This window comes from Thalassobacillus sp. C254 (assembly GCF_001310615.1).
On record NZ_BAXQ01000026.1, the window covers coordinates 1 to 54,581 of the forward strand.

The window sequence follows — 54,581 nt, forward strand, 5'->3', positions numbered from 1 at the left end:
GGATCTGGAGGGGTATGCTCTGGCAACGGATGATCAACAGGCAAAAGCAATGTATAACAAGTCGGCAAAAGACCTTGAAAAAGTATTGAACACTCTTCGTCCCATATTGTCACAAACGTAAAAACACCTGGTGAGTTCCACCAGGTGTTTTTTAGTGGCGGGGAGAAGTTTCAGGCTCTTTTTCCTTCTGTCTCGTAACGTAAAGCTTTTTTTGCTGATCGACAGCTGCAAAGAAGACATCTTCTGTTCGGTAGATTCCTTTTTTACGAAGAACAGTGGCAAGCCAGTCAGTAGTAATGCCGCATTCTTTCAGGGTTTTTTGATCTATCACTCCGTCTAGAATAAGAGGAAAAGACAGCTCCTCACCTTTATCTTTATCCTCTCCCGCACTATTTGCAGAAAGTACACTTAATTGGCCGTTGCTTTCAATGATGGCTTGCTTAACTTGTCCTATATGGAAATTTCCTTTCTCTCTTAACATCCCCAGGACATTATCAATAGAATAACGGATCTTCTTCATGTTTTCCGGAAGGAATTTCCCATTGGCGATGACCATCGTAGGCTCGAAGGTGATCTTTTGTCCCAATGCTCTCCAGCGTATGGACAATCGTGAGACGAACCTTTGAAACAGCCCGATAATCACGATAGCCCATGCTGTATGAGCATGGGAAACAGAAGGATCAGCAATGTCAGCTCCGGTTACAGAAGCGAGGGTAATAATTATAAGAAAATCAAATACAGGCATTTCGCCTATGGAACGTTTGCCCATGTACAAGGTAATAACAAGTAAAAGAGGAAAAATAGTTATGATCCGCAAGAGAACAGTAAGCATTTCTGAAAGAAACGTCTCAGTTATTTCCTGCACCCCCTTTTCTTTGTATTGTGGTCCTTCCCCTCTTTTTTTATGAGGCATTCATAAACAACGGCTTAATACATAGAATGTACAAACAAGCTGAGCTTGTATCATTGTTCTCCTCAAGGAGAAATAGAAACAGGAAGGAAGCTGGGGTGGAGATGAAACGAAAATTATATGGATCACTGCTTGTTTTTTTCATTCTTTTTCAATTATTTCCTTCTGCTGCTGAGGCTGCCCATTTGAAGTGTCGGGAAAGGGAGCTGTTTTGATGGAAGCTGAATCAGGACGGGTGTTGTATGAAAAAAATAAAGATCAACAGATGCGTATTGCGAGCATTACAAAAATTATGACGGCAATTATAGCGATTGAATCAGGGAAGTTGGATGAAACAGTGAAGGTAAGCGGAAATGCAGCTTATACGGAAGGATCGTCCCTGTACTTAAAGCCAGGAGAGAACATTAAACTAGAAGATCTGGTATTTGGACTGATGCTTCGTTCTGGAAATGATTCAGCGGTAGCCATAGCCGAGCATGTAGGCGGGAGCCTTGATGGCTTTGTTTTTTAATGAATGAGAAAGCACAGGAAATAGGAATGACAAATACCCGCTTTGCTAATCCCCATGGGCTGGATGATCATGAAGAGCATTATTCAACGGCTTATGATATGGCTCTGCTTACAAAGTACGCCATGAAGAATGAAAAGTACCAGGAAGTGGCAGGAACCAAAACGTACCGTGCTTCCCAGGAAGGGGAAGATTGGGACAGGGTATGGAGCAATAAAAATCGCCTTCTAACACAGCTGTATGAGTATTGTACCGGAGGGAAAACAGGTTATACAAAACGAGCGGGAAGAACACTTGTCACCACAGCTGAAAAAGACGACATGTCTCTCATCGCAGTAACAATTAATGCTCCTTCTGATTGGAATGACCATATAAAGATGTATGAATGGACTTTTGAAAATTACGATATGGAAGTTCTTGCGAAAGAAGGGCTGCTAAAGGAAACAGATGATCCTTTTTACGAAAAAAAAGTGCTCATCCCTTATACGTATCGCTACCCCCTGACAGAGGAGGAGAAAAGGAACGTAAAACAACAAATTGTATTGTATGAACCCCATCAGAAGAGAGAGCAGATTCATACATTCCTCCCCAGCCAGTGGGAAAGCTTGAGTACTCCTTGAATGGAGAGCCTTTTCATGCGATTGCCTTATACTTTAAAAGAGATACATCATCTGATAAAGAGGAAGGATTCTGGGCGAAATTGAGGGGTCTGTACAGGGCCTTATCGGAGTGAGTCATAATGATAAACATCATCTGGGCTTCCATGCTGATCATTGGTTTCATTGTTGCGGCTGCTACCGGGAAAATGGAAGAGGTCAATCAAGCTGTATTTAAGGGTGCTGAAGAAGCAGTGGTGCTATGTATCGGTTTAATCAGTATTCTGGCTTTCTGGCTTGGGCTGATGAAAATAGCCCAGAAAAGCGGCCTGCTTAATTTACTTGGCAGGATGCTTTCCCCTGTTGTCAGCAGGCTTTTTCCAGAGGTACCCAAGAATGATCCGGCCATGGGTTATATTATTTCAAACATGACTGCTAATTTATTTGGGCTTGGTAATGCGGCGACTCCTATGGGGATTAAAGCAATGGAAGAGCTAAAGCGCCTCAATAACGGGAGGGATGAAGCGAGCCGTTCGATGATTACACTTATGGCCCTAAATACTGCGAGCCTTACCCTTATTCCCACCACTGTCATTTCCATTCGAATGAATTACGAGTCAGCCAACCCCACAGAAATCGTAGGGACCACTATTATTGCTACGGCGTGTTCCACGGCCGCCGCTTTATTAATTGACCGTTACTTTTACCACCGCCGGCTAGTGAAAAGGAGAAGGTAATATGGAATGGGTCACCTTAATTTCCACATGGATTATCCCGATTATCATAGGAGGTATTCTTTTTTTAGGTACGATGAAAAGAGTGCCTACTTATGAAACGTTTGTGGAAGGGGCTAAGGAAGGATTTGGACTGGCGGTCTCCATTATTCCCTATCTTGTTGGCATGCTGGTTGCCATTTCAGTATTCAGGCTTCAGGTGCAATGGATTTGCTTATTTCCTGGATACAGCCTATTCTTGGCGTTTTCGGTGTTCCTGCAGAAATTGTCCCCCTTGCCTGATCAGGCCTATTTCAGGCACAGGAGCGTTAGGAATGACCAGTGATTTGATTGCCACCTACGGGCCAGATTCATTGATCGGACGTCTTGCTTCAACCATGCAGGGGAGCACAGATACCACCCTGTACGTTCTGACTGTATATTTCGGAGCAGTGGGAATTAAGAAAATGGGCGATGCCTTAAAAGTTGGCCTGCTTGCAGATCTGGCGGGAATCATTGCTGCCATTGTCATTGTCCTCCTCGTTTTTTCCTGATTTTTCTCTTTACTAAAAACAATAAATAGAGAATTACTCTGACTTGGCGTCTGCCAAGCTTTTTTTATGTTTGGCCGGGAAAAACATGGTATGCTGTGATAGGCAGTTTGCTCTAATCGTTGAGAACTTGAGAATTGATTAGGATGTAGGTATGATGATGAATGAGGTGAAAGCCATGGAACGTTTACAAAAAGTAATCGCGAATGCTGGGGTCACATCGAGAAGAAAAGCAGAGGACCTCATTAAAGAAGGAAGAGTTGAAGTAAATGGAAAGAAGGTTACAGAACTTGGAACAAAAGTTACGCCAAATAAAGATGAAGTAAGGGTTGACGGTATACCTATCGATAAAGAAGAACCTGTCTATTACGTTCTCTATAAACCCAAGCAAGTGATATCAGCGGTAAATGACGACAAAGGCCGCAAAGTCGTTACTGATTTCTTGCCTGAGGTAGAACAAAGAATATTCCCGGTCGGCCGTCTCGACTATGATACTTCTGGTCTGCTCCTTCTTACGAACGATGGAGAGTTTGCAAATTTATTAACTCATCCAAAGAACAAGGTCAATAAAACTTATATTGTAAAAGTGGAAGGAAAACCAAGTAAAGATGCTTTGACACAATTAGCCAGAGGCATTCAGTTGGAAGACGGGAAAACGGCACCTGCTAAGGTCAAATTTCAATCAGGGAATAAAAAGAGAAACACTTCTATTATTGAAATAACAATACATGAGGGTAAAACAGGCAAGTGAGAAGGATGTTTGAAGCGATAGGTCACCCTGTTTTGAAGCTGAAAAGGGAGAAATACGGCTTCCTGACTTTGGAAGGTATGGAACCCGGGGAAGCAAGGGCACTTAAGCCAATAGAAGTTAAAAAGCTTAGGGAGCTTGCTGTCACATAAGTTTCAAAAGGCAGTCACCCATAAACAGACAAGTAACGTTATAATAATATTGGCGTGAGAAAAGATGTCGATTGATCACTTATTTTCTTTATTTTTTGAGGTGGCAGGAGGAAGGAAAAATGAATAAAAAACGCAGGCTTATCGTTAGAAGTACTGTGTTATCAGCCATAGCGGCAGCTCTGTTGTATACGTTTTACATGAACTTTTTCTCTGAGCAGGAGGTAGTAGCTGAAGGGGATCAAGCCATTAATTTCGTCCTTCAAAACCTGGAAGGAGAGAGGGTAGAGCTTGCAGATTATGAAGGCCAGGGGGTTTTTCTTAACTTTTGGGGAACCTTTTGTCCTCCATGTGAACGAGAAATGCCCTATATGGAAAACCAGTATCAAGTCTTTAAGGATCAAGGTGTAGAAATACTTGCTGTTAACGTAAATGAATCTGAGCTGGTGGTTCAGCGTTTTGTATCCCGCCATAACCTTACCTTTCCAATCTTACTTGATAAAGGAAATAATATTGTAGATGCCTATGGAATCGGCCTTTGCCTTCAACGCTGCTCATAGATGAAAATGGAACAGTGGTGGGCAAGCATGTGGGACAGATGACAGAAGATATGGTAGCAGAATTTATGGAAAAGATTAAGCCTGAACAGTAGTTACGAGGTGTTCAAATGAGCAACAAGGTGAAATGCGATAACTGTGGTCATGTGAACCCATATGGCACTCAGCTGTGCGAATCCTGCGGAAAGCCTTTGGAGGAAGCAGCTGAAAACAAAGAAGTTATTAATATGCGTTATGAAGGAGTAGCACGAAGGTCACAAACCTATAACAAAACGATAGTCGATAAAGTATGGAATTTCTTTTCGTCGGTAAAGGTAGGTATTTGGCTGATTGTTTTAACTCTGCTCGCTTCAATTCTGGGAACCATTTTCCCTCAGGAAATGTACATTCCTCCTGGAGAGGATCCATCTATTTATTACAGGGATGAGTACGGAATAGCCGGCCAGGTTTATTATGAACTGGGGCTCCATAACATGTACGGTTCGTGGTGGTACATGGCGTTAGTTGCGGGTCTTGGAATCTCGCTTCTTATTGCAAGTATTGATAGAGTAGTACCCTTGCACAGAGCTTTAAAAACCCAAAGAGTCACTCGTCACGAAGGTTTTCTAAAAAGACAAAGAGTATATGGGAAAAACAAGGTATCTGATAAGGAAGAAGCTTTTGCTAAGGCTAAAGACATTCTCGAGAAGAAGAAGTACAAAATCAGTGAAGAAAATGGAAACTTGTTAGCGGAAAAAGGTAGATTTTCAAGGTGGGGACCATATGTGAACCATCTCGGACTTATCATTTTTCTTATCGGTGCCATGCTCCGCTTCTTCCCCGGCATGTATGTGGACGAACATGTGTGGGTGCGTGAAGGGGAAACACAGGTTATTCCAGGCACAGGCGGTCAGTATTACCTTGAAAATGAAGAGTTTTTTGTTGAGCTGTATGATGAGGATGATGAAACGTTTGGAGCTGCTATTGAAAGAGCCGGAGGCCCAGTCGTTGAAACATTTCAGACCAATGCTGTTCTCTATGAAAGGGAAGCAGGGGGAACCGTTGGTGCGGAAAGTGATTTAACGGAAATCGCACGCCAGGAGATCCGTGTAAATGAACCGATGAATGTAGATAACTTTTCCTTATACCAGACCGATTATAAGCTCAATGAATTCAGCATGATGAGCTTTACGATGGAGAACCGGGAAACAGGAGAGGCCCTCGGCAGATTGACATCGACCTTTATAACCCTGAAGATTCATATGATCTCGGTGACGGTTACAGTGTTGTCATTTCTGATTATTTTCCAAACTTTTTCTTTGATGATGACGGTATTCCTTCTACTGAATCCAGGATTCCTGATAACCCGGCATTCATTTTCCAAATGCATGGTCCTGACGTAGATGACGAAGGAGAATACGCCTTTGTCGCGATACAGCAGAATATGGATGTGTTCGGAGAAAATCAGTATGAAATGAGCTTTGCAGGAGTCGAAACCAACAATGTGACGGCCTTGACTGTTCGCAAAGACTTGACCCTTCCTTATATCATTGTCGGAGGCATCATCTTTATGATCGGTCTCGTTCAAGGCTCCTACTGGTCTCACCGGAGAATCTGGCTTCAATACAACGGAAGCGAAGTAATGGTAGCCGGCCACACGAATAAAAACTATCAGACTCTAAAGCGAGATATACAGTCTGTAACTGATGAGACAGACATAGAAATGCCTGCCGATCAAACGGCTGAAAAAGAAGAAAAAGAGCTGGATGAGAAAATTGAAAGTACGAAGGAGTGAGGGCAATGGCCGCACTTAGTGGAAATTTATTATTAGTCGCCTTTTTTTGCTACCTTGCTGCTACAATATTTTTTGCTGTCTCTGTGACAGGTAAAAAATGGCGTAACAAGGAAGGGGAAATGTCTGGAAACCGCTGGGGGCGATTAGGTTTTATTGCTTCTATTATTGGTTTGATTTTTGCCTTAGGCTATTTCTTTACCCGCTGGGCAGTAGCCGGGCATCCTCCTGTAAGTAACATGTTTGAATATACAACCTTTTTAGGGATCTGCATGGGGCTTGCTTTTATCATTCTCTATGCTATTTATAAGTACGATGTCCTCGGCTTGTTTACGATGCCGATTGTGATGCTGATTATTGCATATGCTTCCATTTTCCCAAGAGAAGTGGATCCATTAATACCAGCATTGCAGTCCTACTGGCTTCATATTCACGTCATTACGACTGCCATTGGCAGGGGATCCTTGCGATAGGTTTTGCAGCAGGCCTTGTATACCTTGTTCGTACGCTTGACTTTACCCAGCGTAACAAGAAGACTTTTTCTCTTGAACTGATTATGTATTCATTAATCAGTGTGCTCGGTTTTGTCATCATTACCAATGTCTTTAACCTTATGGACTATGAGGCGACATTTCAGTACGTAAATGAGCAGGGAGCAGAGGCCGAAATTACGTATGAGCTTCCTGCATTGATCGGACCCAATGAAGGCGAGCTGATCAGCGAAGACCGAATGAATCCCTTAGTTTTTATGCCGGAATGGCTTCGGAGTGACGACTTAAATACTGTTGTTTGGGCTCTAGCTTCGGGTCTTATCCTTTACGGGGGATTACGGTTAGGGTTTAGAAAACGGATTGGTGGAGCTATACAGCCCATTTTAAAAGGAGTTAATCCCCAGATGGTCGATGAAGTCAGCTACCGGGCCATTGCCATCGGCTTTCCTGTCTTTACACTCGGCGGATTGATCTTTGCCATGATATGGCTCAGATTGCCTGGACGAGATTTTGGGGCTGGGATCCAAAAGAGGTATGGGCGCTCATTACGTTCCTGTTTTATGCAGCCTATCTCCACCTGCGTCTTTCAAGGGGATGGCACGGTGAACGGTCTGCCTGGCTATGTGTGATTGGGTTTGCTATTATTATGTTTAACTTAATCTTTGTAAATCTTGTCATAGCAGGGCTGCACTCGTACGCTTAATAATATTTTCCTCCCGTTTTACGAGGATTTTTTAAAAGAGGGCAAGAAATGCTGTGTACGTAACGTATAGAAAGCGGAAGGTGCGAAGAGTGCATTTAATTTATGCTCTTTTCCTTATCATGTTAGAATGATCATGGAAGATATAAAATGACTCCAGTCATTTTATACGGTGCGAATGGTATGGATTCATATGTTCATTAGGTGACGAGTCATGAAGACTAACAGCTTAGGAAGAGGATTAGGAGGCAAGCGATATGAGTAAGGAAGCAAGAATATTGGTAGTCGACGATGAGGATCGTATCCGCCGTCTGCTGAAAATGTATTTAGAAAGAGAAAATTATGAAGTTGAGGAAGCCGATCATGGGGAACAGGCGTTAGAGTTAGCATTAAACGAAGAATACGATCTTATCTTACTGGATATTATGATGCCTGGCATGGATGGAGTAGAAGTGTGCCAGGAGCTTCGAAAAACAAAAGCGACACCAGTGATCATGCTCACAGCTAAAGGAGAGGAAGCAAACAGGGTGCAAGGGTTTGAAGTCGGAACGGATGATTATATTGTGAAGCCATTTAGCCCCCGTGAAGTCGTGTTAAGGGTAAAAGCTCTGCTTAGACGCTCTTCCACAACAAAGTTCCTGCAAACAGAAACGCAAACAAAGGATGTATTGGTCTTTCCTTATTTAACCATTGATAATGATGCCCATAGAGTATCGGTTGAAGGTGAAGTGATAAACCTGACTCCAAAAGAGTATGAACTTCTTTACTACCTTGCTCAGTCGCCAGATAAAGTCTTTTCACGAGAGCAGCTGTTAAAAGATGTATGGAACTATGACTTTTTCGGCGACTTGAGAACAGTAGATACTCATATAAAAAGGCTCCGTGAAAAACTAAGCCGCGTGTCAGAAAATGCTGCAAATATGATTTCTACCGTATGGGGAGTAGGTTACAAATTTGAGGCTGTGAACGAATAATGCTGTGGAGAAGCGTTGTTGGTAAGCTTTGGCTTACCATTCTTTTACTTGTATCAGTCGTCCTGCTTCTCCTGACAGTTCTTCTCCTGCAGTTTTTTGAAGGGTTCCATATAAATGAGGCGGAAGAGCAGCTGACAAATCATGCGAATGTAATCGCTTCTTTAATGGAGGAGTATGATGACGACATAGAAGCACTTGAAACAATCGAAGGGATCGCCGCCTCATACGAAACGAGGCTGACAATCTTTGAAGGCACGGAACACATCTGGTCCTCAACCGCTGAGGACCCTTATAATGTCTACCTGCCTCAGACATTTTCTTAGAAAATGAGATCCTCTCAAGGGTCATTACTGAAAATGAAAGTGTCGTCACCCACGGGGATTTTCCGGTATATGAAAATGGTGAGGAAATCCATAATGAGATCTTTGTGGTCGGTATCCTCTGGAAATGGGAGAGGACGATGGCGCATTATTTCTTTATCAGTCTCTTGCTGTAATAGAGGATACGACAGGAGTGACAAGGCAGATTATCCTTCTTTCTGCGGGAATTGCTATTATTTTAACGACTATTTTTGCATTTTTTCTCTCAAGCCGGATTACTGCCCCCCTCCGAAAAATGAGGCAGGTCACACTTGAAGTAGCAGAAGGGAAGTTTGACACAAAGGTTCCAACACTCACTAACGATGAAATCGGGCAGCTTGCTAATGCCTTTAACCGAATGCGCCGGGAACTAAACAGAAGCGTAACCCAGGTTAATCAAGAAAAAGAGCAGCTTTCCCGAGTCCTAAGCAGTATGGCCGACGGGTAGTAACGATTGACCGCAAAGGAAGCATTTTGATTACTAACCCTCCTGCAGATCGTTTTCTTCAGGCCTATTATTATGAAATGGGTGGAGAATTAACATTGGAAAAGCTGCCAAAGGATATGAAAAAGCTCTTTCAGCAGGTAGTGGCGATCGAGCGGGAACAAGTAACGGAAATTGATTTGCAAGGACGGCACTATGCGATTATTATGACACCTCTATATGATGGCACCTTTGTGAGAGGGGTCGTTGTGCTGATAAGAGACATGACAGAGGAGAAGCAGCACGATAAGCTGAGAAAAGACTTTATTGCCAATGTCTCCCATGAGCTAAGAACCCCGATATCGATGCTTCAAGGGTATAGTGAGGCAATTATTGATGATATTGCAGCTACGGATGAGGAGAAAAAGGAGCTTGGCCAGATTATATATGAAGAGTCTCTCCGAATGGGTAGACTGGTCAATGAGCTTCTTGATATTGCCCGTATGGAGGCCGGCCATATTCAATTAAATAAAGAACCGATTCAGATCCATGAAATGAGCGCAAAAATAACCAGAAAGTTTCACGGCCTGGCTAAAGAAGCGGGAGTCAATCTTCAAACCGAAGTTACCGGCGAAGAGCTGTAATGGATGTTGACCCAGACAGATATGAGCAGGTGTTGACGAACTTAATTCATAACGCCATTCGTCATACGGAGGCTGGCGGAACCGTGACACTTCGTGTGGAAACAGACGGATCCGGAGTTACTGTGGATGTGGAGGACACTGGATCAGGTATACCAGAAGAAGACCTGCCCTTTGTGTTCGAACGTTTTTATAAGGCGGATAAAGCCAGAACCCGGGGCCGCTCAGGAACGGGCCTTGGCCTTGCTATCGCAAAGAATATTGTGGAGGGACACAACGGCCAGATTTCTGCTCACAGTAAAGTGGAGGAGGGCACGACTTTTACCTTTCATATACCAAGAGAAGACATTTAAAAACCCCGGAGTTATTTGTCTTCGTAGTGCTGTTGAAAAGAGAATTAGTTTGACACGCAAATAAAGAAGGGAGAGGGCAGCACAGCCTGAAAGCCCTCTCAGTCTTTGTCCTATGAACACTTACAAGCTCTACACAAAAGTTCAGAGAAAGGAGTGGGCACTTTGACAGAATGGTACGAAGAAAGTTTTCAGGAAGACTACCTGAGAATTTATGATCACAGGGATGAACAAAAAGCAGCTCGGGAGCTTGAAGCATTAATGTCCTATATTCCTCTTCAAAAAAAGATGACAGTGCTGGATCTGTGCTGTGGTCATGGACGGCACTGCCGCTGGCTTGCCCGTAGGGATTTTGACGTCACCGGGGTTGATCTCTCAGCTGTATTATTGAAAAAAGCAATTGACTTGACCAGTGACCTTCCTATTAAATACATGCGCGCGGATGTAAGAAATATTCAATTTAGCAATGAATATGATGCTGTATTTAATTTATTTACAAGTTTTGGTTATTTTCCGGATGATGAAGAAAATGAGCTTGTTTTTAAAAATGCCTATCAAGCATTAAAGCCTGGGGGCTGGTTTTTATTTGACTATTTAAATCCACAGTATGTTACGAAAAACCTTGTAGCAGAGGATGAATCAAATAAGGACGGTCTGCACATCAGGCAGCAGCGGAAAATTGACAAGGGGTTTGTTACGAAAACGATTACAATTCACGATAATGAGTCAAAAAGAGAATACCTTGAACGAGTGAAGCTTTATTCTTCAGATGAGCTTAAACGTATGCTTGAAAGCAGCGGCTTCACTATTCAATCTCACTTTGGGGATTATGATGCTTCACCTTACCAAACCGCCACATCTCCTCGACAAATTTTTATTTGCCATAAGGAGAAATAAAGGGAAAATGAAAAATTTGCTGAAAAAGCATCTTTTCAAACAAAAAATATCCTGTATACTTTGAATATGGAGAAAACAAAATACCGTTCACATCTATGGTCAATTTCCTATCAAGGGAAATGTTAAAAGGGAAGCCCGGTGAAAATCCGGCACGGTCCCGCCACTGTATACGCGTGGAACGCCTATCAAGCCACTGTCTGCTAGAAGCAGGTTGGGAAGGCAGGCTGATCCAGAACGCGGAAGTCAGGAGACCTGCCTTAGATGAATATATGCCAGGCCTTCGAGGAAAAGGTGGAAGCAGACGTGGTAACTGCCTTACGGCTGTCTTACAGTGACTTAGGTCATACACATGTATGCTCTCCTTTTTGAAAAAGGGGAGCTTTTTTTGCATCTATAGGATGTTATTGACCAAAGAACAGGAAAAGCTGCCGTATCGAGTCCTTTCACCATTATAGAGAAAGAACGGAAACTAAAAGGAGAGACAAAGAGTGAGAAAACAATGGGTAATGGGTACGTCAGTACTTTTAGTAATGAGTTTAGCAGCATGCGGAGAGACAGAGGATACAGGAGAAGAAGCTGCCGAGGATACGACTGAAGAATCTATGGAAGAAGAGGCAGCTGAGGAGCCGCAAGAAGACACTGATGCCAACGGAGAAGACGGTGCAGAAGCCGATTTTCCAGTGACGATTGAAGATGCTGTTGGTGAAGAGGTTACAATTGAGGAAGAGCCTCAAAGAATTGTCAGCTTGATTCCGAGCAATACAGAGACTGCTTTTGCATTAGGAGCCGGAGATCGCATTGTGGGAGTTACTGACAACGATACATACCCGGAAGAAGTGAATGATATTCAGAGTGTAGGCGGGATGGAATTCGATGTGGAAACCATTTTGTCATTAGAGCCTGATCTTGTTCTGGCTCATGAGTCATCCGCTCACTTCAGTGAGGAAGGTTTCAATCAATTGCAGGAGGCAGATATAACCGTTTTATTTGTAAATGAAGCTTCTGGCTTTGATGATGCTTACGATTCAATTGAAATGATCGGTGCGGCCACAGGGACGTATGAGGAGGCTGAAACGCTTGTAGCTGAGATGCAGGAAGGTGTTAACGAGCTCCAGGAACAAGCCCAGGAAATATCCGAGGATGAAAGACAAACAGTCTGGCTTGAGGTGGGGCCGGCTCCAGAAATTTATACTACTGGTACAAACACCTTTTTACATGAGATTCTGGAAATGATCAATGCTGAAAATGCTGCCCAAAATGAAGAGGGGTGGGTTCAGTACAGTGAAGAGGATGTTATCGCCTTAAATCCCGATGTGATCATTACAACCTATGGTTTTTATGTGGAAGATCCTGAAGAAGAAATTCTTTCACGATCAGGCTGGAGTGACATTCCAGCTGTAGAAAATGAAAGAATTTACGATGTACATGCAGATAAAGTTACAAGACCAGGACCTCGTTTAGTAGACGGTGCTGAAGCAATTGCTGAGCTGGTTTATCCTGATGTCTTTAACAACGAATAAAAAAAAGTGGGCTGCTTATGGAGGGAGTGTTCTCTTCCTTTTTGCAGCCCTTATTATTGGTATTTCAATTGGCAGTATTGGAATTCCTTTTTCAACGACAGTGATAGTTCTTCTTCAGGAAGGTGCCGGGATACCACTAGGCGCTGACATCGATTCCGTTACGCGAAACATTATTTTGGATATCCGTCTTCCTCGCGTAACTCTTGCCCTTTTGGTAGGGGCGTCTCTAGCCATGGCAGGATCTGCTTTTCAGGGATTTTTAAAAAATCCCTGGCAGATCCATTCACACTGGGTGTATCATCCGGGGCTGCTCTTGGTGCCGTGATTGTTCTTTTTCTTGGGCTTTCTCTCCCGCTGATCGGAGCTTTTACTCTTCCTTTTGTCAGTGTGGTATCCGGATTTTTGACTCTTTTTCTAGTCCTGTTTTTTGCCAGGATTGTGCAAAAGAATTTAGCTACAGAAACTATTATTTTAGCCGGAATTATATTCAGTTCCTTTCTAGGATCGTTGATGTCTCTTTTGATTGCATTAACAGGTGAGGAACTTCGCCAGATCATTACCTGGCTGATGGGGAGTGTATCAATGAGAGGGTGGAGTCATGTCCTCCTTATGCTTCCTTTCTTTATAACAGGAGCTGTTATTTTGTTTGCAAACAGCAGAGAACTGAATGCAATGGTTTTTGGTGAAGAGACAGCTAAAACGTTAGGAGTAAATACAGAAGCAAGAAAGATTTCCATCCTACTTGGAGCATCCTTGTTAACAGGGTCAGCAGTAGCGGTCTCAGGAACGATTGGATTTGTCGGGCTGGTTATACCTCACCTGGTCCGTCTGTTGTTTGGAGCTGACCACCGTCATCATTTACCGTTATCGCTACTGATAGGAGGGGGATTTCTCGTATTAACAGACATGGCAGCAAGGACTCTGATTGCCCCGACGGAACTCCCTATTGGTGTATTAACAGCAATCATTGGTGCTCCTGTTTTTGGATTGCTTCTCCTGAGAGAACGCAAAAAGCTTTAAGCAGAAAAGGAGGTGCAGAAACGTGCTGACGATTGAACATATCTCCGGTGGTTATACAAATAAAGAAGATGTCGTAAAGGACATTAACCTTAACATTAACAAAGGGGAAATCTTTGGAATACTAGGTCCAAATGGAAGCGGAAAGTCCACGTTATTAAAAATCCTTCATGCCGCCCTTCCTTCCTCTTCAGGAAGAGTTCTTCTCGGTGACAAGGATATTATGGATTACTCCTCGAAAGAACTGGCAAAAAAAATGGCGGTACTCCCCCAGCATGCAGAAACTGCCTTCTCCTATAGTGTCAGACAGGTTGTGGAGCTTGGGAGATATCCTTATCAAAAGGGGTGGCTTGGTTTAACCACATCAGCTGATGAAGAAGTCATCCACCAGGCAATGCAGGAAACGAATGTCCTTCACTTTGCGGAGAAGTCGGTTAGCCAGTTAAGCGGCGGTGAGAAGCAAAGAGTAATGCTTGCCAGAGCGCTGGCCCAGGAACCAGACATATTATTGCTTGATGAGCCTACCAATCATTTGGATGTTTCTTTTCAAATGAGCCTGCTCGACACGCTGAAAAGCTGGACACGTGAAAAAGGGTTAACGGTAGTGGCAGTTCTCCACGATTTAAATATGGCTTCTATGTATTGTCACAGAGTGCTTCTCATGGATAAAGGGAAAGAAAAGGCTCTCGGTCCCCCTGCCAAGGTGATGGAAGGAAATCTGCTGGAGGAAGTTTACGAAACGGCCATTACACGAAAGGAACATCCGGATGTTCCCAGCCCCCTTCTTTCACTTACTCCTAGTAAAGAGGAGAGATCTATGAACGTGCTGACAAATATTGAAAAGAAGACAACTGAGGAAATCATTCACCTTAGTGTACCGTTTCCCTTTAAAACTTGTTCTTCAGCAGTTATCGGATCAGGAATAGGATGGGCCAGCCATTTTGTTAACCGGCACGTCCCTTATGATTATCATTGTGATAATACGGAAGAAGAGTTTCGTCAGTTCTTACAACAAAGAGATATTGACGATGCAGATACTGTAGGCATGATGACCGCAGCTGTTCTGGAAGACGCCGCCTTCCGCAGATTTTCTACTGAGGATGCAGATTTGCTGATCATGGTAACGGCAGGCACCTCCAATGCCGTTGATGCAGCTCGAGCACATACTCATCAATCCGTTAAAGAAACAGCGGGCACAATTAATATGTGGGTGTTTATAGACGGCACGCTTCCTGATGCCGCCTTTGTTCAGGCTTTAATGACCGCTACGGAAGCGAAAGCAAAATCTCTTGCAGACTTCGGGATAATGGATGAGAGAACAAAAACGATTGCGACAGGCACGTCTACGGATAGTATCGTGGTGGCGGCAAGCCAGCAGGGAAAGACGCATGAGTATGGGGGAACGGTTACGCCTCTTGGCCGCCAAATCGGAAGAGGGGTTTATGAAGCTGTGACAGAATCGCTTTCTGCCTATTTTCGCAGGAAGGAAACAATGGCTTGATGATGTATCATTTGATGGCACTGACCGGAGCGGTGCTGCTCGATCGTTTCCTGGGTGATCCTCATTCAAAAGCGCACCCGGTGGTAGTAATGGGTACTCTCATTTCTTTTTTAGAAAAGAAATTAAATAAGGCACTTTTTTAAAAGCCAGAGGGGGAGTTCTCCTTTTTATTGTCTGCCTTTGTACCCTTGGTGTCATATCAGCCGCTGTTGTTGTCGCTTACAGCATCCATCCAGTCGTTGGTGTACTTACTGAGACTGTGCTGATTTGGCTTGCGATCGGACAGAGAAGTTTAGAAAAAGCGGCTGAAAATATTGCCAAGCCTCTAAGAGAGGGAAACACAAATGAGGCTCGCAGACAGACTGCGATGATCGTTTCCCGGGATACAGAGACGATGCAAGAAAAGGATATGGTAAGGTCGGCTGTGGAGAGTGTGGGCGAAAATACGTCTGACGGTGTAACAGCGCCTCTCTTCTATGCCTTATTGGAGGAGCTCCTCTTGCTTACCTTTATCGTGCCATTAATACGTGTGATGCAATGGTCGGTTACAAAACAAGCAAATACCTTCATTTTGGCTGGGCAGCTGCAGGGCAGATGATCTGGCAAATATTGTTCCGGCACGGCTGACTGCTTTATTAATGGTGATAAGTGCTGGCGCTGGCAAACCACTCTCTACTTTCGAAAGCATGAAAGGAACCATGAGAGACGCAAAGCTTCATGACAGCCCAAACAGCGGGTATGGGGAAGCTGCCATGGCATACATACTAGGTGTTACTCTTGGCGGGAAGACTAGGTATCACGGTAAAATGGTATCCAGGCCTCATTTTGGCAGGGGAACAAAAGAACTTGCTCCTGATCGAATTTTAGAAGCCGTTCATATCATGAAAAAGACAGTAGCAGTATTTATACTTTTTTGCTGGTTAATAGGAGGAGTTGTCTATGCATTGGCCTGAACACGGAGCGATGCCAAATGAATTAGCCAGAAGACTTGGTACCTCAGTACCCCAGGACATTCTTGATTTCAGTGTAAACACGAATCCCTTTGGACCACCTGATTCGTTTAGAGAGTTATGGCCGTCCTGGATGGAAGCAGCCTTTTATTATCCTCACCCTCAGGGCGAGGATGTAAGAAAGGCTATAGCAGAAGCTGCAGGAGTAAGGAAAGAGGAAGTGTTAGCTGGCAACGGGGGATCGGAGATTATCTTTCTTCTTGCCCGATTATATAAAGATAAAACCGTACTCTTAATAGAGCCTTCCTTTGCAGAATACCGCACGGCTTTAGAGGCAAACGAAGCAAGGATTAAAACAATCATGGCCCAAGAAGAAAACCAGTGGCAGCCTTCCCTGCATGATTTTCTTGGGGCACTTTCCAGTGTTGATGCCGTGTTTTTCTCTCATCCAATAACCCCACTGGTGTTTCCTATGGGGAGGAACTGCTGCGCCAAATGTTTCAAGCCTGTCATGATAGGGATATTGATATAGTCTGCGATGAAGCATTTTACGATTTTACCGTTAATCATCGCCATTTATTATCCTGGAGACACACCTTCCCCACCCTGATCATTATCCGTTCAATGACAAAAATGTTTTCAATACCCGGGTTAAGAGCGGGGTATCTGATTGCTTCACCTGATAAAGTAAGACAAGCAGAGAAGCTTATGCCTGCATGGAGCGTAAATAATATAGCGGGATGCGCGATAAAACAAGCATTCAAAGAACAGAGTTTTACAGACGCATCAGTAAACATGATTGCCACAGAGCGTGAGCGGATGAAAACCAAACTGGAAGAACTGGGCTTTGTCATTTCTCCTGCAACTGTAAACTATTACCTTCTTCGAGAAGACCCTGCTAAAGATTTATTACCTTTGATTACCTTCCTGTCCGAGAAAGGAATTCATGTGCGACACACCTACAATTTCTCTGGTTTGAATGGGAGCTACATACGAATGGCAGTAAAAAAGAATGAAGAAAACAACCGTCTCCTGGCAGCCCTGCAAGGATGGAAAGAGCGATGATGACTTTCATTTGCGGAGGCGTCAGAAGCGGAAAAAGTAAATTTGGCGAGGAATTGGCAGAAAAAGAAGTGGACAGGGATGGAAGGTTGATATATATAGCTACTTCAAAGATAACAGATGAGGAGATGAAGAGCCGGGTTGATGAACATCAAGCAAGGAGAGAAGAAAGCGCCAGGAGCTGGGAAACGATCGAAAAAGCAAAAAATCTTCATGAATGCGTTCCCCTTGTTACCAAGAAAGACACGGTTTTTCTCGATTGCGTGACCACTTGGCTGAGTAATGAGTTATTTTACAGTGAGAGCTCAGTTCAAGATGCTCTGCCTGTAGACGATGTCGGGGAGCGCATGATGAACGTGACCATCGATTTGAAGAAAAAGAGCAGGCACTTAATTTTAATTAGTAATGATATTTTTCAGGAACCGGTCCCAGATGATCCGTTTGTTTATCAGTATATGGCGGTTTTAGGAAGGCTTCATCAGCAGCTTATACGTTTAGCAGGTAAGGCGTATATGGTGGAACATGATATCCCCCTTTTGATGAAGGGAAGGAACAAACAATGAGGTGGTACAAGGGCATGATTCTTGCCTTAAGCTTTCTTACGGTGATCCCGGCTGGAAAGAGAGTGGATTGGAGTACAGCTTCAGCCAGGAGGTCTCTACCCTTCTTTCCCCTTACCGGTGCATGTATTGGCGGGATAGGCGCGTTGTTTTATTTACTTGCTTCTCCCTGGCTTCCTCCTGCCGTCACCGCTTTTTTCTTGCTGGTTATCATGGCTGGGCTTAGCGGCGGTCTTCACCTTGACGGCTGGATGGATGTCAGTGATGCGGTACTCACGCCAGGAGAAAGAAAAGAAAATGAAAATAATGAAAGATCCCCACGTTGGATCTTTTGCTGTCTTATCAGTAGTTTTCCTCCTTGGGGGAAGGTTTCTTTTTCTATATGAAGCACAAGGATTATTTACCTGGGAGCTTTTCTTTCTCCTTATTTGTATCCCTATGCTGGCAAGAGTCTCAATGGCTTGCTTATTGTCCCTTGCACCGTTAGCTTCCCATCAAGGTCTGGCCGCATGGTTTCGGACAGAAATAGAAAAGAAAGATGTACTCGCTGCTGTGTTTCTTGCCTTTCTTCTTCTTTTTCTGTTTCCTTTGTCTTTTGAATTGACTTTCCTGTTATGTATTACAGTGACTGGGGGCTATGTTTTGGCTTACTTCTTTTTTAAGAGACACTTTGGCGGGGTAAATGGAGATATGGCAGGAGCATTAAGTGAAGGGACGGAAACATTATTATGGATGACACTCGTTACATTTGGATACTTCGCCATGGTCTGACTGAGTACAACGAACAGCGGAGATATTGCGGCTGGAGCAACCCTTCGCTACAAAGCAGCTGGGAGCCTTCCTCACACCTGATAAAAGAGCTGAACCTCCCTTCCTCATGTCTTCTTTTCTCCAGTGATCTTTTGCGATGCCAGGAAACAGCATCAATGGTTTATCCTTGGAAGAAACCAATCATTGATCAAGGCTGGAGAGAAATCCATTTTGGCACGTGGGAAGGAAAAACCTATGAAGATTTAAAAGAAAATCCCAGGTACCGTCAATGGCTTAACGACCCGTCACTTGTTTCCCCGCCTGGAGGTGAAACATTATCAGCTTTTCATTTCAGAATTCAGGAAGCATGGGAGACTGCATGGAACCATGGAGCAGAGAACACAGTGATTTTCACACACGGAGGCGTCATCAGAGAGTGGATCAAGGTGGCTGCAGATCAGAAACCTTCTTTGTGGCACATCCCCTATGGTGGGGGAATTAAGGCTTCTTTTCAAGAAAGAGAAGGGGGGAGAGTATGCATTTCATTACAGGTGGTGCCTTCAACGGAAAACGACAATGGGTAAAAGAGACGTACTTGCATGAATCACAAAGGGAGTATGTATGGGCATGTGCATACGATGGCGACAGTCTTTCTTGTGATGATTCTTCCCAAGACATTATGATATTAGAAGGAATGGAACATTGGATGAAACAGTGTGGTGGGAATTATGGGGCTGTGCTTAGCAGCATAGAGCATTGGCTGGAATGGGAAAGAAACAAGGAAGGAAGGCTGTTACTTATCATAGGTACAGATATAAGCAAAGGAATTGTCCCTGTTGATGAAGAAGATAGAAGGTGGCGTGACGAAACCGGCAGGCTCTATCAATATATGGTGAAAAAGTCTGAAAAGGCGTATGTATTATGGTTTGGTATAGGAAACCTTTTAAAAGGAAGGGAGAAGGAGTAATATGAAATTATATACAAGAACTGGTGATAGCGGCCAAACAAGCATCATTGGCGGAAAAAGAGACAAAGACCACATTCGCGTTGAAGCCTACGGAACTTGTGATGAATTAAATTCATTTGTTGGAAAAGCAGTCAGCGTCATGGATCCTGAACTGTTCCCTGATATTGTCCCTGAACTGATGAAAATTCAACACGAATTGTTTGACTGTGGCGGAGATCTTGCTACCGTAAACGAAAAAGCCCCTGTAAAGGTTAAAAGTGAAATGGTGTCTTCCCTGGAAGACAGAATAGATGAGTACATTAAGGAAGCTCCTGAGTTAGAGCGATTTATTCTTCCCGGGGGGTCACAGGCTGCAGCAGAGCTGCATGTATGCAGGACTGTGGCGAGAAGAGCAGAACGGATAGTAGCTGGATTAAAAAAAGAAGAAGATATTAACCCGGAAGTATTAAAATATTTAAACCGCTTATCTGATTACTTCTTTGCAGCGGCCAGAGTTGCAAACTTCCGCCTTTCTGTTCCTGATGTGGAATATGAAAGAAGTGCAATTGTTTTCCGGGGGAAAAATAAAAAGTAAACAAAACCAGGTGAGATCCCATTTCTCACCTGGTTTTTTATGGTCTTATTTTTCTCATCCCTTTCATAAAGTGAAGAGGAGAAAGTAAACTTCAAAAAAGAGGGAGATCTATGAAAAAGACGATCTTAGCTGGCAGCATCTGTTTTGTGGCCGCAGGTATTTTCGTTCAGCTTTTTCAAGAAGAAGCACGTGAGGTAAGCTTTGCAGCCAGTGCCGAAAATTCTGCGGCGCTGATAAAGGCTCCATATATGTGGGAGATCAAGGCAAAGGAAAAAGGAAAAACCCTGGAATCATTTTTACTCCACGAGTATGGCTACCAGCCAGGAGATAAATGGGAAAAAAATAAACTGCATGCGTTTTTGAAAGAGCTTGACAAATTAGTGTATGAACCAGCAAAAAACCCTGGGTTGACAGAAAATGGGGAAGTAGTCGAAGGGTCTCCAGGAAAAAGATTGAATAAAGAAGAGACTAAAAAAGCATTATTACAGATGGATTTTGATGAAAAAGTCCTTGAAATCGCCGTGGAAGAGATTCCGCCGCTGCTTAAGCCAGAAGACCTCAAGGGGATCACAGATAAGAACTTAGGAAGCTTTACTACATATTTCAATGGCGGTGACGCTGGACGCTCTGAAAATATTAATCTTTCCGCAGAAAGTCTTCACTATCACATTGTTCCCTCTGGTGAGGAATTCTCTTTTAATGATGCGGTAGGGGAAAGAACGGAAGACAGAGGATATCAGCCGGCAAAGGAAATTGTAAATCAGCAATTTGTATGGGGAATTGGCGGAGGGATATGCCAGACTTCAAGCACACTATTTAATGCTGTAGACCAAGCGGGTTTAGCCGTGACGGAGAGACACACTCATTCCAAAGACATCGGGTATGTGTCACCTGGAAGAGACGCCACGGTGTCCTGGGGAGGACCTGACTTCAGATTCAAAAATTCAAACGAAGACCCTATCTGATCGAAACAAAAATAAATAAAAATCAAGGCGAACTGACCGTCAATATTTTATCTTCCTCAAAATGATAAAAAACAAGAAAAAAGAAAACCTTCGTTTATTCAACAAAAGGACTTCCATTATAGGAGGTCCTTTTCCTTTTGCTGTTTGTTATGCACAAACTTATGCAAAAAGCATTTCACTTAAGGTTATAAGAATAAAGAAACGAGCCTTCTCTCATACTAAATTCAAGAGAGAGGAGGGAGAAAGAAATGTTTTTATTAAGGTTTCTTCAAAGCAAGCAGAATAAACAAAAAAAGATGAGCCCCAGGAGACCATTCAAGAAGGATTGCAACGGCTTGAACAAAACAGTAATGACTTTACTAAGAAAGCAGTCTTTACGCCTTATGGAAAAATATATGCTTATTACTTTGATACCTTAATAGAAGAAGACTATTACCAGCAAAACATTCTTCTCCCCTTGAAAGAAAAGGAATGGAGAGACTATAAAGATATCGCAAACATTGTGTCTGTGGAAGAAACAGTGGAAACAAGTCAATTTTCAGATATACAGAAACTCTTACTTCAAGGATATGTATTCCTGCAAGGCACCGAAGGAGAAACAAAAGGGCTACTCCTTTCTTCCCCGAGTGTGGTAGAAAGAGATGTTGGAGTGCCTGAGGTTGAATTTAGTGTAGCCGGACCCCAGGAAGCTTTTGTAGAAACGTTAGAAACAAATATTCACCTGCTGCGAAAACGGATCCCTTTGTCTAACCTTTGTATTAAAGAAATTGAAGTAGGGTCTATCACGCAGACTAAGGTAGCTGTTCTCTACCTCGAAGGAGTTGCAGATAAAGAAAATGTCAATACGGTCATTCAGCGTATTACTGAGCTTGAAACAGATCAGGTGTTAGACAGCAACAATCTGGCACAAATGATTCAGGATCACACCTATTCTATATTTCCACAATTTATTAATACAGAGCGCCCGGATCGGGCTGCCGCTGCAATCACTGAAGGAAAAGTGATATTTATCAGCAATGGATCTCCAGAAGCCATCGTCGCTCCTTCTACATTAATCGAGTTTTTTTCATCCTTGGAGGATTATTATCTCCCTTGGCAGATTGCTTCCTTTGTAAGGCTTCTCCGTTTTGGGGCCGTGGCATTTTCAATACTCGCAACCCCCATTTATGTCGCTGTTTTAACGTATCACTATGAAATGATCCCACAGGATTTATTAATTACTTTAGTGTTGTCCCGTGCAAACATTCCATTTCCTCCCATCATCGAGGCACTTTTCTTAGAATTAACTATTGAGCTATTACGAGAAGCTGGTGCCCGTCTGCCAACGAAAGTCGGCCAGACCATTGGTATCGTAGGGGGAATTGTTATTGGGCAGGCCTCGGTGGAAGCAGGTCTTCTCAGTAATATATTACTTATCATTGTAGCCCTGGCAGCTTTAGCTTCCTTTACAACTCCGGTTTATCAAATGGGTAATACAATAAGAATTATCCGGTTCCCATACTTGATTGCAGCCACTTTGTTAGGAGGGCTAGGAATTGTTATTTGCGTTCTTTTTACATTCGTTCATTTAATTAAGCTGAATTCGCTCGGGCGCCCCTACTTAGCTCCCTTTTACCCTCTTCGTTTTCAAGATTGGAAGGATGCTTTCATCAGGTTGCCCTTTAGTACATTGACGAGAAGGCCTGTTCACAGTCGTCCCGACTCTGCCATAAGGGTGCCTTTTCAAAAAGCATTACAGAAAAAGGATATCGATGAATAAGGAAGGAGGAGGGCTGCAATGGACAGCAATATAAAAGAAAATTTTAAAGTGGGTCCTCCTATGGTCTTTTTTCTGGTTCATGCAACTCAGGTTGGAGTGGGAATTCTCGGTTTTCAAAGGGTAGTCGTACAACGTACAGGCTATGACGGCTGGATTTCGGTTATTATTGCAGGTACTGTTTTTTCGCTTGTACTATCGATGATGTATTGTATTTTACGGGCACATAATACGGATATCATTGAAATCCATCGTCGTTTATTAGGAAAGTGGCTTGGATGTATTCTCAGCTTTCTAATGGTTATTTATTTTTTTGCTTTGGCTGTCCTTGTTAACCGTACATATGTAGAGATTGTCCAAGTGTGGATGTTTGAAGAACTTCCCTCCTGGGTGATTGGGATTATTACCTTTGTATTTTTCTACTATTTAATCCTTGGAGGGTTTCGGGCAGTTGTAGGTTTGTGTGTAATTGGAGTAATTCTTCCAAGCGCAGTTGTTTTTATTCTTTTGCTTCCCTTGGAATATGCCCAGTTTCTTAACCTAATTCCGATCTGGAAGCACAGCCTGGAAGAGATCTTACTGGGAGCAAAAGACACAGCTTTAACCTTTCTTGGCATTGAATTTATATTGATGTTTTATCCATTTATTAAAAACGCATCTGATTCCCTAAAATGGGCCCAGCTCGGTCATTGGTTAACCGTTTTGTCTTATACTCTATTAATGTTGGTCAGCCTTTCCTTTTATAGTGAAGAACAGCTGAACCGAACAATTTGGGCCACGTTAACTCTTTTGAAGGTCATTGAACTGCCTTTTGTTGAAAGATTTGAATATATAGGTGTGTCCTTGTGGCTGATTATTATTACACCAAATATTGCGATTGCATTATGGGCAGCAAGCAGGGGGATAAAACGAATGTTTCCCATTCGCCAGCGTTATGCTCTTATCTTTTTTTAACAGCAATGGTAGTGATAATGCCAGTGTTTCAGAGCAGACAGAGAATTGACCAGTTTAATGATTATGTATCCAATGTTGGCTTTTATTTTCTGACTGTATATATTCCTCTTCTGTTTATAATTCAGCTGATTGTTTCAAAAAGGAGTAAAAACAATGATCAAAAAGGTTAGTCTACTCTTTATATTTCTTCCTGTTTTCTTACTGTCCGGCTGTCTGGAAACACGGATACTTGATGATATAACAATGGTACAGATCGCCGGATTTGATTTAGGGGAAAATGAGGGAACAATGGAGCAGACAGTTGCTTTTCCCACCTATTTTGAAATGGGAGAAGAAGGTGAGCTTGAAGTAATCGTAATGGGAACTGAAGGACAGAGTCCAAAAGAAATCAGGGAGGATTTAAATACTGAATGGCAGCGGCCACTACGTTACGGCCAGATGAGAATTCTTGTATTTGGCCACCTCTTTGCCGAGCAGCATGGAATTAGTGATATTGTAAATAGCTTTTACCGAGATCCGCGGGTGGGCAACCAGCTTCATGTAGCAGTTATGGAAGGGAGAGCACATGATGGAATTGATACTGATCTGACTGGGGCAAGAGAACGAGTCGGTATGTATTACGCAAATCTCATTAACCAAGCCGAGGAGGAGGAAAAGATTCCAGCTACGAACCTTCACAGCTTTATTTTCGACATCCACAGTGACGGCCGTGATGCCTACTTGCCTTTCTTTACGATCCATGAAGAAACCTTAAAGCTAAACGGTTTAGCGTTGTTTGACGGGGAATATAAGGTTGGGCACTTAGGCCCGATGAGTCCTTTATCTTTAAAATCATGAATGAAGGATCTAGAAGGGGTACTCACACCTTTGACATTGACAAAGAAGGTGCTGACGCTACTCTTCATATGAGTAATATAAGAACGAAACAAAAGTACGAGGAAGTCAGCCGGGATCCGGTTCCTCATTATGAAGTTCGTCTGGATATAAAAGGAAATGTGGAGGACTATGTCGGCGAGCTGGCTCTTGATGACCCAAACCAACTTAAAGCTGTTGAAGATTCTATAGAAGGCCAAATAAAGGCAACAGGTGAACGTTTAATTAACTATTTCATCGAGCAAAATATCGACCCTTTAGGCTTTGGTGAGCAATACCGGAGCCGTACGAGAGACTGGGATCCAGAGGAATGGAAAGAAAGCATATACCCTTCCTTAAAAGCTGAAGTGCATGTTGATGTCCAGCTTCTTGAATTTGGAGCAATGGATTAATTCGTTCTATAAGGGAGGTTCGAGTCATATAATAGCCTCAGTTTGTGTGCAAAGGAGAGAAAAGAAATTTGATAGCTGATTATAGTAAACGGTTTTTAGTGGTGTTTGTTTTTGCGCTGGTGGTAGGGTTTGTCTTTTTATTTCTCAGTATTTCCACGCTTGCTTCAGAACAAAGCAGCAGTGACACAGAAGAAGAGGATTGTCTTTGTAAAGAAAATGAAAGGATCGTTGAAAGAGTAAAGTTATGATACACTTTAAGTAACCTATAAAGACAAAGGATCGAATGGAAATGAAATGGGAAGAGGATGAAACGATTACTGTGGATGCTTCGCTCCTTCTCTGGTTAAACGAACAGGCTGGTTCACAGGGACAGGAAGAGCTCCTTTATGACTCCTTTCTATTTTTCCTGCGAAAGATAGAAAAGCATGAAACAATCAGGCTGGACCGAGACGGTTTTTTACACAGACGCTTTTGGAAAGGAATTGAAGCGGCTTTGTGTTACCAGCTTTTAAGTAAACACAGGCGCCCGGGAGGTATCTCTTTATACCGTTTCATGGAGAAGGTGGCAGAGATGGAGCACCTCATTGTAAAAGAAGAAGGACATGCAAGACTTTCTCAGCAAGGGAAGCAATTTTTACAGAAAAAAAAGCCCGTGCAGCAGAGTAGGATTCTTCGCTACATATGGCCGGTTCATTAAGGTACCAAGTATACAATAAACAAACTCCCTTGCGCGAATTGCAAGGGAGTTTGTTTTACAGGTAATTACAATTCAATTTTATCAGAGTACGTGATTTCCTCGATAGAGGTTAAATCTTTAACAACCTCATCTGTAACCTCTTTGTCTACCGCAAGCATCATGATGGCATCTCCGCCTTCCTGCTGGCGTCCTACCTGCATGGTTGCGATATTGACATTATGCTCACCTAACAGCTGTCCCATTTTTCCGATGACCCCTGGTTTGTCAGAATGCTGAATGTAAATTAAATGCCCTGTTGGATAAAAGTCAACGTTAAAATCATTGATACGGACAATTCGTGGGCCGTATTCTTTTACAAATGTTCCTTGAATTGTAAAAGTGCGTCCTTCTCCCTGAACAGTAGCCTTGATCAGGTTGGAGTAGCCAACTGTATTTGTCAGGTACTTCTCACCAAAGATAATGCCTCGCTCCTTAGCAATAAGAGAAGCATTGACATCATTGACAGGTGCATCCACGCGATGGCTTAAAAACCCGGCCATAAGGCTCTTGTCAAGACAGATGTATCCAGGTCAGCAACCTCTCCGCCGTATTGAACATCAATTTCCTGGACAGGTGTTTTCATTACCTGTGATAAAATATCTCCCATTTTTTCGTTAGTTCATAATAAGGCCTGATCGTTTCATAAAGCTCTTTAGACATCGTAGGAAGGTTGATTGAATTAAGAGCAGGAAGTCCATCAAGGAAATTTACCACTTCTTCAGAAACCTGGGCAGCCACGTTTAACTGTGCTTCTTTTGTGGAAGCAGCTATATGAGGCGTTCCAATGACTTGTTCATGGGCAAGCAGCTTGTGGTTGGTAGCAGGTTCTTCTTCGTACACGTCCAGAGCCGCTCCTGCCACATGTCCGTTCTCGATATAATGCTCAAGAGCTTCTTCGTCAATAATACCGCCACGGGCACAGTTGATGAGGTACACGCCTTTTTTTGTTTTTGCAATATTTTCCATGCCGAGAAGACCCTTTGTATCCTTTGTAAGCGGTGTGTGAACGGTAATGATATCAGCTTTGGACAGCAGCTCGTCTAAATCTGCTGTGGTTACGCCGAGCTCTTCAGCACGTGATGTAGGCAAGTAAGGATCAAATACGAGAACTGACATTTCAAATCCCTTGGCACGCTTTGAAAGCTCAGTACCAATTCTTCCAAAACCGACGATTCCCAGGGTTTTCCCACGAAGCTCGGTTCCCTGGAATCCTTTGCGGTTCCATTCACCATTTTTAATAGACATGGTGGCTTGTGGAACTTTGCGGGCTAAAGACATGATCATGGCAAACGTATGTTCAGCGGTAGAGATTGTGTTCCCTTCAGGAGCGTTAACCACGACGATACCGCGTTTTGTTGCAGCATCGATATCAATGTTATCAACACCGACACCAGCTCGAGCTATGATCTTTAAGTTCTTCATTTGGTCCATGAGTTCCGGGGTTACAGTCGTCGCGCTCCGGACAAGAAGAGCGTCGTACACGGAAAGATCCTCTACTTCGTCAACTTTCTTTTCTACGCAATTTACATTTTCATTGCTGAGCAGAGGAGCTAATCCTTCTTTGCTCATAGAGTCTGCTACGAGTATATTGTACAACTGACTCTTTCCTTTCTGTTGAGTTTGTTCAAGAACTGGCTGCTGAATCATTACCTCTCCACTCTCCTTTATTATATCTAAGCTATGCTAAGGGTATTTCAAGCCTAAGCCTCGTGAATTGTAAGCACTGGACGCTGCATTCACTATAGCTTTGACCTTATCATACAACATTGTGCTTTGGACATAGCCTGTATCTAAATAAGCATAAATTATGCAAATTCCTTTGGTTATGAAAGCGCTCCATTAAAAAACTTCCACCCCTCCACGAATAATCGTGAGGGGCGGAAGTCCGCGGTACCACCCTCGTTCGCAGGAGATGCCTGCCTTAGGGAGCCTAAGCTCTTAAGATAACGGTTTACCCGTTCACTTCTACTGTTATTCAAAGTGACTGCTCAGAAGGGCTATCGGAAAATTGGCATACCGGCTCTCACCACCGCCGGCTCTCTGGGATGACCAAGGTTTTCGTCATTCTTCGTCTTCGGATTTCATGTATCATATTGTCCATGACAGATAGACAGTTGTCTATCTCTTATTGTCTGATAATTTAACACAAGGCTGCTTATCTGTCAATTCCCTCCTTCTCATTTTTGGTTCAGCTCATATACTTTTACATACATGAGAAAGGCGGGAGATTATGGTATTTACTTATAAGACAACATCCGGTGATACGTTAACAAAAGTTGCCAATCGTTTTCATATCAGGATAGAGGATCTGCTGGCAGCCAACAAGGAGATTCCTTCATCACACTCCTATCTTTATCCGGGAAGACACCTCCTAATCCCGGACAATGCTTCTTCAACGAAAAGAAAAAAGTTATATCCATGCAGTGAGGAATACGGATGGAGAGAGCTTGAAAATGACCGCAGATTGCTGCAGAGTCAAACGATTAAAGGACTTAAGGTCGAGCAGATCGGCCAGTCTGTAATGAAGAAGCCTTTATGGCTGTTTAAGTATGGGAGAGGGCAGAAAAAAATTTTTCTCACAGGCACTTGGCATGGCAATGAGTGGATGAATTCGTGGCTTTTGATGAATTTTTTAAAAACATTTATAAAAAAAGTAAATACGAAAGCTCCATGGCTCGGTTATTCTCCCCATAAGCTGTATCAAGACGCCACTTTGTTTATTGTTCCTTTAGTAAACCCTGATGGAGCAGAACTTGTTCAAGAAGGACTATCCAAAGGACATTCTCATTATGAACAGATGGCTGCTATCAATGATGGCTGGTCCGACTTCAGGCATTGGTCAGCTAATATAAATGGAGTAGATTTAAATCATCAATGGCCAGCCGGCTGGAAGGAGGAGGCTAAAACAAGTCCAAAGCAGCCGTGGTACCGCCATTATGGAGGGGCGAGCCCAATCAGTGAGCCTGAAAGTAAAAGCATATACTTGCTTACAATGAAAGAAGATTTTTCCCACGTGCTGGCATTTCACTCTCAAGGACAGGAAATTTACTGGGGATACCGGGATATGGAACCTAAGGTGTGCAAAAGTCTCGCTGAGAGGCTTGCCAGTGCCAGCTCTTATCACCCTGTAAAAACCGCTGCCAGTGCTGCCGGGTTTAAAGATTGGTTTATTAAAGAATGGAAGCGTCCCGGGTTTACCATTGAAACTGGAATCGGGAAAAACCCTCTTCCCTTTGACGCCTCACTGGAAATGTGGCTGAATAATGTTCCTCTTATTTTAGAGAGTTTAACTTTTCCGTCTTTTTCTCCGCCGCTGGATAAATGGGAAAAGGAATAAAAAAAGCTCGTCTGCTGACGAGCTGCTTTTTTATTCGAATTTTAATGCATCGCCGTCAAATGGCTCATCAGCAATCTTAATAGAATCAGTCGGACAGCCTTCAAAGGCATCCTCCATGTCTTCTTCCAGTTCCTCAGGTACTTCTACTACTCCTTTATTTTCATCGCCGTCAAGGATTACCTCTGCTAATCCTTCATCGTCGTAATCATAAATATCAGGTGCAGCTGCCCCGCAAGCTCCACAGGCAATGCATGTGTCTTTGTCTACAATTGTATATTTAGCCATGTTGAAATCCTCCTGTTATATATAATTTATCCACGACTCTATTGCATCTATCTACATGGATAACGTATTGATTTCTATTTCATATTGTATGCTTTCGTGATAAAATTTTCAACAGATAAACTTGAAAAAACCTTATGAGACGCCGATATAGTAGGCTTTGTTTATATTATTATTATTCCGGCTGGAAATGAAGACTATTAAAAAAGGAAGGTGGTTTCTTTGGCAGAAAGGGCTTTATTCAGGCAGAAACTACTATTGTTTGTTCTTTTTCGCATTCAAGGAGACCGTACACTGCGATCCGCTTACCACCTTCTTACAGGAAAAAAAACGGCACAAACGATTCAGGATGGAAAGCTTTATCAGACGTTATTCTTATTTCAGTCACTTCCGGCTTACAGTGAAAGAGAATTTAACCAGGATGTTCATGATTTAGCGTTTCAACAGAAGTACATAGTACTTTCAAAAGACAGTGGCACATTAACCTCCAAAGGAAAGGAAAAGGTTAATGAACTCGTTTCTCATCCTCCTTGGTCTAACCATTACAACGGCTGGCTATACGAAAAAGCGGCTTCTATATTGTGGCAAAGACTTTCTCTTTTTGTTCAGGCTTTGTCGTTCGGTTTAAAAAAAGATTCTTTCTACATTCCAGTAACTAACAACCATGCTGTGCTCACGTGGGTGAAAGAAGAATGGAAAAGAAAACCTGATAAAGAAGCTTCGGCAGAGACGTTGTTTCAAGAATTACATAAGCTTTTATGCACACTCGAAAAATTGGACTCCGATATATTTGTTTCAAGGTTAAGCGGATGGAAAGCCCCTGGACTGACCTTTGGCCAATGTGCTTCAACCTTTGATATTGAAAGCTCTGAAGCCAGGTTCCGTTTTAATGGCGTACTTCATTATCTGATTAAGGAAGGATCTGCCGCCCTGAGTCCTATCCATTTTTATATTCTTTTATCAAGGACATCGGAAACAGCCATGGGCTTACAGCAACTGCCCTAAAGACAAAAGAACTTCTTTTGCAAAAAAAGAGTAAAGAGGAAATATCCGTTATACGAGGGCTGCGGCCAAGTACAATAGAAGACCACATTGTTGAAATTTCTTCTTACGATCCCTCTTTTTTAATTGATACATATGTCTCAGAACAGCTGCAAAAACAAATTGTTCAAGCGTCGCTGCGCAGACAGACGAAAAAACTTAAAATAATTAAAGAGGAAGTCGGAGCAGGAGTTACATACTTTCAAATTCGGCTGGCCCTCGCACAGGGGGAAAGACATGGGGCTTGAGCTTGAGGATGCTTTAAAGAAATGGTTCGGCTATGAAGAGTTCAGACAGGGGCAAAGACAAATTGTACAGAATATTTTTGAAGGAAACGATGTCTTTGCCATGCTACCGACTGGTTCAGGGAAATCTCTTTGTTATCAGCTTCCCGCCCTTTTAAAAGAAGGAACGGCTGTCATAGTATCCCCTCTTTTGGCTCTGATGGACAATCAAGTACAAGAATTGAAGCAGCAAGGGATAAAATCAGTGACAGCCATTAACAGCTTTCTCAGTCATGAGGAAAAAAAGGAGAAAATAAGGGAACTTCCCTTTCATAAAATCGTTTATTTGTCACCGGAAACATTGACACAGGAATGGGTACTTTCCCGCCTTGAAAACATGAATATTTCTTTGTTTGCCGTGGATGAAGCCCATTGTATATCGCAATGGGGGCATGAATTTCGAACTCACTATTTACGTCTTGGTGAAGTGAGAAAAGGATTGGAAACCCACCATGCCTGGCATTAACTGCCACAGCCACTCCCAAAGTCCAGAAGGATATTGTGACACAGCTTCAGTTAGAGAAGGCTGTGCATTTCATTCACCCCATAGACAGGCCTAATATTGCCCTATTTGTTGAGAAGCACACAGGCGAGCATGACAAAGAAAAAACCTTATCGAATGGATAGAGAATCTTCCTGGGCCGGGAATGGTCTATATCTCTTCGCGGAAGAAAGCGGAGAAGCTGGCACAGCTTATTAGGGAAAAAACCTCAAAAACAACAGCATCTTATCATGGAGGGTTGAGTAATGAAGACCGCCTGTTGATTCAGCAGCAATTTTTATCCTCTTCATTAGATGTCATATGCTGTACAAGCGCTTTTGGCATGGGCATTAATAAACCTGACATTGGATTTGTTATTCATTACCAATACCCAACAAACCTTGAATCCTTTATTCAGGAGATAGGGAGAGCCGGAAGAGACGGAAGGCAAAGTGTATCCCTGCTGCTTGTAAGCCCAGAAGATGGCGATATTCCTGCCTTGCTGATTGAAAATGAATTTCCCCCTAAAGAGGAATATCTTGCCGTTTTAGATGACATCGTCAACAACCATTCCAGCAAGCAGATCACAGAGGAAGTACTCATGCAACAGTACGGAATGGAGGAAACCCACGCACGCTTTCTTCACTTTTACTTAGGTTTCTTTCAGATTATAGATGCTGCCTCCATTCTCACGACTCATAATGTGACAGAGATAGGAAGAATACTGGAAAATCAGATTGTGAAAAGAAAACGAGTGAAATATAGTCAACTTCGGCAAATGGAAGCATGGATTCACGAAAAGGGATGCCGTCGGGAAGGCCTTTTAAAAGTATTTAATGAGAAGATGAAGCCTGAGCGGCCAGCTATTTGCTGTGATGAATGCGGTCACGAGCTCCTAGAAGCGAAACAACTGAACAAAAAGCCGAAACAATTTTTCAGTGGAATGCACGTTTACGCCACTTACTGCACCAATAACAGTCATGTTCAAGAAAAGCAGAGTGAAGTCCAGATGAACGTAAGCCGGGGCATGAAAGAGGTAAATCATTTCTGAAACAATAGAGGTGAATATTCATGATAAAAAGCGCGCGCTCTAGAAGGATACAACAAGATAATGTGTCCCTTCATTTGAAGGACCACAGCTATGATGCAGCCAACAACGAATCTCTCCCTCCGAGGAGTGAAGCTCATAGAAATAAGAAAGTCAAAAAGAAAAATAGACCTTTTTCTCTCATAAATTTGTTGTTTGTATTATTTATATTTATAGTTCTTCTTGGTTTAAGTTCCTTTATCTGGTATGAATAGTCTCTCCTATGCCTTCTCTGAATGTATAATTCCTAAACTCTACAAATAAAGTGTAGAGTGGAGGAGGTGGGAAATGGAGCAGAAGACAGCTGAAAAGTTATCCCAGGTAGATATTTCGCCTATGGCTGAAACGTTGTTACTGGAATTAGTATCTAGAAAAGAAAAAGAAAAGGCAGCTGATGTCCTGGTTAAAAGAGCAGGAATCCTTACAATGATCAGCATGGCAGTCCTGCTCTTATCAATTTTTTACATGCAAAGCCAGGGGCACAATGAGGTTTTACAAAATATTCTTGTGCTGTTTACCGTATGGTGGGGCCAGCTGGCGGCTGTCAGTTGCATTCTTGGCGCAGCTACACTGATCACAGGGAAAAGAAAACTTGTTAAAGCCGAGGAAGAATTTGAAAAGCTTCGCGAAGAATTAATTCAAAGAAGTGAAGAGCTTTGGGACACAAAGGAAAGATGGGAAACAAGGCATGAGTTATTTTCATGCTTACAGGAAAACTATGATATTAACCTGTTCCATTTATGATCGAACAGAAGCGAAGCCTGTGAAAAAAAGAACCGTGTCCAAAGGGAACGGTTCTTTTTATAGGGTTGAATGATCCACAGGCTGGTGACCGAAGAACACAAACTGCTTTCGGTTATAACATGTATTCGCTATGGATACCGATAAATTGGAAAAAGATTCAATTTGGCCGAATGCTACCGTGGTATTTTGCATCGTGCAGAATACTTCTACCGGAAGTCCAAGTTTTTCATTGTATCGTAAATCGTCGTTAGTAAATAGAGACCGATGTTTTATTTTATTAAGTATCATTTGTTCCTCCTCCTTGTGACAAAAACGTAATTGTAAGCGCTCACTAACAGTGTAAACTAAATTGATTGAAAATTCAATAAAGTTAGCAAATTATCTTCCATATATTTCAATTTAACACGGGAGCACATGAAGGAGGGGGAACGATGTTATTGAGGCAGACTCGAGAAAGCTTCTTCGGATTCTTCGTCCTCATATAAAGGAGAAGCAAGCATTAACCCCGAAAAACATAAGATAACTCCGACGCCCATAGCAAGAAAAGGCAGAGTCAACTTTTTCTTTTTTACAAGGAAATAAAGCAGTAATGCAAAGCCGCCGGTAAATAAGGCAGTCCCAATTAAAAATACAGTGAGGTCCATTATACTTTCCTCTTTTCTCTATATCGGTTGTTTTCATTATTAATTATAAGAAAGTAAAATAGAAAGAGCTATGTGTTTCACAAAAACATAACAATTTTTTTACCACCTTGAAAGGAGACTGGCGACATTGGAAGAGGTTGGAAAATGGATGATGGAAAGCAAAAACACTGTTGTATTAACTGGAGCAGGAATGTCCACGGAAAGCGGGCTCCCTGATTTTCGTTCGAAAGAAGCTGGTGGAGAAGCATTGATCCTTCTACTGTAGCCAATGTGGATGCCCTGAACCGTAACTATGATTTATTTCACGAATTCTACCGGGACAGGATTATCAGTCTCAGCCATTGTAAGCCTCATGAAGGCCATCTTATAGTAGCAGAATGGGAAAAAAAGGGCATTATCAGCCATGTTGCTACTCAAAATGTTGATGGTTTTCACCATCAGGCGGGCAATAGAAATGTTTCAGAGCTCCACGGGAATATCCGAACGTTTCGCTGTCACAACTGTGGTGCAGGAGCTCTTGAGGAGTTATTTCTGAATGGTGACAACTGCAGGGAATGCGGTGGCAGACTGAGACCCAACGTCGTATTGTTTGGTGAAATGCTTCCTCAAGAGGCCTGGGAAACAAGTCTGGATGCCATTGATTCGGCAGATCTGGTATTAGTTATCGGTTCAAGCCTTCAAGTCTCGCCAGTAAACCAGCTTCCTTCTATGACAAAAGGGAAAACGGTATGGCTGAATAAAGAGATTGATTCTTTTTCACAGTTTGATAAAACAATTGAAGGAAGTGCGAAAAACATTCTGCAGCAACTTAACAACATAATTAGGTAGGAGGCTGGGACGAACTAAGTTTTGTCCCAGCTCTTTTTATTGAATAGGCTTTGTTCCATCATGTTGTTGTTTTTCTTTAACAGATGCTTGCTTCCACCTAAAGGTACAAGTACGACGCCCTTTCAGAACGGTGTCTTCTACGTCACGGCCCTTGCTCGGTTTTCTAGGAAAACGACGCTGCGGGTTTTTCCTCTCATGGGATACCTGAAAACGTCTCGCGCTTTTATCTGGAAAAAAATCCTTACCTTACCTTTTACCAGAGCCATTAAAAAGTAATTGTAATAGAACAGTAAAGAAAAAAAGGAAAAAATATTATAAAACACTGTTGTATTTTTATAACTGTTATAATACAATGAGTGTACAAACAACTCAAGGGAGAGTGGAATGAATGAAAAATATCTTGGAATTCTTTAGAAATTTGCCTCCAAAAATGTGTGCGGACTGCGGAGATGAAATGCATGAGCAGCACGAGTCCTATATGAACCAATGTGATAAATGCCTTCGGCACGGAGAATAAACAAAATAAATATACAATAAGTGTCTTATAACAGGTTTCCAACCTGTTATTTTTTGTGTTCACACAATAAAATACCCTTTAAAGAGCAGACTAGGAAAAGGCATAGAGGTGTTTAGTAAAAAGAAGAAGACGTGGTAACAGTATCCATTTCTTTTCTTTTCAATAAAGTAGAATTTCGCTATACTCTTTCTAGAGTGCGAGGAGGGTAATCGTGAAATCATTTATGGGATTTATTTTTACTGTTTGTGCTTTATTATTTGGATACATGCTTATTGAAGCTAGGCGCAATCGTGTCAGTGAGCACACATTTTCTTTTTCAAACCTTCCTTCTTCTTTTCACGGAGTAAGGATCTTTTTTATATCTGATTTGCACTTTCGTTCTATTCACTCTTCCATTCTCAGAGAGGTTAAAGGAAAAGCTGATTATGTATTTGTCGGGGGAGACATCATGAAAAAGCAGTGCCTTTTTCCAGAGTGGAAGAAAATCTTAAAAAGCTTTCATCTATTGCTCCCGTTTATTTCGTATGGGGAAATAATGATTATGAAAAGGATCCCCAAAGGCTGGAGGAGACACTAAGAGAACACGGTGTGACGGTTCTCGCCAATGATACAGCTGTCTTACAAAAGAATGGGGAAAGCCTCTTTCTCATAGGAGTGGATGAACTCAATCATGGAAGAGATGATCTGGAAAAAGCAGGAGCATACTCAGGGGATGGCTTTAAAGTTTTACTGGCTCATGATCCAGCCATCATCCACAAGCTTAAAAAGTCTCATAATATAACTCTTGTTTTCAGCGGACACACACACGGGGGGCAAATCAGGCTTTTTGGAAAGGGGATAAGGGAAAAGGGCGGCGTAAAGCAAAGAAATCGTGTCACCCTGCTCCTGAGCAACGGCTACGGTACCACAACAATTCCAATGAGGCTGGGAGCGCCGGCAGAGACGCATTTACTCACATTAGTAAAAGACGATGAATAACTGACTCAAGAAAACGAAGAAAGGTAAGAGGTGAAAATCTCCTGTGTCGCAAAATGAAACCGGTAAATACAATATTAAGGCAATATCTAAGATGCTTGGAATCCAGCCAGGTACGCTCCGGGCCTGGGAGCGTCGTTACCATATTATAGAACCAGTAAGGAACCAGGCAGGACACCGGTTGTATACTGAGGAGCATGTAGGGACCTTACGATGGTTAATAGATAAAGTGGAAAAGGGTTTTACCATTGGGCAGGCAGTGGATTTATTTGAGAAAGAAGATTTTCAACTGGATTCTGTTGAAGGAAAGGGAAACGGTCAGGTTGAAGAGTTTTCGATTAAAATAAGGGAAGCCTTGCTGTCTTTTAATGAAAGTGAAGCCCAGGCTCTTGCTGACAGAGCCTTTAGTATATTCAGCATCGAAAAGGTTCTTATGGAAATTTTTACTCCCCTGCTTATAAAGGTGGGGGATTTATGGGAACGGAATTCTATAACAGCTGCTCATGAACATTTTGCTTCAAATTTTATAAAAATGAAAATGGGTAACATCTTTCAAAGTTACCGGGTTGATGCCTATCTTCCTAAAGTCCTGGTTGTTTGTGCACCTGATGAACGCCATGAGTTAGGTCTGTTAACGTTTACGTTTTTTTTGAGAAGAAAAGGATTTGATGTGATTTACTTAGGTACAGGCGTTCCTGGCAGAGACATTCTCACGGTAGTAAATCAAGTGCAGCCAAAGCTTTTTTTCATTTCGTGCACGATGGTTAAGAATTTGGAGGGCGCCTTCAAGTGGTCAAGGCAGTAGCAAAAAAACACCCGAATACGGTCACTGGGATTGGTGGGAGCGCGGTAAAAGGAGCCTCAACAAATGAGTTGGGTAATAATCTGCTCATTATGGATTCCACCATACAAGGGTGGGATCATTGGTTTCATGATTTCTTTCAGCAATATAGAAGATAGAAAAGTCTATCACGGTGGAAAAGCCTAATGAATAAAGTAGGATAAGAAGTGATCGCATCAAAGCGGGGTGGATCAGGGCGAAGGAGGGGCAGCTATGCGCCTGGAGAAAATAACCACCAATAAAGTGAAAGTGTTTTTAACGTTGGATGATTTAAGTGAGCGGGGGTTAGAAAAAGATGATCTTTGGAATGACTCTCCTCGAGTGAAACAATTGTTCCGAGATATGGTTCTTGAAGCAGATGAAGTTCTTGGATTTAAAGTAGAAGGGTATTTATCAGTAGAAGTATATGCTCTGCCTGCTCAGGGAATGATCATTCATTTATCGTCTGAAGAAGCACCATGTTCTTTTGAAGAGATGGATGAAGATGTTCTGGAATTGGAAATAACGATGGATGAGAGGCCGGAAATGCTTTTTGAATATCGATCGTTTGAAGATATTATTCAGCTGGCGTGGCGTCTTTATGACTCTGGAATTACTGGCGGGCAGCTGCTCTTTCATAAAGAGCGCTACTATCTATATTTTCACAAGGCAGAAACCGCTGCGCTTTCAGAGGACACCTTTATTGCAGTGATGTCAGAGTATGGAGAGCCGTCTACCATTTCCTATACACTTTTAAAAGAATATTCTTCCAGATTGGTGAATGAAAACGCAGTAAGTGAGATTGTATCTTACTTTTCACGATAGGCCACCTCTTTATAAGAGGTGTTTTTTATGGGGTTTACCAGCTTGGACCTAAGGATGGAATGAAAGGCAGGAGAGGATGGCAGTCTCATTGAAGTGAGGAAAAGAAAGACAGCGTTTCGGTAGAAATAAACGCAATCTTTCTTTATAGTAGTAAGTGATTGAATGTGAAAAATCTAGAACATGCGCGATGATTGCCGCTCCTGGCCAAATGCCTTGAGACAAACGCTTTTCTATTTTTTATAGAGGTGAACAGACATGGAAGAAAATGAGAAAACAGAGCAAGAAAACATGGATGTCTTGCTTTCTACACAGAAAGTAGTAAAAGAGGCCCTGGGTAAGCTGGGGTATCCAGATGAAATATATGAACTCATGAAAGAGCCTGTACGTTTGCTAACTGTAAGAATTCCAGTTCGGATGGATGATGGCTCCACAAAAGTGTTTACCGGTTTTCGTGCCCAGCACAATGACGCGGTTGGGCCTACAAAAGGCGGAGTCCGTTTTCATCCGAACGTTACTGAAAAAGAAGTCAAAGCCTTATCAATTTGGATGTCTTTAAAGGCCGGCATTGTGGACTTGCCCTATGGAGGCGGAAAGGGAGGAATTATCTGTGACCCAAGAGACATGTCTTTTCGTGAGCTGGAAGGTTTAAGCAGAGGGTATGTACGAGCAATCAGCCAAATTGTCGGGCCAACAAAGGATATTCCTGCCCCCGATGTATTTACAAATTCTCAAATCATGGCCTGGATGCTTGACGAATACAGCCGGATCAGGGAGTTTGATTCTCCTGGATTTATAACAGGCAAACCTATAGTGTTAGGAGGATCTCACGGACGAGAGTCTGCTACCGCAAAAGGGGTTACCATCTGCATGAGAGAAGCGGCTAAAAAGAAAGGCATTGCTCTTGAAGGCGCCAAGGTTGCTATTCAGGGATTTGGCAATGCAGGCAGCTACTTGGCGAAGTTTCTTTATGATGCAGGGGCTCATATCGTAGGCATTTCTGATGCGTACGGAGCTCTTTATGACCCAGATGGATTAGATATTGATTACCTTCTTGACCGGAGAGATTCATTTGGAGCAGTGACCAACTTATTTAAAAACACATTGACCAATCAAGAGCTTCTTGAGGTGGAGTGTGATATCCTGGTGCCGGCAGCGATTGAAAACCAAATAACAAAAGAAAACGCCAATAATATAAAAGCAGACATAGTAGTAGAAGCAGCAAATGGGCCGACTACGATGGAAGCAACAAAAATATTATCTAATAGAGGTGTTCTTCTTGTACCGGATGTTCTGGCAAGTGCCGGCGGGGTAACGGTCTCTTATTTTGAATGGGTGCAGAATAATCAGGGATATTACTGGACAGAAGAAGAGGTGGAAGAAAAGCTCGAACAGGTAATGGTTCATGCATTTGAAAATATTTTTCGTCTTGCTCATGGACGGAAAGTAGACATGCGTCTTGCTGCCTATATGATTGGTGTGAGAAAAATGGCCGAGGCATCCAGATTCCGAGGCTGGATATAAAGAACATATGACATTCAGGACCCCCTGCTCCTAGAGGAAGGGGGTTCGCTAATGCAGAAAAATAAGGAGTGGCAAAGGTGAGCATCATAAAAGAGACAGTCATTATAATCGGAGCAGGGCCTTGTGGGCTGCAGCTGCCATCTCTTGTCAGGAGAAGGGGCTGGATCCCCTGATTATTGAAAAGGAAAACGTTGTTCACACGATTTTCCGTTATCCGACTCATCAAACATTCTTTAGTTCAAGTGATAAATTAGAGATTGGGGATCTGCCGTTTGTAACAGAAGAAAGAAAACCAAAGCGGAACCAGGCCCTTTCTTATTACAGGGAAGTTGTCAAGCGTAAAAAGTTACGTATTCATTCTTTTGAAGAAGTGAAGGAAGTCTGTAAACAAGCAGATGGTTCCTTTTTGCTCTTAACTGAAGATAAAAAAGGTGAAGCAAAGGAGTATAAAGCCCCTTTTGTGATCACAGCCACTGGCTACTATGACAATCCAAATTATATAGGGATAAAGGGAGAAGAAAGCGAGCATGTATTCCATTATTTTAAAGAAGCACATCCTTTCTTCAAAAAAAATGTGGTCGTTATCGGCGGGAAAAATTCAGCGGTAGATGCCACACTTGAATTAGAAAAAGCAGGGGCAAACGTTACAGTTTTATATCGGGGCGGGGAGATGCCAGAAGATGTAAAGCCTTGGATATTGCCTGAATTTCTTTCTTTGATCCGCCACAATAAAATAAAGATGTATTACCATGCTGTCCCTGAAGAAATTACTGAAAAGAGTGTCCATTTTATCGTTGATGGTGAACAACAAACTGTTGAGGCAGACTTTGTTTTGGCAATGACAGGGTATCATCCTGACCACGGATTTTTAACCAAGATGGGTGTGGAAATTGAAAAGGAAACAGGGCGCCCGGTATTTGACGAGGATACAATGGAAACGAATGTGGGAAATCTCTTTATAGCGGGTGTGATTGCAGCAGGAAACAATGCAAATGAGATTTTTATAGAAAACGGGCGTTTCATGGTGATGCTGTCTCCGAAACGATATACGAGCGGCTGAGAACCAGGGACTATAACATACAGTTGTAAAGTGACAGCCTTCATAAGGTTGTCATTTTTAGATCGTGGCTTTGTACATTGTTGTTGATTCCCCCTTAAAGGCCCTCGCTTGTGCCTAAAGGACCGCGTGCCAGATCCATTCTAGTGTCCCTTCATGCATCCACGGTGTCTTCTGTAGTACGTGAATTGCCGCGGCTCCCTGGAAAACCACCCTGGGGGAGCTGCGGCTCAAGGGACCGAAGGAGCTTCGCGTTATTACCTATTATCGAATAATTTTAAAAAATCAATGTCACCTTTTAAAGAGCCTGATTTAAAGAACTTCAGCGCAGAAATATTTCCTGGAGCTTTCCATGGTCCTGAGTCATCTCAAGAGCAGCCATCAGCTTAAGCCGTGCTTTTTGTCCATTTAATCCATTTGTAAATATGACTCCTTTTTCTTTCAGCTGCCTGCCCCCTCCTTCATAGCCGTATGTGTCCTGGACGATACCGCTGTAGCTTCTGGATACCAGTACGACTGGAATGTTCTTTTCAATGAGTGATTCCAAGGGAGGAACAATAGCTGGCGGCACATTCCCTTGCCCGAATGCTTCAAGCACCAGACCATCGAGTGGATGAGAGGCTATATGAGCCATCACACTTTCTTCCATGCCGGCGTATGCTTTTACAAGCAGCACCTTTTTAGAGAGCTTTGTAACTGGAAAGTGTTCCCGGTGCGCTGGAATGTGATGAAAAGAAACTTCACGTTTTGTTAAGATCCCTATGGCCCCGTATTGAGGACTTTGAAAGGTGGCGATGTTGCTTGAATGGGTTTTTGTTACGTTTTTAGCTGTATGAATTTCATCATTAAAGACGACGATGACCCCTTTTTTGGCTGCTTTGTCACTTGCTGCTGTTCTTACAGCTGAAATTAAGTTATGAGGGCCATCAGCGCCAAGCTCATTGCTTGAACGCATAGCTCCAGTGATAACAACTGGCTGGTCCAAATGTAAGAGCAAGTCTAATAAGTAGGCGGTTTCTTCCAGCGTATCTGTTCCATGAGTAATCACGACCCCGTCAAAATGAGAATTTTTCATCTTTTCATTAATCTTTTCAGCAAGACCCAGCATGTGCCTGGGAGTGATATGAGGAGAAGGAAGGTGAAGATAATCTTCCGTTTCTATCTTCACTGTCTCCTGTAACATTTCGTTTACAGAATGAAGAGGGTTCTTTTCTTCTGGCACGACCATGCCCGTTTCTTTATTTTCAGACATGGCAATCGTACCGCCAGTATGAATGATAAGTATTTTTTTCAAAGGATCACCTCACATAAGAATAATATATACCTGTGTTTCCGGTCTTTTTAACGATGCTGGTTTGCAAAAAAGGTAAACAATTTTCAACCTTAAAACTAACATGTTACCATGAAGATGAACAGAGGGGACGGTTATGACGGTGGTGACACTTTTTACAGCAGCACTTGCGCCTGCCATATCATTACTTGTATATTTTTATCTTCGCAATCAATACGGTTCAAACATGATAGGGCAGGTCATAAAAGCTTTTATTATAGGAGTGCTGCTAGTTTTCCCCGTGATGGTTATACAATATGCTTTAGAAGGGGAGGCTTTAATTACCGAACCTTGGTTCAAAGCATTCGTCAGTGCCGCTTTCCTTGAAGAGTTTTTTCAATGGTTTCTGCTGTATTTTATCGCTTACCGTTTTGGCACACTGAAAAACAGGTACGATGGAATTGTTTACGCTGTTTCTTTATCTTTAGGGTTTGCAGCAGCCGAGAATGTGTTATATCTAATGGCAACAGGTATTGACTTTGCTGTCGGACGAGCCTTTCTGCCTGTGAGCAGTCATGCATTGTTTGGAGTAGTCATGGGGTATTACCTGGGATCTGCTCGTTTTAAAGTGAATGACCATGTAAAAAAATGGCTTTTCCTGGCCCTGATCATTCCTGTTGTTTTACACGGTTTTTTTGATTTGATACTATTAACCATTAATCAATATCTTTTTACGAGCATCGCCCCTTTTATGATTTTTTTGTGGTGGTTTGCATTAACAAAAGTGAAAAAAGCGAATGAGAGAACGGAATAAGGAGTGATCGTATTGACTACTGAAACTCGATACAGAGTGGTGATTCGCTGTCCTAAATGCGGAGAAAAATATATTCTGCGAGGACGCCAGCGAGCTGATGGTGAATATGAAACAGGGTTTAAACGATGTGTATGCGGGAATGAAACGGAGCTTAATGTAGAGGCTACGCCGGAATAAAGGTTGCAATTTCATGTTTTTTCGTGTAGTGTAGCAATAACAACTTTATTATAGGAAGCTTTCTTATCTAGAGAGATGGAGGGAATGGCCCGAAGAAATCTCAGCAACCAGCCAGTTTTGGTCAGGTGCTAATTCCAGCAGGTGGTGATAAACCTGCAAGATGAGAAGAAGCTAGCATGTCTCGATACTGTCTTGCCTTCTTCTTAACCGAAGAAGGCTTTATTTTGTACATATGCATTTTTCCAACAAATGTAAAGAGGGTTAAAGGTCGCAAAAACCTTAGGCTGCCCTTTTTCTGAAAAAATTAGAAAATAAAGAAAAACAGATTACATCATAAGGAGTGGAGAGAATGTCTCGATACAACCTAGAAACAAAACTTGCACAAATAGGGAATAGAAGCGAGGAGGCTACAGGCACAGTAAGCGCACCTGTCTACTTCTCAACTGCATACAGGCACAGCGGTATAGGAGAATCAACCGGCTATGACTATTCAAGGACAGGAAATCCTACAAGAGAACTTCTTGAAAAGGCGATTGCAGATTTAGAGGGCGGAGACAAGGGGTTTGCGTTAAGCTCCGGAATGGCAGCTGTTCAAACAGTTCTAGCGCTATTTAAAAGCGGGGATGAGATCCTGGCATCCCAGGACTTGTACGGCGGCACCTATCGTTTATTTGAAGAAGGGTGGAAAAAGTGGGGGTTAACCTTTACATACGGAGATCCTCGAAACCTTGCATCTTTTTCAGAAAAAATAACAGAAAATACAAAAGCTTTATTTATCGAAACGCCGACAAATCCATTAATGCAGGAAGCTGATTTGGAAGGCTTGCTGCTGTTGCAAGAGAGAATAACCTGCTTTTAATTGTAGATAACACCTTTTATACTCCAGTGCTTCAAAGACCTATTGAAAAAGGAGCCGACATTGTCATTCACAGTGCATCCAAGTATTTAGGCGGCCATAATGATGTCATCGCAGGCTTAATTGTTGCAAAAGGAGAAAAGCTTTGTGAAGAAATTGCAGCTTTTCATAATGGCATGGGAACGATTCTTTCTCCTCTTGATGCCTGGCTGTTAATGAGAGGCATGAAGACACTGTCTCTGCGGATGGAAAAGCATACGGAAAATGCTCAAAAGGTAGCAGCTTTCCTGAAAGAACATCCATTGATTGATGAAGTCCTTTACCCAGGTAAAGGTGGCATGCTTTCCTTTCGTATCTGTGATGAACAGCATGTGAATCAGCTTTTAAAAGGGTTGAACCTCGTCACATTTGCAGAAAGCCTTGGCGGTGTAGAAAGCTTTATGACCTACCCGGCCACTCAAACCCATGCTGACGTTCCTGAAGAAGTACGACTGGCCAACGGTGTCTGTAACCGTCTCCTTCGTTTTTCAGTGGGAATTGAAAATGCTGAGGATTTAATAAGAGATTTACAGCAGGCATTAGAACAACTTTCACAGTAACAGAAGCGTATTGGAGAAAGGATGAATGAAGTGGAATTCTTAAAAGCTCTGGAAAATGGAATGCTTGTCGGAGACGGAGCGATAGGCACTTATTTATATGACAAAGGGTTTACAGGCTCTTTTGAAGCCTTAAATATAGAAGATCCTTCTGCTGTGACAAGTGTACACAGGGAATATATCAAGGCAGGGGCAAACGTGATTCAAACAAACACCTATGCTGCAAATCGTCTTAAATTAGAGCGGTATGGCCTTGAGAATGAAACGGTAGAGATAAATAAACAAGGCGTTCGTCTGGCAAGGAAAGCAGCCGGGGGAGATGCTTTTGTCCTCGCTACAATCGGAGGAATCCGTGGAGTCCAAAAGACAGATTATGACAATGACGATATTCTTTCAGCACTGAAAGAACAGGCAAAAGCTCTTCTTTCAGAAAAGCCTGATGGTTTAATTCTGGAAACATTTTATAATTATGAAGAGGTTCAGTCGGCGGTTCAGATGCTCCGTAAGATGACTGACCTTCCTATTGTAGCCCAGGTCTCTCTAGGAGAGGTTGGAGTTCTCCATGGAGGAATCAGCGTCACAGAAGCTTTTCAGACTCTCGCAGCCCAGGGAGCTGATGTTGTCGGTTTAAACTGTCGCATGGGCCCGTATCATATCCTGCGTTCCCTGGAAAATGTCCCCTTAATAGAAGGAGCGTATATTTCGGCTTATCCGAATGCCAGTCTGCCAGATTTAGATGACGGGAGGTTTGTATACCAATCGAACCCAAGTTATTTTTATGAGAGGGGCCAGGATCTGCGAAGCCAGGGCGTCCGTCTCATAGGCGGATGCTGTGGGACAACGCCGGAACATATTGCTGAGCTAGCGAAGGCGGTAAAAGGTGAAAAACCCGTCGATACAAAGGAAACAGTCCCGGTTGAAAAGGAAGTTATTCAGGCTTCAAAGAGGACGGAAACGCCTTCTCTCTCTGAAAAGGCAAAAAATGAAGTTGCCATTGTTGTTGAGTTAGACCCTCCAAAAAAGCTGGCGACAGACAAGTTTTTAGAAGGTGCGAAACAGCTTCATGAAGCTGGAGCTGATGCAGTCACTATGGCTGACAATTCACTCGCTTCACCACGCATTGATAACATGGCTATGGGAACGATGGTGAAGGAAAAGATAGGAGCACGTCCTCTTATTCATATCGCATGTCGAGACAGAAATTTAATTGGACTCCAGTCTCATTTATTGGGAATGCATGCTCTAGGCATACATGATCTTCTGGCTGTAACAGGAGACCCAACGAAGGTTGGGGACTTCCCAGGCGCCACCTCTGTATACGACCTGACTTCCTTTGATCTTATTTCCTTGATTAAAGAAATGAACGAAGGAAGATCTTTTTCAGGAAAATCTCTAGGGGAAAAAACATCTTTTTCAGTGGCAGGTGCTTTTAACCCGAATGTAAGATCGTTAGAAAGAGCAGTTAAAAGGCTTGAAAAAAAGATTGAGGCTGGGGTAGATTACTTTATGAGCCAGCCCGTGTATGGAAAAGAACAATTTCATGAAATCCATGAAGCCACCAAACATTTGCCGGTGCCTGTGTATATTGGCATTATGCTTTAGTGAGTGCCAGAAATGCAGAGTTTCTTCATAACGAAGTGCCAGGCATTAAGCTGACGGATGAAATCAGGGAAAGAATGGCTGCTTGCGGGGAAGATCGGGCGAAAGCAGAAAAAGAAGGCCTTGATATTGCAAAAGAGTTAATAGATGAAGCAATGAAATATTTTAATGGAATTTATTTAATTACACCATTTTTGCGTTATGAAATGACAGTAGAGCTGACCCGCTATATAAAGGAAAAAGCGAGCTTACAGAAAGAAACTGTAAAAAGCAGGTAAGCATAGGGGTACCGGGTGGTAAAAGGAGTGGACACACCAATGACCGAGAAAAAAATATCATTTGAAGAACGATTACAAAAAGAGATATTGGTATTAGACGGAGCAATGGGAACGATGCTTCAGAATGCAGACCTCTCGCCTGAGGACTTTGGCGGGGAAGAGTATGACGGCTGTAATGAATTTTTGAACCTTACAGCTCCTGAAGTCGTTGAGCGAATTCATCGGGAATACCTTGAAGCGGGTGCTGACATTATAGAAACCAATACATTTGGGGCCACGGATATTGTCCTTGCAGATTATGATCTTGAGGATCGGGCGGAAGAAATTAACATTGCTTCCGCACAAATTGCCAGGAAAGTGGCAGATGAATTTTCAACAGAAAATGCTCCCCGCTATGTGGCAGGCGCGATGGGACCGACAACAAAATCATTGTCGGTGACTGGAGGAACTACTTTTGAGGAGCTTATCGCCTCCTATGAAGAGCAGGCTAGGGGCCTTATTAAAGGCGGGGTCGATATCCTGCTTCTTGAAACAAGCCAGGACATGAGAAACGTGAAGGCTGCCTATCTAGGAATTGACCAGGCTTTTTCAGCTTTAGGAACAAGGCTTCCTTTAATGATTTCAGGCACGATAGAACCAATGGGGACAACTCTTGCCGGTCAGACCATTGAGTCTTTCTATATATCCTTAGAGCATATGAAACCTGCAGTTGTAGGACTAAATTGTGCAACTGGGCCTGAATTTATGAGAGATCATCTCCGTTCTCTTTCAGAATTAGCAACCACCCACGTGCATTGTTACCCAAATGCCGGTTTGCCTGATGAAGAAGGACATTACCATGAATCACCCGAGTCACTGGCAACAAAGCTGGAATCTTTTGCTGAGAAAGGCTGGCTGAATGTAGTAGGGGGATGCTGCGGTACGACTCCGGAGCACGTTAAGGTAATGAAAGAAGTAGCGGAACGCTACGAGCCAAGGAAAGCACAAATCGATCATCCTCACGCCGTTTCGGGCATTGAGCCTTTAATTTATGAAGAAGATATGCGTCCGTTATTTGTCGGGGAACGGACAAACGTCATCGGGTCTCGTAAGTTTAAACGGTTAATCGGAGAAGGGAAGTTTGAGGAAGCATCTGAAGTTGCAAGAGCACAGGTGAAAAAAGGGGCCCATATTATAGATGTTTGCCTCGCTGACCCTGACCGGGACGAAGCCGAAGACATGGAGAACTTTTTACAGCATGTCGTCAATAAAGTGAAGGTCCCTTTAATGATTGATTCCACTGACTTCCAAGTGATTGAAAAATCGTTAACTTATTCTCAGGGGAAAGCAGTAATCAATTCAATTAATCTCGAGGACGGGGAAGAGCGGTTTAAACAGATTATTCCGATCGTTAAAAGATTTGGGGCAGCTGTGGTTGTCGGTACGATTGATGAAACGGGAATGGCCGTTTCAGCTGAACGAAAGCTTGAAGTTGCCAAACGCTCATATGACATCCTTGTTAACCAGTACGGAATCAATCCAAAAGATATTATCTTCGATCCATTGGTCTTTCCCGTTGGGACAGGGGATGAACAGTACATTGGTTCAGCTGAAGCCACAATTGAAGGGATACGCTTGATCAAAGAAGCCCTGCCAGAATGTTTAACCATACTGGGAATTAGTAACGTATCCTTTGGTCTTCCTCCGGTTGGCCGTGAAGTGTTAAACTCAGCATTTATGTACTATTGCACAAACGCAGGCCTTGATTACGCCATAGTAAACACGGAAAAAGTGGAAAGGTATGCAAGTATTCCAGACAATGAAAAAGAACTTGCAAGAAAACTTCTTTTTGAAACTTCAGACGAGACTCTAGCAGAGTTTACCGCCCATTACAGAGGCAAGAAGTCTGAGAAAAAGAAAGTAGAAAAAAACCTTACCCTTGAAGAACGTCTCGGAGAATATATTGTAGAGGGAACAAAAGAAGGGTTATACCCTGACTTAGATCTCGCTCTTGACTCTTATGAAGACCCCTTGGATATCATTAACGGACCGTTAATGATCGGTATGGATAGAGTAGGAAAGCTTTTTAATGATAACGAGTTAATTGTGGCCGAAGTACTCCAGAGTGCGGAAGTGATGAAGGCTGCTGTAGCACATTTAGAACCGTATATGGAAGTCAAAGAGGATGACAGCGGGAAAGGGAAAATTCTCCTTGCTACCGTTAAAGGAGATGTCCATGACATTGGGAAAAACCTTGTAGACATTATCCTCTCTAATAATGGCTTTAAAATTGTGAACCTTGGAATCAAGGTTACCTCAAATGAATTGATCGAAGCAGTACGCAGAGAAAAGCCTGATGCTATCGGATTAAGCGGTCTTTTGGTTAAGTCTGCCCAGCAAATGGTTCTGACAGCACAGGATTTAAAGAATCAGGAAATCTCCCTCCCAGTGTTAGTTGGCGGGGCGGCATTAACCCGGAAGTTTACCGATGAGAAAATTGCCGCAGAGTATGATGGGCTTGTTCTCTATTCAAAAGATGCCATGAATGGTCTTGAGCTGGCAAACCGGCTTGCATATCCAGAAAAGCGGGAGGCGTTAGAGCAGGAAATCAGGGAAAAGCAGCAGAGTAAACAATCAAAAGCCGCAGAGAAGCCAAAGCAGGCGGCGGCAGAAGAAATCCCTGCGCGCTCAGAAGTCTCTCAGGATGTTCCAGTGTTAACACCGCCGGATCTTAAAGAGCATGTATTAAGGGATTATAAACTTTCCCATTTAGAGCCATACATTAATATGCAGATGCTGTTAGGAAGGCACCTCGGCCTCCAAGGGAAAGTAAGCCGTCTTTTAAGTGAAGGCGACGAAAGAGCAGTAGAGCTAAAAGAAAAGGTAGATGAATTCCTGCAAAGAGCCAAGTCTGAAAAGCTCCTGCAGGCACACGGGATCTACCGCTTTTTCCCGGCTCAGTCTGAAGGTAATGACATCCTCATTTATGACAGTCCGGACAAGAAAAAAGTAATTGAAAGATTTTCCTTTCCAAGACAGCAGCGGGCCCCTTATCTTTGTCTTGCTGATTTTATCCGTTCGACTGAAAGCGGAGAAATGGATTATATCGGGCTGCTCACTGTTACTGCAGGAGAGGGAGTCCGGCAGATGGCAAATGAAGCAAAGGAAAATGGCGATTATTTGTTCAGTCATCTGGTTCAGGCTGCAGCGCTGGAAACAGCGGAAGGGTTTGCGGAAAGAGTCCACCAGATGATGAGAGACCAATGGGGGATTCCGGATTCACCTGACTTAACAATGGAGGAACGTTTTTCTGCTAAGTACCAGGGTATCCGGGTATCCTTTGGATATCCTGCCTGCCCTAATCTGGAAGACCAGAAGAAGCTCTTTAAACTCTTGAATCCTGAAAAATCGGAGTCCAGCTGACAGATGAATTTATGATGGAACCAGAAGCCTCCGTGTCCGCGATGGTTTTTGCTCATCCGGAAGGAAGGTACTTTAACGTCCTCTAAATTTCATAATATGTTTATTATATCTGGATTATTTGGGCATTCGCCGTAGAGGGAAGCTGCTCACATTGCAATAGGCAATGTGAGCAGCTTTTTTTGGGGGAAAAAGCGTGGGAAAGTGCTTGCTTTTTCTACCATTTTTTCTTGATTCAATAATTGAAAGGAAAATGTATGAATAAAAACAAACGTCCAACAAAAACTAGCGTTAGGTAATGATGGAAACATTGGCAGTCATGAAAAAAGTAAGGAGGATCATTTATGAGGACAAACATGCTCTCTTGTTTAAAAAAAGGGATCATTGCATCTCTTTGCACTGCCATCCTGTGCGGATTATTTCCGCATCAAGCTGCAGAAGCGTTTACAGACCAGGTGATACAACGGGGGGCCACTGGAGACGATGTAGTGGAACTTCAATCACGCCTGCAGTACATTGGTTTTTACGATGAAACCATCGATGGTGTATTTGGGTGGGGGACTTACTGGTCTGTGAAAAAGTATCAAGAAGAGTTTGGAATGGAAGTGGATGGTTTAGTAGGGGAAGAAATGAAAACCATGCTTGAACGCTCTACGAATTATGATGAAGAATTTGTTCAAAGAGCTCTTAGGGAAGGAAGACAATTTACACACTATGGTCAGACGCCAAAACATAAACAAAAAGGGCCAAAAGGAGCTCAAGACCAGCCGGAGGTAGCAAGAAGGGATCCAGGAGCAGCACCGGAAGCTCCAGCAGAGGAGCCAGCACCAGCTCCACAGGAAGAGGCTCAAGCAGAGGAACCTGCACCAGAAGCTGCACCAGAAGCAGCGCCTGAAGCAGCACCGGAAGAACCGGCAGTGCCTGCCCCTGAAGAAGAAGAGCCTGAGGAACAGACAAATGAAGCAAACATTCAAAAGGCCATGAATGTACCGGATGGCTATTCTGAAAATGATATTCAGATTATGTCAAACGCTGTATACGGGGAAGCAAGAGGAGAGCCGTATGTTGGCCAGGTTGCCGTGGCTGCAGTAATTATTAATAGAATCCACAGCCCGACGTTTCCAAACACAGCCTCCGGAGTGATTTTTGAACCGCGAGCTTTTACAGCGGTAGCTGACGGTCAGATCTGGCTAGAGCCTGATGATACAGCGAGACGTGCTGTACTGGATGCAATTAACGGCCAGGATCCATCAAGCGGAGCAGAATATTACTTTAATCCAGATACAGCAACTTCAGGATGGATCTGGACGAGACCGCAAATTAAAAAAATAGGGAAACATATTTTCTGTCATTAATGGAGGTGAAGAAACGTGATACGAAATATTATTATAGGGGCTCTCGCAATTGGCGTCATCGGATTAGGGTTTTGGGGCTTTAATGAAAACCAGGAAAAAAGCCAGGTCCTCATGCAGACAGAAAACAACTATCAGCGTGCCTTCCATGATTTAGCCTATCACATAGATCAGCTGGAAGACGAAATCGGTTCGACGCTTGCGATGAATTCCAGAAAACATTTGTCGGGATCATTAGCAGAAGTCTGGAGAGTTACATCACTGGCTCAAAGCGAAATGGGCCAGCTTCCTCTTGGGATGATTCCTGTAAGCAAAACAGAAGAATTCCTTTATAATATAGGCGATTTCAGCTATGAAACCTCAATTAGAAATTTGGACGATGATCCTTTATCAGATGAGGAATATGAAGAATTACAGAACTACTATGAACAAGCAAAAGAGATCAAACATGACTTAAGACAGATACAAGCTTCAGCTTTACGAGAAGGATGGCATTGGACAGACGCAGAAAGTGAACTTCTCGCACAACAGGAGCCCATGAATAATTCTATCGTAAACGGCTTTACATTGATTGATGAGAAAGTAGAAGGCTTCTCGGAAACAAATTGGGGGCCTGAAAATGGGTTTGGAGGAGACTTTGAAAAGAGATTATCAGAAAGAATTGATGACAAGGAAGAAATAGATGAAGAAAAAGCAGTGGCGAGGGCGAAAGAATTTCTTGATGTGCCAAACGAGGACAACATTGTCGTCCAGGAATTAGGGGAAGGGTCCTTTTATGAAGGGTATGAGCTGGTCATTGAGGATCCTGAACGTGAATCATCTGTATATATGGAAATGACAAAAAAAGGCGGTCTCCCTTTATTCTTACTTGAATCAAGGAATGTAGGAGAGCCCCAAATCAGCTTAAACGCAGCCTCAGAAAGAGCAGAACACTTCCTTGAAAGGAATCATTTTGACAGCATGCAGCTCATTGACAGCAGTCAGTATGAATCAGTTGGGGTGTTTCAATTTGCGCCAGTTCAGGACAATGTCCGTTTATATCCTGACATCGTTACAGTTGATGTCGCTTTAGACACTGGTGACGTGATTGGATATGAGGGAGTCGATTACTTTGCTAATCATAAAGAAAGGCAAGACCTCTCCCCTGAACTAGATGAAGAGGAAGCTGAAGAAGCATTAAATCCTAACCTTGAGGTAAGAGAAGCACATGCGGCCGTTATTGAAAACGAAGAGGAAGAAGAAGTTCTTTGTTATGAGTTCTATGGCACCCTCGGACAAGACACATTCCGAATCTTTATTAACGCCAAGACCGGTGAAGAAGAGCAGATAGATAAAATGGCAGAAGCCGAGCCGGTTTATAACACAGATTACTAAAAGATAAGCAAGCCACTGAGGCTGGGACAAAACCCAGCTAATAAGAAGGGTTCTCACCATTGGTGAGACCCTTTTCTTGTCTCCAGTATTATAGTAGCTGCTAGTTCAAAAATACACGCGCATGTTGTACTTTAGCTGGGATGAACGGCATGTTTCGTCCAATTCACGCTAGTTTCAACCGTCATAATCTGTTTGAGGGACAAATGTGTTTCAAGACATCTTTGACAAAGTGGTTCTTATTGCCGCAGAAAATGAAATGGTAAGGGGAAGAGTACTCTTTACATACTTCACTCCCAACGCCAAACAGCCTGTGAAGGAGCCTGTATTCAGGCTTCTTCTTTTTTATTAATCATGCCATAATAAAAGACAAAGAAGAAATGTTGAGAAACAATTCAGAATATATTCATTCAAAATGGAAAGAGGAGACTGGGCATGATAGAAATAGGAGACAGAATATTTCTGGAGCGTAAAGAAATAAGCAGCGGTGAAATAAGCCGTTTTCGGTGCCGGCTAGTGGGGAAGAGGGAAGGGGTATTGATTATTGATCTCCCGATAAATGAGGAGACTCAAAAAAGTGCCTTTTTTGTTGAAGGCACTGTATTTCACGCATGGATCATTGGCGCTGATTCTGCCGTGTACTCTTTCGTGACAGAAATACAGGCAAGAAATAAGGATAAGATTCCAGTACTATTGTTACAGGATCCTGGAGAAAAAGGGATGAAACGAATTCAAAGACGGAACTATGTGAGAGTCGATGCCTGTGTGAACCTGGCTCTTCATTCTGTGGAAGAGAAAGCTTCTCCCATCATAACTTTCACAACTAATATTAGCGGTGGGGGAGCTGCTGCTGTGCTTCCATGGAACAGAAAAGTAGACATAGGAAGCATATGGAAGGTGTACGTAGTCCTTCACAGGAATACAGAGGAAACAGAATTGATACGTGCAAAAGCGAAAGTTGTAAATGTCTATAAAAAAGAAGCCGAAGTAAAAGAACAGGCTGCCCTGCAGTTTATTGAAATTGAGGGTAAAGACCGAGAGAAGATCGTACGTTTTTGTTTTGAACAGCAAATCGCTCAGCGCGGGAAAGTGGGAAAAGCGATACGTTAGATTTGTATAGGCCTTTGTGTTATGATAACGTGTAAATATAAATGTACACAAAGGTCATAACAATGATAATGACTAATTTACATTTTCTACATAGCAACTATACGGGGTGAATCATGAAACTGATCAACATTGCCATTGATGGCCCGGCAGGAGCAGGAAAAAGCACGGTAGCCAAAAAGGTTGCCTCAGCTCTTTCCTATCTCTATATTGACACAGGCGCCATGTATAGAGCGATAACATGGAAAGCTTACAGGAAAAGGCGGATTTGAACAACGGTGAGCAGCTGGGTCAACTGCTTGAAAGCACCAAAATTCGGCTCGTTCCTGATGAGAAGGGTACAGAAGTTTTTGTGGATGACGAGGAGGTTTCTGCTGCTATTCGTCAAAATGAGGTGACCCGCAATGTATCCATTGTTGCAGCTCACGAGAAGGTGAGAGAGCAAATGGTGGAGGCCCAGAGGGAGCTGGCTTCCAGAAAGGGGGCAGTCCTTGACGGGAGAGATATTGGCACCGCCGTGCTTCCGGACGCAGAGGTTAAAGTTTTTTTAACTGCTTCTGTCGAGGAAAGAGCCAAGCGCAGATACGAGGAAGAAATTCAAAAAGGAATGGATTCCAAGCTTGATGCAGTGATTGAAGAAATCAGAAGACGGGACCAGCTGGATTCTACGCGTCTGATCTCTCCCCTTACCAAAGCAGAGGATGCAGAAGAAATTGACACGACGCAATTGTCTATTGAGAAAGTAGTCCAGCAGATTTGCCGGCTCGTCGAAGAAAGGGTTCGTGCTACATGATTCTTTATCGAATTGGAAAATCACTTTTTACAATATTCTTTTCCGTGGTTTACAGACCTAAAGTAATCGGGAAAAGTAATATACCAAAAGAGGGTCCTGTGGTTATTTGTTCAAACCACATCAGCAACTTCGATCCCCCTTTAATAGGAACATCTATTAAGCGCCAGATCAATTTCATGGCCAAGAGTGAGCTTTTTGATGTGAAAGTCCTTGGCCCCACCCTTGATAAAATCGGCGTATTTCCTGTAAAACGGGGGGCGGGGGGACAGGCAGGCTCTTAAATTGGGCATTAAATATTTAAAAGAAAACCGTGTCCTTTGCTTGTTTCCAGAAGGAACTAGAAGCAAGACTGGTGAATTAGGTAAGGGGCTGGCTGGTGCAGGTTTTTTGCTCTCCGCAGTGAAGCTGCAGTTATCCCGGCTGTAATTATTGGACCTTATAAGCCGTTTCGCCGTGTGAAAGTTGTTTTCGGAGAGCCACTTGACATCCAAGACTTACGAGAGAACAAAGGAAGTGCTGAACAGGCCACTGAAAGGATAATGGCCAGGATTCAGAGTCTATTGGATGAACACAATGAAGGAACATCCAAATAAATAAGGATAAGTAAATT

The 54,581-nt window shown here is 42.8% G+C and carries 44 protein-coding genes, 18 pseudogenes, 2 riboswitches and 1 other annotated feature; of the genes and pseudogenes, 56 read left to right on the top strand and 6 right to left on the bottom strand.

What is annotated here, in order from left to right; genetic code table 11:
- Positions 1 to 4: 4 nt before the first annotated feature.
- Entirely contained in the window at positions 5 to 121 is a 117-nt protein-coding gene (locus JCM19033_RS28430) for a DUF1657 domain-containing protein (RefSeq protein ID WP_374701266.1), read from the top strand.
- Positions 122 to 151: 30 nt separating this feature from the next.
- Here the strand turns inward: JCM19033_RS28430 and JCM19033_RS18145 are convergent, their stop codons facing one another.
- On the bottom strand, positions 152 to 865 hold the full coding sequence (locus tag JCM19033_RS18145) for a DUF421 domain-containing protein (protein ID WP_306301388.1): 714 nt from the start codon (positions 863 to 865) through the stop codon (positions 152 to 154).
- A 259-nt stretch (positions 866 to 1,124) separates the two neighbouring features.
- Between JCM19033_RS18145 and JCM19033_RS28435 the strand changes: the two genes are divergently transcribed.
- From JCM19033_RS28435 to JCM19033_RS18310, 31 genes and pseudogenes are all read left to right on the top strand, one after another.
- Positions 1,125 to 1,421, top strand: a complete 297-nt coding sequence (locus JCM19033_RS28435) for a D-alanyl-D-alanine carboxypeptidase family protein (protein WP_054637366.1) — start codon at positions 1,125 to 1,127, stop codon at positions 1,419 to 1,421.
- Positions 1,421 to 2,038, top strand: coding sequence for a D-alanyl-D-alanine carboxypeptidase family protein (locus tag JCM19033_RS28440; RefSeq protein WP_054637367.1), 618 nt, complete (start codon positions 1,421 to 1,423; stop codon positions 2,036 to 2,038). Before JCM19033_RS28435 ends, JCM19033_RS28440 begins: the two co-directional genes overlap by 1 nt.
- A 119-nt stretch (positions 2,039 to 2,157) precedes the next feature.
- Positions 2,158 to 2,751 (top strand): nucleoside recognition domain-containing protein, encoded by a 594-nt coding sequence (locus JCM19033_RS18165; protein ID WP_054637368.1) that lies wholly within the window; start codon positions 2,158 to 2,160, stop codon positions 2,749 to 2,751.
- Position 2,752: 1 nt separating this feature from the next.
- Positions 2,753 to 3,281: pseudogene (locus JCM19033_RS18170) on the top strand (spore maturation protein).
- Positions 3,282 to 3,456: 175 nt separating this feature from the next.
- Positions 3,457 to 4,178 (top strand): annotated as a pseudogene (locus JCM19033_RS18175) (pseudouridine synthase).
- Positions 4,179 to 4,297: 119 nt separating this feature from the next.
- Positions 4,298 to 4,827 (top strand): annotated as a pseudogene (gene resA, locus JCM19033_RS18180) (thiol-disulfide oxidoreductase ResA).
- Positions 4,828 to 4,842: 15 nt separating this feature from the next.
- Positions 4,843 to 6,506: pseudogene (locus JCM19033_RS18185) on the top strand (cytochrome c biogenesis protein ResB).
- Between the two features lie 5 nt (positions 6,507 to 6,511).
- Positions 6,512 to 7,697: pseudogene (gene ccsB, locus JCM19033_RS18190) on the top strand (c-type cytochrome biogenesis protein CcsB).
- Between the two features lie 254 nt (positions 7,698 to 7,951).
- Positions 7,952 to 8,668: a response regulator transcription factor gene (locus tag JCM19033_RS18195; RefSeq protein WP_054637369.1), complete on the top strand. Its 717-nt coding sequence runs from the start codon at positions 7,952 to 7,954 to the stop codon at positions 8,666 to 8,668.
- A pseudogene (locus tag JCM19033_RS18200) lies at positions 8,668 to 10,445 on the top strand (ATP-binding protein). Before JCM19033_RS18195 ends, JCM19033_RS18200 begins: the two are co-directional and overlap by 1 nt.
- Positions 10,446 to 10,607: 162 nt before the next feature.
- Positions 10,608 to 11,339: a bifunctional 2-polyprenyl-6-hydroxyphenol methylase/3-demethylubiquinol 3-O-methyltransferase UbiG gene (locus JCM19033_RS18205; protein ID WP_054637370.1), complete on the top strand. Its 732-nt coding sequence runs from the start codon at positions 10,608 to 10,610 to the stop codon at positions 11,337 to 11,339.
- A gap of 79 nt (positions 11,340 to 11,418) precedes the next feature.
- A riboswitch (cobalamin riboswitch) is annotated at positions 11,419 to 11,614 on the top strand.
- A 231-nt stretch (positions 11,615 to 11,845) separates the two neighbouring features.
- Positions 11,846 to 12,859, top strand: a complete 1,014-nt coding sequence (locus JCM19033_RS18215) for an ABC transporter substrate-binding protein (RefSeq protein ID WP_054637406.1) — start codon at positions 11,846 to 11,848, stop codon at positions 12,857 to 12,859.
- Positions 12,840 to 13,879, top strand: a pseudogene (locus JCM19033_RS18220) (FecCD family ABC transporter permease). Before JCM19033_RS18215 ends, JCM19033_RS18220 begins: the two are co-directional and overlap by 20 nt.
- 22 nt (positions 13,880 to 13,901) lie before the next feature.
- Entirely contained in the window at positions 13,902 to 15,377 is a 1,476-nt protein-coding gene (locus tag JCM19033_RS18225) for a heme ABC transporter ATP-binding protein (RefSeq protein WP_054637372.1), read from the top strand.
- Entirely contained in the window at positions 15,377 to 15,520 is a 144-nt protein-coding gene (locus JCM19033_RS26485; protein ID WP_269758366.1) for a cobalamin biosynthesis protein, read from the top strand. The genes JCM19033_RS18225 and JCM19033_RS26485 overlap by 1 nt, the downstream gene beginning before the upstream one ends.
- 53 nt (positions 15,521 to 15,573) lie before the next feature.
- Positions 15,574 to 15,789: pseudogene (locus JCM19033_RS26490) on the top strand (cobalamin biosynthesis protein); the annotation flags it as partial.
- A 107-nt stretch (positions 15,790 to 15,896) separates the two neighbouring features.
- Positions 15,897 to 16,330 (top strand): annotated as a pseudogene (locus tag JCM19033_RS26495) (cobalamin biosynthesis protein).
- Positions 16,317 to 16,859, top strand: coding sequence for an aminotransferase class I/II-fold pyridoxal phosphate-dependent enzyme (locus tag JCM19033_RS18235; RefSeq protein ID WP_054637373.1), 543 nt, complete (start codon positions 16,317 to 16,319; stop codon positions 16,857 to 16,859). Before JCM19033_RS26495 ends, JCM19033_RS18235 begins: the two are co-directional and overlap by 14 nt.
- Positions 16,823 to 17,392 carry an aminotransferase class I/II-fold pyridoxal phosphate-dependent enzyme gene (locus tag JCM19033_RS18240; RefSeq protein WP_054637374.1) on the top strand — a complete coding sequence of 190 codons (570 nt, stop codon included), beginning with the start codon at positions 16,823 to 16,825 and terminating at the stop codon, positions 17,390 to 17,392. The genes JCM19033_RS18235 and JCM19033_RS18240 overlap by 37 nt, the downstream gene beginning before the upstream one ends.
- A complete protein-coding gene (locus JCM19033_RS18245) occupies positions 17,377 to 17,952 on the top strand; it encodes a bifunctional adenosylcobinamide kinase/adenosylcobinamide-phosphate guanylyltransferase (RefSeq protein WP_083465573.1) in 576 nt (191 codons plus the stop codon). The genes JCM19033_RS18240 and JCM19033_RS18245 overlap by 16 nt, the downstream gene beginning before the upstream one ends.
- A gap of 14 nt (positions 17,953 to 17,966) precedes the next feature.
- A pseudogene (gene cobS / locus JCM19033_RS26500) lies at positions 17,967 to 18,720 on the top strand (adenosylcobinamide-GDP ribazoletransferase).
- Positions 18,678 to 19,283, top strand: coding sequence for a histidine phosphatase family protein (locus tag JCM19033_RS18260; protein ID WP_083465576.1), 606 nt, complete (start codon positions 18,678 to 18,680; stop codon positions 19,281 to 19,283). Before cobS ends, JCM19033_RS18260 begins: the two are co-directional and overlap by 43 nt.
- Positions 19,235 to 19,666, top strand: a complete 432-nt coding sequence (locus JCM19033_RS18265) for a bifunctional adenosylcobinamide kinase/adenosylcobinamide-phosphate guanylyltransferase (protein ID WP_054637379.1) — start codon at positions 19,235 to 19,237, stop codon at positions 19,664 to 19,666. The genes JCM19033_RS18260 and JCM19033_RS18265 overlap by 49 nt, the downstream gene beginning before the upstream one ends.
- 1 nt (position 19,667) lies before the next feature.
- Entirely contained in the window at positions 19,668 to 20,240 is a 573-nt protein-coding gene (locus JCM19033_RS18270) for a cob(I)yrinic acid a,c-diamide adenosyltransferase (protein ID WP_054637380.1), read from the top strand.
- 110 nt (positions 20,241 to 20,350) lie between these two features.
- Positions 20,351 to 21,205 carry a VanW family protein gene (locus JCM19033_RS18275; RefSeq protein ID WP_054637381.1) on the top strand — a complete coding sequence of 285 codons (855 nt, stop codon included), beginning with the start codon at positions 20,351 to 20,353 and terminating at the stop codon, positions 21,203 to 21,205.
- A gap of 325 nt (positions 21,206 to 21,530) precedes the next feature.
- On the top strand, positions 21,531 to 22,964 hold the full coding sequence (locus JCM19033_RS18285) for a spore germination protein (protein WP_269758367.1): 1,434 nt from the start codon (positions 21,531 to 21,533) through the stop codon (positions 22,962 to 22,964).
- 18 nt (positions 22,965 to 22,982) lie between these two features.
- Positions 22,983 to 23,915 (top strand): GerAB/ArcD/ProY family transporter, encoded by a 933-nt coding sequence (locus tag JCM19033_RS18290; protein ID WP_269758368.1) that lies wholly within the window; start codon positions 22,983 to 22,985, stop codon positions 23,913 to 23,915.
- 153 nt (positions 23,916 to 24,068) lie between these two features.
- Positions 24,069 to 24,752: a hypothetical protein gene (locus tag JCM19033_RS18295; RefSeq protein WP_054637384.1), complete on the top strand. Its 684-nt coding sequence runs from the start codon at positions 24,069 to 24,071 to the stop codon at positions 24,750 to 24,752.
- Positions 24,749 to 25,180 carry a Ger(x)C family spore germination C-terminal domain-containing protein gene (locus tag JCM19033_RS18300; RefSeq protein ID WP_054637385.1) on the top strand — a complete coding sequence of 144 codons (432 nt, stop codon included), beginning with the start codon at positions 24,749 to 24,751 and terminating at the stop codon, positions 25,178 to 25,180. Before JCM19033_RS18295 ends, JCM19033_RS18300 begins: the two co-directional genes overlap by 4 nt.
- Before the next feature lie 68 nt (positions 25,181 to 25,248).
- Positions 25,249 to 25,428: a hypothetical protein gene (locus tag JCM19033_RS18305; RefSeq protein ID WP_157049961.1), complete on the top strand. Its 180-nt coding sequence runs from the start codon at positions 25,249 to 25,251 to the stop codon at positions 25,426 to 25,428.
- A 41-nt stretch (positions 25,429 to 25,469) separates the two neighbouring features.
- Complete coding sequence (locus JCM19033_RS18310) at positions 25,470 to 25,877, top strand: hypothetical protein (RefSeq protein ID WP_054637387.1); 408 nt, start codon at positions 25,470 to 25,472, stop codon at positions 25,875 to 25,877.
- Between the two features lie 65 nt (positions 25,878 to 25,942).
- Here the strand turns inward: JCM19033_RS18310 and serA are convergent.
- Positions 25,943 to 27,563 (bottom strand): annotated as a pseudogene (gene serA, locus JCM19033_RS18315) (phosphoglycerate dehydrogenase).
- Between the two features lie 223 nt (positions 27,564 to 27,786).
- Positions 27,787 to 28,000, bottom strand: a binding site (T-box leader).
- 146 nt (positions 28,001 to 28,146) lie between these two features.
- Between serA and JCM19033_RS18320 the strand changes: the two are divergent.
- A complete protein-coding gene (locus tag JCM19033_RS18320) occupies positions 28,147 to 29,253 on the top strand; it encodes a M14 family metallopeptidase (protein WP_054637388.1) in 1,107 nt (368 codons plus the stop codon).
- 30 nt (positions 29,254 to 29,283) lie between these two features.
- Here JCM19033_RS18320 and JCM19033_RS18325 read toward each other — a convergent pair whose 3' ends face one another.
- Entirely contained in the window at positions 29,284 to 29,538 is a 255-nt protein-coding gene (locus JCM19033_RS18325) for a ferredoxin (RefSeq protein ID WP_054637389.1), read from the bottom strand.
- Positions 29,539 to 29,757: 219 nt separating this feature from the next.
- Here JCM19033_RS18325 and JCM19033_RS18330 point away from each other — a divergent pair, with 219 nt between their 5' ends.
- The 5 genes from JCM19033_RS18330 (at position 29,758) to JCM19033_RS18355 (ending at position 33,172) form a co-directional block, all read left to right on the top strand.
- On the top strand, positions 29,758 to 30,540 hold the full coding sequence (locus JCM19033_RS18330; protein WP_054637390.1) for a hypothetical protein: 783 nt from the start codon (positions 29,758 to 29,760) through the stop codon (positions 30,538 to 30,540).
- 17 nt (positions 30,541 to 30,557) lie between these two features.
- Positions 30,558 to 30,824, top strand: a complete 267-nt coding sequence (locus JCM19033_RS18335) for a helix-turn-helix domain-containing protein (RefSeq protein WP_054637391.1) — start codon at positions 30,558 to 30,560, stop codon at positions 30,822 to 30,824.
- A complete protein-coding gene (locus JCM19033_RS18340; RefSeq protein WP_054637392.1) occupies positions 30,814 to 31,326 on the top strand; it encodes a DEAD/DEAH box helicase in 513 nt (170 codons plus the stop codon). The genes JCM19033_RS18335 and JCM19033_RS18340 overlap by 11 nt, the downstream gene beginning before the upstream one ends.
- A 157-nt stretch (positions 31,327 to 31,483) precedes the next feature.
- The gene (locus JCM19033_RS18345) at positions 31,484 to 32,392 is read left to right on the top strand and encodes a helicase-related protein (RefSeq protein ID WP_374701267.1); all 909 of its coding nucleotides are present in this window, start codon (positions 31,484 to 31,486) and stop codon (positions 32,390 to 32,392) included.
- A gap of 324 nt (positions 32,393 to 32,716) precedes the next feature.
- Positions 32,717 to 33,172 carry a DUF2663 family protein gene (locus JCM19033_RS18355; RefSeq protein ID WP_054637395.1) on the top strand — a complete coding sequence of 152 codons (456 nt, stop codon included), beginning with the start codon at positions 32,717 to 32,719 and terminating at the stop codon, positions 33,170 to 33,172.
- Positions 33,173 to 33,229: 57 nt separating this feature from the next.
- On the opposite strand, the gene JCM19033_RS18360 is transcribed toward JCM19033_RS18355, so the two are convergent.
- Complete coding sequence (locus JCM19033_RS18360) at positions 33,230 to 33,460, bottom strand: hypothetical protein (protein WP_054637396.1); 231 nt, start codon at positions 33,458 to 33,460, stop codon at positions 33,230 to 33,232.
- 146 nt (positions 33,461 to 33,606) lie between these two features.
- On the bottom strand, positions 33,607 to 33,816 hold the full coding sequence (locus JCM19033_RS18365) for a hypothetical protein (protein ID WP_054637397.1): 210 nt from the start codon (positions 33,814 to 33,816) through the stop codon (positions 33,607 to 33,609).
- Positions 33,817 to 33,964: 148 nt separating this feature from the next.
- Between JCM19033_RS18365 and JCM19033_RS18370 the strand changes: the two are divergent.
- From JCM19033_RS18370 to JCM19033_RS18395, 8 genes and pseudogenes are all read left to right on the top strand, one after another.
- A pseudogene (locus JCM19033_RS18370) lies at positions 33,965 to 34,644 on the top strand (NAD-dependent deacetylase).
- A gap of 388 nt (positions 34,645 to 35,032) precedes the next feature.
- Entirely contained in the window at positions 35,033 to 35,161 is a 129-nt protein-coding gene (gene yhfH, locus JCM19033_RS22675; protein ID WP_083465578.1) for a protein YhfH, read from the top strand.
- 474 nt (positions 35,162 to 35,635) lie between these two features.
- On the top strand, positions 35,636 to 36,139 hold the full coding sequence (locus tag JCM19033_RS18375; protein WP_306301392.1) for a metallophosphoesterase: 504 nt from the start codon (positions 35,636 to 35,638) through the stop codon (positions 36,137 to 36,139).
- A 43-nt stretch (positions 36,140 to 36,182) separates the two neighbouring features.
- On the top strand, positions 36,183 to 36,941 hold the full coding sequence (locus tag JCM19033_RS18380; RefSeq protein ID WP_054637398.1) for a MerR family transcriptional regulator: 759 nt from the start codon (positions 36,183 to 36,185) through the stop codon (positions 36,939 to 36,941).
- Positions 36,926 to 37,096 carry a hypothetical protein gene (locus tag JCM19033_RS23750; protein ID WP_157049962.1) on the top strand — a complete coding sequence of 57 codons (171 nt, stop codon included), beginning with the start codon at positions 36,926 to 36,928 and terminating at the stop codon, positions 37,094 to 37,096. The genes JCM19033_RS18380 and JCM19033_RS23750 overlap by 16 nt, the downstream gene beginning before the upstream one ends.
- Positions 37,097 to 37,163: 67 nt before the next feature.
- Complete coding sequence (locus JCM19033_RS18385) at positions 37,164 to 37,781, top strand: genetic competence negative regulator (protein ID WP_269758369.1); 618 nt, start codon at positions 37,164 to 37,166, stop codon at positions 37,779 to 37,781.
- Positions 37,782 to 38,036: 255 nt separating this feature from the next.
- Positions 38,037 to 39,302, top strand: a complete 1,266-nt coding sequence (locus JCM19033_RS18390; RefSeq protein ID WP_054637400.1) for a Glu/Leu/Phe/Val dehydrogenase — start codon at positions 38,037 to 38,039, stop codon at positions 39,300 to 39,302.
- Positions 39,303 to 39,385: 83 nt separating this feature from the next.
- Positions 39,386 to 40,391 (top strand): annotated as a pseudogene (locus JCM19033_RS18395) (YpdA family putative bacillithiol disulfide reductase).
- Between the two features lie 290 nt (positions 40,392 to 40,681).
- Here the strand turns inward: JCM19033_RS18395 and JCM19033_RS18400 are convergent.
- Positions 40,682 to 41,653, bottom strand: a complete 972-nt coding sequence (locus tag JCM19033_RS18400) for an asparaginase (protein ID WP_054637401.1) — start codon at positions 41,651 to 41,653, stop codon at positions 40,682 to 40,684.
- A 133-nt stretch (positions 41,654 to 41,786) separates the two neighbouring features.
- On the opposite strand from JCM19033_RS18400, the gene prsW reads away from it, so the two are divergent.
- The 10 genes and pseudogenes from prsW (at position 41,787) to JCM19033_RS18445 (ending at position 54,564) form a co-directional block, all read left to right on the top strand.
- The gene (gene prsW, locus JCM19033_RS18405) at positions 41,787 to 42,443 is read left to right on the top strand and encodes a glutamic-type intramembrane protease PrsW (protein WP_306301393.1); all 657 of its coding nucleotides are present in this window, start codon (positions 41,787 to 41,789) and stop codon (positions 42,441 to 42,443) included.
- A 12-nt stretch (positions 42,444 to 42,455) separates the two neighbouring features.
- Positions 42,456 to 42,620 carry a hypothetical protein gene (locus JCM19033_RS24475; protein WP_198153567.1) on the top strand — a complete coding sequence of 55 codons (165 nt, stop codon included), beginning with the start codon at positions 42,456 to 42,458 and terminating at the stop codon, positions 42,618 to 42,620.
- Positions 42,621 to 42,680: 60 nt separating this feature from the next.
- A riboswitch (SAM riboswitch) is annotated at positions 42,681 to 42,787 on the top strand.
- 182 nt (positions 42,788 to 42,969) lie between these two features.
- A pseudogene (locus JCM19033_RS18410) lies at positions 42,970 to 44,075 on the top strand (methionine biosynthesis PLP-dependent protein).
- 30 nt (positions 44,076 to 44,105) lie between these two features.
- Positions 44,106 to 45,949: pseudogene (locus JCM19033_RS18415) on the top strand (bifunctional homocysteine S-methyltransferase/methylenetetrahydrofolate reductase).
- 39 nt (positions 45,950 to 45,988) lie between these two features.
- A pseudogene (gene metH, locus JCM19033_RS18420) lies at positions 45,989 to 49,437 on the top strand (methionine synthase).
- Positions 49,438 to 49,692: 255 nt separating this feature from the next.
- A complete protein-coding gene (gene sleB / locus JCM19033_RS18425) occupies positions 49,693 to 50,703 on the top strand; it encodes a spore cortex-lytic enzyme (RefSeq protein WP_054637402.1) in 1,011 nt (336 codons plus the stop codon).
- 15 nt (positions 50,704 to 50,718) lie between these two features.
- Positions 50,719 to 52,074: a germination protein YpeB gene (gene ypeB, locus JCM19033_RS18430; protein WP_054637403.1), complete on the top strand. Its 1,356-nt coding sequence runs from the start codon at positions 50,719 to 50,721 to the stop codon at positions 52,072 to 52,074.
- 432 nt (positions 52,075 to 52,506) lie between these two features.
- On the top strand, positions 52,507 to 53,181 hold the full coding sequence (locus tag JCM19033_RS18435; RefSeq protein ID WP_054637404.1) for a flagellar brake protein: 675 nt from the start codon (positions 52,507 to 52,509) through the stop codon (positions 53,179 to 53,181).
- Positions 53,182 to 53,291: 110 nt separating this feature from the next.
- Positions 53,292 to 53,971, top strand: a pseudogene (gene cmk / locus JCM19033_RS18440) ((d)CMP kinase).
- A pseudogene (locus JCM19033_RS18445) lies at positions 53,968 to 54,564 on the top strand (lysophospholipid acyltransferase family protein). The pseudogenes cmk and JCM19033_RS18445 overlap by 4 nt, the downstream one beginning before the upstream one ends.
- Positions 54,565 to 54,581: the final 17 nt, after the last annotated feature.

Excerpts from the sequence above, each read along its gene's own strand:
- JCM19033_RS18275 (WP_054637381.1), top strand. The coding sequence starts at position 20,351 with ATGAAAAAGACGATCTTAGCTGGCAGCATCTGTTTTGTGGCCGCAGGT.
- JCM19033_RS18355 (WP_054637395.1), top strand. The coding sequence starts at position 32,717 with ATGGAGCAGAAGACAGCTGAAAAGTTATCCCAGGTAGATATTTCGCCT.
- JCM19033_RS18245 (WP_083465573.1), top strand. The coding sequence starts at position 17,377 with ATGGAAAGAGCGATGATGACTTTCATTTGCGGAGGCGTCAGAAGCGGA.
- JCM19033_RS18240 (WP_054637374.1), top strand. The coding sequence starts at position 16,823 with ATGTTTCAAGCCTGTCATGATAGGGATATTGATATAGTCTGCGATGAA.
- JCM19033_RS28440 (WP_054637367.1), top strand. The coding sequence starts at position 1,421 with ATGAATGAGAAAGCACAGGAAATAGGAATGACAAATACCCGCTTTGCT.
- JCM19033_RS18215 (WP_054637406.1), top strand. The coding sequence starts at position 11,846 with ATGGGTACGTCAGTACTTTTAGTAATGAGTTTAGCAGCATGCGGAGAG.
- JCM19033_RS18270 (WP_054637380.1), top strand. The coding sequence starts at position 19,668 with ATGAAATTATATACAAGAACTGGTGATAGCGGCCAAACAAGCATCATT.
- JCM19033_RS18295 (WP_054637384.1), top strand. The coding sequence starts at position 24,069 with ATGATCAAAAAGGTTAGTCTACTCTTTATATTTCTTCCTGTTTTCTTA.
- JCM19033_RS18360 (WP_054637396.1), bottom strand. The coding sequence starts at position 33,460 with ATGATACTTAATAAAATAAAACATCGGTCTCTATTTACTAACGACGAT.
- JCM19033_RS28435 (WP_054637366.1), top strand. The coding sequence starts at position 1,125 with ATGGAAGCTGAATCAGGACGGGTGTTGTATGAAAAAAATAAAGATCAA.
- JCM19033_RS18260 (WP_083465576.1), top strand. The coding sequence starts at position 18,678 with ATGGATGACACTCGTTACATTTGGATACTTCGCCATGGTCTGACTGAG.
- JCM19033_RS18265 (WP_054637379.1), top strand. The coding sequence starts at position 19,235 with ATGCATTTCATTACAGGTGGTGCCTTCAACGGAAAACGACAATGGGTA.
- JCM19033_RS18165 (WP_054637368.1), top strand. The coding sequence starts at position 2,158 with ATGATAAACATCATCTGGGCTTCCATGCTGATCATTGGTTTCATTGTT.
- JCM19033_RS18390 (WP_054637400.1), top strand. The coding sequence starts at position 38,037 with ATGGAAGAAAATGAGAAAACAGAGCAAGAAAACATGGATGTCTTGCTT.
- prsW (WP_306301393.1), top strand. The coding sequence starts at position 41,787 with ATGACGGTGGTGACACTTTTTACAGCAGCACTTGCGCCTGCCATATCA.
- JCM19033_RS18435 (WP_054637404.1), top strand. The coding sequence starts at position 52,507 with ATGATAGAAATAGGAGACAGAATATTTCTGGAGCGTAAAGAAATAAGC.
- JCM19033_RS26485 (WP_269758366.1), top strand. The coding sequence starts at position 15,377 with ATGATGTATCATTTGATGGCACTGACCGGAGCGGTGCTGCTCGATCGT.
- JCM19033_RS18365 (WP_054637397.1), bottom strand. The coding sequence starts at position 33,816 with ATGGACCTCACTGTATTTTTAATTGGGACTGCCTTATTTACCGGCGGC.
- JCM19033_RS18325 (WP_054637389.1), bottom strand. The coding sequence starts at position 29,538 with ATGGCTAAATATACAATTGTAGACAAAGACACATGCATTGCCTGTGGA.
- JCM19033_RS18310 (WP_054637387.1), top strand. The coding sequence starts at position 25,470 with ATGAAATGGGAAGAGGATGAAACGATTACTGTGGATGCTTCGCTCCTT.
- JCM19033_RS18195 (WP_054637369.1), top strand. The coding sequence starts at position 7,952 with ATGAGTAAGGAAGCAAGAATATTGGTAGTCGACGATGAGGATCGTATC.
- JCM19033_RS18235 (WP_054637373.1), top strand. The coding sequence starts at position 16,317 with ATGCATTGGCCTGAACACGGAGCGATGCCAAATGAATTAGCCAGAAGA.
- JCM19033_RS18300 (WP_054637385.1), top strand. The coding sequence starts at position 24,749 with ATGAATGAAGGATCTAGAAGGGGTACTCACACCTTTGACATTGACAAA.
- JCM19033_RS18290 (WP_269758368.1), top strand. The coding sequence starts at position 22,983 with ATGGACAGCAATATAAAAGAAAATTTTAAAGTGGGTCCTCCTATGGTC.
- yhfH (WP_083465578.1), top strand. The coding sequence starts at position 35,033 with ATGAAAAATATCTTGGAATTCTTTAGAAATTTGCCTCCAAAAATGTGT.
- JCM19033_RS18320 (WP_054637388.1), top strand. The coding sequence starts at position 28,147 with ATGGTATTTACTTATAAGACAACATCCGGTGATACGTTAACAAAAGTT.
- JCM19033_RS18340 (WP_054637392.1), top strand. The coding sequence starts at position 30,814 with ATGGGGCTTGAGCTTGAGGATGCTTTAAAGAAATGGTTCGGCTATGAA.
- sleB (WP_054637402.1), top strand. The coding sequence starts at position 49,693 with ATGAGGACAAACATGCTCTCTTGTTTAAAAAAAGGGATCATTGCATCT.